This is a genomic window from Proteus sp. fly-1067, assembly GCF_040139345.1.
GTDB lineage: Bacteria > Pseudomonadota > Gammaproteobacteria > Enterobacterales > Enterobacteriaceae > Proteus > Proteus vulgaris_B.
In genome coordinates this window covers 1-57,671 of sequence record NZ_JBEEUL010000009.1, presented here as the reverse complement: position 1 = coordinate 57,671, position 57,671 = coordinate 1, and the positions used below count along the sequence as shown (strand labels likewise).

49 protein-coding genes, 1 tRNA gene, 3 pseudogenes and 1 riboswitch (1 of these 54 running past the window's edge) are annotated in these 57,671 nt (G+C 38.0%); of the genes and pseudogenes, 35 read left to right on the top strand and 18 right to left on the bottom strand.

All coding sequences use genetic code 11. The features are described from left to right. Positions 1 to 188, bottom strand: the beginning of a protein-coding gene (gene ribB / locus ABN217_RS12925; protein WP_349459494.1) for a 3,4-dihydroxy-2-butanone-4-phosphate synthase. It extends 466 nt beyond the left edge of the window; 188 of the gene's 654 nt are visible here — the first part of the coding sequence; its start codon is at positions 186 to 188; the stop codon falls past the left edge of the window. A gap of 126 nt (positions 189 to 314) precedes the next feature. Then, positions 315 to 474: riboswitch (FMN riboswitch) on the bottom strand. A 202-nt stretch (positions 475 to 676) separates the two neighbouring features. Between ribB and ubiK the strand changes: the two genes are divergently transcribed. Beyond that, positions 677 to 997 carry a ubiquinone biosynthesis accessory factor UbiK gene (ubiK, locus tag ABN217_RS12920; RefSeq protein ID WP_072070064.1) on the top strand — a complete coding sequence of 107 codons (321 nt, stop codon included), beginning with the start codon at positions 677 to 679 and terminating at the stop codon, positions 995 to 997. 103 nt (positions 998 to 1,100) lie between these two features. Here the strand turns inward: ubiK and ABN217_RS12915 are convergent, their stop codons facing one another. Both ABN217_RS12915 and ABN217_RS12910 read right to left on the bottom strand, forming a co-directional pair. Further along, on the bottom strand, positions 1,101 to 2,423 hold the full coding sequence (locus tag ABN217_RS12915) for a 6-phospho-alpha-glucosidase (RefSeq protein WP_349441550.1): 1,323 nt from the start codon (positions 2,421 to 2,423) through the stop codon (positions 1,101 to 1,103). After that, positions 2,423 to 4,051, bottom strand: a complete 1,629-nt coding sequence (locus tag ABN217_RS12910; RefSeq protein WP_197269894.1) for an alpha-glucoside-specific PTS transporter subunit IIBC — start codon at positions 4,049 to 4,051, stop codon at positions 2,423 to 2,425. The genes ABN217_RS12915 and ABN217_RS12910 overlap by 1 nt, the downstream gene beginning before the upstream one ends. A gap of 301 nt (positions 4,052 to 4,352) precedes the next feature. Here ABN217_RS12910 and ABN217_RS12905 point away from each other — a divergent pair, with 301 nt between their 5' ends. Beyond that, a complete protein-coding gene (locus ABN217_RS12905) occupies positions 4,353 to 5,057 on the top strand; it encodes a GntR family transcriptional regulator (protein WP_340893767.1) in 705 nt (234 codons plus the stop codon). A gap of 96 nt (positions 5,058 to 5,153) precedes the next feature. On the opposite strand, the gene hldE is transcribed toward ABN217_RS12905, so the two are convergent. The 3 genes from hldE to ABN217_RS12890 all read right to left on the bottom strand — a co-directional run bounded on the left by hldE (position 5,154) and on the right by ABN217_RS12890 (position 10,464). Further along, complete coding sequence (hldE, locus tag ABN217_RS12900) at positions 5,154 to 6,578, bottom strand: bifunctional D-glycero-beta-D-manno-heptose-7-phosphate kinase/D-glycero-beta-D-manno-heptose 1-phosphate adenylyltransferase HldE (RefSeq protein WP_197269892.1); 1,425 nt, start codon at positions 6,576 to 6,578, stop codon at positions 5,154 to 5,156. A gap of 95 nt (positions 6,579 to 6,673) precedes the next feature. Beyond that, on the bottom strand, positions 6,674 to 9,514 hold the full coding sequence (gene glnE / locus ABN217_RS12895) for a bifunctional [glutamate--ammonia ligase]-adenylyl-L-tyrosine phosphorylase/[glutamate--ammonia-ligase] adenylyltransferase (RefSeq protein ID WP_349459493.1): 2,841 nt from the start codon (positions 9,512 to 9,514) through the stop codon (positions 6,674 to 6,676). A 26-nt stretch (positions 9,515 to 9,540) separates the two neighbouring features. After that, positions 9,541 to 10,464 (bottom strand): CYTH domain-containing protein, encoded by a 924-nt coding sequence (locus tag ABN217_RS12890; RefSeq protein WP_196554743.1) that lies wholly within the window; start codon positions 10,462 to 10,464, stop codon positions 9,541 to 9,543. Between the two features lie 219 nt (positions 10,465 to 10,683). On the opposite strand from ABN217_RS12890, the gene ABN217_RS12885 reads away from it, so the two are divergent. Beyond that, positions 10,684 to 11,304, top strand: coding sequence for a TIGR04211 family SH3 domain-containing protein (locus tag ABN217_RS12885; protein WP_196554744.1), 621 nt, complete (start codon positions 10,684 to 10,686; stop codon positions 11,302 to 11,304). Positions 11,305 to 11,331: 27 nt separating this feature from the next. Next, on the top strand, positions 11,332 to 12,570 hold the full coding sequence (locus tag ABN217_RS12880) for a multifunctional CCA addition/repair protein (RefSeq protein ID WP_196554745.1): 1,239 nt from the start codon (positions 11,332 to 11,334) through the stop codon (positions 12,568 to 12,570). Here the strand turns inward: ABN217_RS12880 and folB are convergent, their stop codons facing one another. After that, positions 12,571 to 12,921, bottom strand: coding sequence for a bifunctional dihydroneopterin aldolase/7,8-dihydroneopterin epimerase (gene folB / locus ABN217_RS12875; protein WP_196554746.1), 351 nt, complete (start codon positions 12,919 to 12,921; stop codon positions 12,571 to 12,573). A 104-nt stretch (positions 12,922 to 13,025) separates the two neighbouring features. Here folB and plsY point away from each other — a divergent pair, with 104 nt between their 5' ends. Then, positions 13,026 to 13,682 (top strand): glycerol-3-phosphate 1-O-acyltransferase PlsY, encoded by a 657-nt coding sequence (gene plsY / locus ABN217_RS12870; RefSeq protein ID WP_072070074.1) that lies wholly within the window; start codon positions 13,026 to 13,028, stop codon positions 13,680 to 13,682. A gap of 115 nt (positions 13,683 to 13,797) precedes the next feature. Here the strand turns inward: plsY and tsaD are convergent, their stop codons facing one another. Next, on the bottom strand, positions 13,798 to 14,820 hold the full coding sequence (tsaD, locus tag ABN217_RS12865; protein ID WP_196554747.1) for a tRNA (adenosine(37)-N6)-threonylcarbamoyltransferase complex transferase subunit TsaD: 1,023 nt from the start codon (positions 14,818 to 14,820) through the stop codon (positions 13,798 to 13,800). 340 nt (positions 14,821 to 15,160) lie between these two features. Here tsaD and rpsU point away from each other — a divergent pair, with 340 nt between their 5' ends. The 4 genes from rpsU (at position 15,161) to ABN217_RS12845 (ending at position 19,688) form a co-directional block, all read left to right on the top strand. Continuing rightward, positions 15,161 to 15,376 (top strand): 30S ribosomal protein S21, encoded by a 216-nt coding sequence (gene rpsU / locus ABN217_RS12860; protein WP_001144069.1) that lies wholly within the window; start codon positions 15,161 to 15,163, stop codon positions 15,374 to 15,376. A gap of 112 nt (positions 15,377 to 15,488) precedes the next feature. Beyond that, positions 15,489 to 17,237 (top strand): DNA primase, encoded by a 1,749-nt coding sequence (gene dnaG / locus ABN217_RS12855; protein ID WP_196554760.1) that lies wholly within the window; start codon positions 15,489 to 15,491, stop codon positions 17,235 to 17,237. 186 nt (positions 17,238 to 17,423) lie between these two features. Next, on the top strand, positions 17,424 to 19,277 hold the full coding sequence (rpoD, locus tag ABN217_RS12850; RefSeq protein WP_072070077.1) for an RNA polymerase sigma factor RpoD: 1,854 nt from the start codon (positions 17,424 to 17,426) through the stop codon (positions 19,275 to 19,277). A gap of 334 nt (positions 19,278 to 19,611) precedes the next feature. Then, positions 19,612 to 19,688: transfer RNA gene (locus ABN217_RS12845), tRNA-Ile, on the top strand. Positions 19,689 to 20,138: 450 nt separating this feature from the next. Here the strand turns inward: ABN217_RS12845 and ABN217_RS12840 are convergent. Further along, positions 20,139 to 21,668, bottom strand: coding sequence for a methyl-accepting chemotaxis protein (locus ABN217_RS12840; protein ID WP_196554748.1), 1,530 nt, complete (start codon positions 21,666 to 21,668; stop codon positions 20,139 to 20,141). A 1,125-nt stretch (positions 21,669 to 22,793) separates the two neighbouring features. On the opposite strand from ABN217_RS12840, the gene ABN217_RS12835 reads away from it, so the two are divergent. From ABN217_RS12835 to ABN217_RS12815, 5 genes are all read left to right on the top strand, one after another. Further along, complete coding sequence (locus tag ABN217_RS12835; protein WP_196554749.1) at positions 22,794 to 23,093, top strand: helix-turn-helix domain-containing protein; 300 nt, start codon at positions 22,794 to 22,796, stop codon at positions 23,091 to 23,093. Between the two features lie 313 nt (positions 23,094 to 23,406). Continuing rightward, complete coding sequence (locus ABN217_RS12830) at positions 23,407 to 23,970, top strand: fimbrial protein (RefSeq protein WP_196554750.1); 564 nt, start codon at positions 23,407 to 23,409, stop codon at positions 23,968 to 23,970. Between the two features lie 63 nt (positions 23,971 to 24,033). Then, entirely contained in the window at positions 24,034 to 24,753 is a 720-nt protein-coding gene (locus ABN217_RS12825; RefSeq protein WP_196554751.1) for a fimbrial biogenesis chaperone, read from the top strand. 37 nt (positions 24,754 to 24,790) lie between these two features. Continuing rightward, positions 24,791 to 27,412, top strand: coding sequence for a fimbria/pilus outer membrane usher protein (locus ABN217_RS12820; RefSeq protein WP_196554752.1), 2,622 nt, complete (start codon positions 24,791 to 24,793; stop codon positions 27,410 to 27,412). Between the two features lie 3 nt (positions 27,413 to 27,415). After that, positions 27,416 to 28,579 (top strand): fimbrial protein, encoded by a 1,164-nt coding sequence (locus tag ABN217_RS12815; RefSeq protein WP_340893794.1) that lies wholly within the window; start codon positions 27,416 to 27,418, stop codon positions 28,577 to 28,579. A 72-nt stretch (positions 28,580 to 28,651) separates the two neighbouring features. Here ABN217_RS12815 and ABN217_RS12810 read toward each other — a convergent pair whose 3' ends face one another. Beyond that, positions 28,652 to 30,181 carry a methyl-accepting chemotaxis protein gene (locus ABN217_RS12810; RefSeq protein ID WP_197269887.1) on the bottom strand — a complete coding sequence of 510 codons (1,530 nt, stop codon included), beginning with the start codon at positions 30,179 to 30,181 and terminating at the stop codon, positions 28,652 to 28,654. 422 nt (positions 30,182 to 30,603) lie between these two features. Between ABN217_RS12810 and ABN217_RS12805 the strand changes: the two genes are divergently transcribed. Then, on the top strand, positions 30,604 to 31,284 hold the full coding sequence (locus tag ABN217_RS12805) for an HAD family hydrolase (RefSeq protein ID WP_115350180.1): 681 nt from the start codon (positions 30,604 to 30,606) through the stop codon (positions 31,282 to 31,284). 67 nt (positions 31,285 to 31,351) lie between these two features. Here the strand turns inward: ABN217_RS12805 and ABN217_RS12800 are convergent, their stop codons facing one another. The 6 genes from ABN217_RS12800 to ABN217_RS12775 all read right to left on the bottom strand — a co-directional run bounded on the left by ABN217_RS12800 (position 31,352) and on the right by ABN217_RS12775 (position 35,951). Further along, positions 31,352 to 31,927 (bottom strand): TerD family protein, encoded by a 576-nt coding sequence (locus ABN217_RS12800; RefSeq protein ID WP_072070082.1) that lies wholly within the window; start codon positions 31,925 to 31,927, stop codon positions 31,352 to 31,354. A 78-nt stretch (positions 31,928 to 32,005) separates the two neighbouring features. Continuing rightward, complete coding sequence (locus ABN217_RS12795) at positions 32,006 to 32,584, bottom strand: TerD family protein (RefSeq protein ID WP_072070083.1); 579 nt, start codon at positions 32,582 to 32,584, stop codon at positions 32,006 to 32,008. A 54-nt stretch (positions 32,585 to 32,638) separates the two neighbouring features. Next, positions 32,639 to 33,679, bottom strand: coding sequence for a TerC/Alx family metal homeostasis membrane protein (locus ABN217_RS12790; RefSeq protein WP_072070084.1), 1,041 nt, complete (start codon positions 33,677 to 33,679; stop codon positions 32,639 to 32,641). A gap of 34 nt (positions 33,680 to 33,713) precedes the next feature. After that, positions 33,714 to 34,169 (bottom strand): tellurite resistance TerB family protein, encoded by a 456-nt coding sequence (locus ABN217_RS12785; protein WP_072070085.1) that lies wholly within the window; start codon positions 34,167 to 34,169, stop codon positions 33,714 to 33,716. A 25-nt stretch (positions 34,170 to 34,194) separates the two neighbouring features. Then, entirely contained in the window at positions 34,195 to 35,367 is a 1,173-nt protein-coding gene (locus ABN217_RS12780; protein WP_115350183.1) for a TerD family protein, read from the bottom strand. Then, a complete protein-coding gene (locus ABN217_RS12775; protein ID WP_196554817.1) occupies positions 35,367 to 35,951 on the bottom strand; it encodes a TerD family protein in 585 nt (194 codons plus the stop codon). Before ABN217_RS12775 ends, ABN217_RS12780 begins: the two co-directional genes overlap by 1 nt. 323 nt (positions 35,952 to 36,274) lie before the next feature. On the opposite strand from ABN217_RS12775, the gene ABN217_RS12770 reads away from it, so the two are divergent. From ABN217_RS12770 to aes, 14 genes and pseudogenes are all read left to right on the top strand, one after another. Beyond that, positions 36,275 to 37,342: an ATP-grasp domain-containing protein gene (locus ABN217_RS12770; RefSeq protein ID WP_349459492.1), complete on the top strand. Its 1,068-nt coding sequence runs from the start codon at positions 36,275 to 36,277 to the stop codon at positions 37,340 to 37,342. Positions 37,343 to 37,356: 14 nt separating this feature from the next. Further along, the gene (locus ABN217_RS12765) at positions 37,357 to 38,493 is read left to right on the top strand and encodes a phosphoribosyltransferase domain-containing protein (RefSeq protein WP_349459491.1); all 1,137 of its coding nucleotides are present in this window, start codon (positions 37,357 to 37,359) and stop codon (positions 38,491 to 38,493) included. Beyond that, positions 38,486 to 39,256, top strand: coding sequence for an HAD family hydrolase (locus ABN217_RS12760; RefSeq protein ID WP_197269885.1), 771 nt, complete (start codon positions 38,486 to 38,488; stop codon positions 39,254 to 39,256). The genes ABN217_RS12765 and ABN217_RS12760 overlap by 8 nt, the downstream gene beginning before the upstream one ends. Positions 39,257 to 39,258: 2 nt before the next feature. Then, positions 39,259 to 40,003 (top strand): annotated as a pseudogene (locus tag ABN217_RS12755) (cysteine protease StiP domain-containing protein); the annotation flags it as partial. Positions 40,004 to 40,128: 125 nt separating this feature from the next. Further along, a pseudogene (locus tag ABN217_RS20670) lies at positions 40,129 to 40,335 on the top strand (RNA-binding protein); the annotation flags it as partial. Next, complete coding sequence (locus tag ABN217_RS12750; RefSeq protein ID WP_115350188.1) at positions 40,335 to 41,279, top strand: HpcH/HpaI aldolase/citrate lyase family protein; 945 nt, start codon at positions 40,335 to 40,337, stop codon at positions 41,277 to 41,279. The pseudogene ABN217_RS20670 and the gene ABN217_RS12750, both read left to right, overlap by 1 nt. Positions 41,280 to 41,584: 305 nt before the next feature. Then, positions 41,585 to 42,082: a tellurium resistance protein TerW gene (locus ABN217_RS12745; RefSeq protein WP_196554823.1), complete on the top strand. Its 498-nt coding sequence runs from the start codon at positions 41,585 to 41,587 to the stop codon at positions 42,080 to 42,082. A gap of 506 nt (positions 42,083 to 42,588) precedes the next feature. Then, positions 42,589 to 43,227 (top strand): vWA domain-containing protein, encoded by a 639-nt coding sequence (locus tag ABN217_RS12740; RefSeq protein ID WP_072068976.1) that lies wholly within the window; start codon positions 42,589 to 42,591, stop codon positions 43,225 to 43,227. Between the two features lie 17 nt (positions 43,228 to 43,244). Next, a complete protein-coding gene (locus tag ABN217_RS12735; protein ID WP_196554824.1) occupies positions 43,245 to 43,886 on the top strand; it encodes a TerD family protein in 642 nt (213 codons plus the stop codon). Next, on the top strand, positions 43,886 to 44,524 hold the full coding sequence (locus tag ABN217_RS12730) for a vWA domain-containing protein (protein WP_196554825.1): 639 nt from the start codon (positions 43,886 to 43,888) through the stop codon (positions 44,522 to 44,524). The genes ABN217_RS12735 and ABN217_RS12730 overlap by 1 nt, the downstream gene beginning before the upstream one ends. Positions 44,525 to 44,630: 106 nt before the next feature. Continuing rightward, positions 44,631 to 45,671, top strand: coding sequence for a TerY-C metal binding domain-containing protein (locus ABN217_RS12725; RefSeq protein ID WP_072068978.1), 1,041 nt, complete (start codon positions 44,631 to 44,633; stop codon positions 45,669 to 45,671). Beyond that, entirely contained in the window at positions 45,671 to 47,170 is a 1,500-nt protein-coding gene (locus ABN217_RS12720; RefSeq protein ID WP_349439653.1) for a PP2C family serine/threonine-protein phosphatase, read from the top strand. The genes ABN217_RS12725 and ABN217_RS12720 overlap by 1 nt, the downstream gene beginning before the upstream one ends. 27 nt (positions 47,171 to 47,197) lie before the next feature. Beyond that, a complete protein-coding gene (locus ABN217_RS12715) occupies positions 47,198 to 48,697 on the top strand; it encodes a helix-hairpin-helix domain-containing protein (protein ID WP_349439654.1) in 1,500 nt (499 codons plus the stop codon). A 314-nt stretch (positions 48,698 to 49,011) separates the two neighbouring features. Then, complete coding sequence (gene aes, locus ABN217_RS12710) at positions 49,012 to 49,980, top strand: acetyl esterase (protein ID WP_349459489.1); 969 nt, start codon at positions 49,012 to 49,014, stop codon at positions 49,978 to 49,980. A 29-nt stretch (positions 49,981 to 50,009) separates the two neighbouring features. On the opposite strand, the gene ABN217_RS12705 is transcribed toward aes, so the two are convergent. After that, positions 50,010 to 50,723 carry an NUDIX hydrolase gene (locus ABN217_RS12705; RefSeq protein WP_196554866.1) on the bottom strand — a complete coding sequence of 238 codons (714 nt, stop codon included), beginning with the start codon at positions 50,721 to 50,723 and terminating at the stop codon, positions 50,010 to 50,012. 153 nt (positions 50,724 to 50,876) lie between these two features. On the opposite strand from ABN217_RS12705, the gene ABN217_RS12700 reads away from it, so the two are divergent. Together ABN217_RS12700 and ABN217_RS12695 are read left to right on the top strand one after the other, a co-directional pair. Then, positions 50,877 to 51,896 (top strand): SPFH domain-containing protein, encoded by a 1,020-nt coding sequence (locus ABN217_RS12700; protein ID WP_109400006.1) that lies wholly within the window; start codon positions 50,877 to 50,879, stop codon positions 51,894 to 51,896. Continuing rightward, positions 51,896 to 52,840, top strand: coding sequence for a diacylglycerol kinase catalytic domain-containing protein (locus ABN217_RS12695; protein WP_109409162.1), 945 nt, complete (start codon positions 51,896 to 51,898; stop codon positions 52,838 to 52,840). Before ABN217_RS12700 ends, ABN217_RS12695 begins: the two co-directional genes overlap by 1 nt. A 2-nt stretch (positions 52,841 to 52,842) precedes the next feature. Here the strand turns inward: ABN217_RS12695 and tetR(H) are convergent, their stop codons facing one another. After that, a complete protein-coding gene (gene tetR(H) / locus ABN217_RS12690) occupies positions 52,843 to 53,466 on the bottom strand; it encodes a tetracycline resistance transcriptional repressor TetR(H) (protein ID WP_197269882.1) in 624 nt (207 codons plus the stop codon). Positions 53,467 to 53,589: 123 nt separating this feature from the next. Between tetR(H) and tet(H-J) the strand changes: the two genes are divergently transcribed. The 4 genes and pseudogenes from tet(H-J) to ABN217_RS12670 form a co-directional block, all read left to right on the top strand. Then, positions 53,590 to 54,786, top strand: coding sequence for a Tet(H)/Tet(J) family tetracycline efflux MFS transporter (tet(H-J), locus tag ABN217_RS12685; RefSeq protein ID WP_349459488.1), 1,197 nt, complete (start codon positions 53,590 to 53,592; stop codon positions 54,784 to 54,786). A 958-nt stretch (positions 54,787 to 55,744) separates the two neighbouring features. After that, positions 55,745 to 56,344 (top strand): common pilus major fimbrillin subunit EcpA, encoded by a 600-nt coding sequence (gene ecpA, locus ABN217_RS12680; RefSeq protein WP_196554830.1) that lies wholly within the window; start codon positions 55,745 to 55,747, stop codon positions 56,342 to 56,344. Positions 56,345 to 56,417: 73 nt separating this feature from the next. Then, positions 56,418 to 57,104, top strand: coding sequence for an EcpB family pilus assembly chaperone (locus ABN217_RS12675; protein ID WP_196554831.1), 687 nt, complete (start codon positions 56,418 to 56,420; stop codon positions 57,102 to 57,104). Between the two features lie 24 nt (positions 57,105 to 57,128). Continuing rightward, a pseudogene (locus ABN217_RS12670) lies at positions 57,129 to 57,671 on the top strand (fimbrial biogenesis outer membrane usher protein); the annotation flags it as partial.

The window sequence follows — 57,671 nt, the reverse complement described above, 5'->3', positions numbered from 1 at the left end:
CTACCATGACGAATAGACATCGCCATTTGTTCTGTGGTCATTGTTTCTGCTGCGAAAACCATATCGCCTTCATTTTCACGGTTCTCGTCGTCGAGCACCATCACGCCTTTACCAGCACGAAGGGCTTCAAGAGCAAGTTCAACACGCTCAAATGGATTACCGAATTCGGAAAGTAGCGTCTGATTCATGGTAAAAAAAACCTCAATAATTAATGAAAGTTACCAGAACCAGGGCAGTCTTAGGAGTGGATCTCTGCTTAATAAAAAATATAAGCAGAAACAACAGGAATGGATACAATGATCCTACTGATGCTATTTTATTCTCTCCCATCCAGACTTTAACTGTCGGCTCCAGAATCACACTGGATCTGCTGACCTTTGCATTACAATGGCAACACAAAGCGCTCGCGGGCTTTACTTGGATCTTCAAGTATCTACCGCCGGTGGGGACTTTCACCCCGCCCTGAGATTAACGAAGAAACTATACGCTTTAAAATTATAAGTGGCAATCATCAATCCGTGACAATACTCGTTTAATCACATAATCACGTTATGACATACGGTTATTTAACGATTTATAATAAAAAAATAACAATAATCCTGATATCTGGTTTTATTCCCTCAGTCCTCATATTACACTTAGCCTCAGCTTTCTATTTTATTTGTGAGGACTTCCCATGTTGGACCCGAAAAAACTTGAACAAGTCGCGCGCCAAATCCAAAACGTTTTGCCACAAGGCATCAAAGATTTTGGTGATGATATTGATAAAAAAATCCGCACTGTTCTGCAATCTCAATTAAACAAGTTGGATTTAGTCAATCGCGAAGAGTTTGATGTACAGACTCAAGTCTTATTACGCACTCGTGAAAAACTAACACGCTTAGAACACCGTTTAAATGAGCTAGAAGCTGGTCTGATTGCAAAACCTCAAGCTGAAGTTATCCAAGTTGAAGACGTTGAAATTACAGTAGAAACTGAAACAGAAAATAAAGCTTAATCCATTTACTTTATTAGTTATTCTCTTTATTAATAAAGCAAAAACCCTGTATCTTACCCAGACACAGGGTTATTTTTTATATGCTCTGTAAATTAATTACTCACTATTTTAATTCTGGCCAATAGTCTTTATTTGCTTCAATTAAATCATCTAAAATTGCTTTTGCGACAGTCGCGCTTGGCACAGTTTTAGACATCGTAATGGCTTGCCACAGTTTCAAATAGGATTTTTCAATCCAGGCTTCTACCACTAATTTTTCAACGGCAACTTGCTGACTCATCATCCCTTTTTGGAATAATGGAATTTTGCCCATGACTAAAGGTTCTGGTCCATGGCTTCCGACAATACAAGGGATCTCAACCATTGCTTCAGGATCAAAATTAATAATTGATCCGTTGTTAGGAACGATCAGCAACATTCTTTCTTGAGTATTAAACGCGATAGCCGTCGCAAGATCGACAATGTAAGAGGCATGCTCATCTATTTCAAGATGGCCAGCTGATGATTTACCCGCTGCTGTAATAGCTCGACAAGCACTAAAAACGTTCTTTTCTCTGTGTTCCATCACTTCATTAGCGCGCGTATGATGAGGATCAGAATGCGCAACAACATAATCAGGGAACAAATAATACTTCAAGTAAGTATTTGGCATAGTTGCTGGATCTAGCGCCCAAACATCTTTTGCCTTACCAAAAGTATCGTTCCAGCTTGCTTCAACAGGCTCTCCTTCTACTTTAGGAATATAACCATGCTCAGCAACATGTTTACGAATAATCGGCAGCAAATCATTGCCTTGCAAGTCTTCAACTTGCGTCCACCAACCAAAGTGATTTAAGCCGTAATAGCGGACACGCATCTCCTTACGTGATTTTAATCCTGCAATTTGCGCCATACGTGACTCAATACCAATTGGCATATCACAAATATTTAAGATTTTTGCATTCGGCTTTAAGCGACGCGTAGCTTCGGCAACAATAGCTGCTGGGTTAGAATAATTTAACATCCATGCATTTGGTGAATATTTTTCCATATATTCAACCAATTCTAATACGCCACCAATAGAACGCATACCATAAGCAATACCACCAGGCCCACAGGTTTCTTGCCCTAATACACCATGGCGTAAAGGAATTTTTTCATCTTTTTCACGCATTGGATATTTACCAACACGAATATGAGCCATAACAAAATCAACATCCGTAAAGGCAGTTTTAGGATCTGTGGTATAGCAAAATTCAATTTCAGGTGCTTTTTCAGTAAGAATTATTTCACAAGCTTTAGCAATGGTCTCTTGCCTCTCGGCATCATTGTCATAAAATTTGATGGCTCTTAATGGAAAACGTTTTAAATTTTCCAGTAGCATCAAAATAATACCGGGTGTAAATGTACTACCGCCACCTGCAATTACGACTGAGAACTTCTTCATTATATAGCCTCCGACAAGGTGATTTTTTGTGGATCTTCTTTCATAAGTTGTTCAATTTTGTCTCTTACTTGAGAAACGTGTAGCCCGATAATGATTTGCAATGCATCGCCTTTACGCACTACACCATGTACACCGAGCCCTTTAAAATAGGCATCTGTTTCAACTACTTCATTATCAATTACTTCAATGCGTAAACGTGTTGCACAGTTATTTAAAGATTTGATATTTGCACCTCCACCTAAGCCTTCAAGAATGCCTTTAGGAAGTGCGAGTTTGTGGTCTTCTTTTGCTGTTTTTGAACTATCTGAAGCTTGTGACTTTTTATTTTTATAATCTTGTTTGCTATAAAGCTTGATCTCTTCATCATCCTCTTCACGACCTGGTGTTTTTAAATTAAGTTTGATAATTAATGTTCTAAACACCACAAACCAAATCATTGTGAAAATAAGCCCTATGACTATTTGTGTAATAATCATTCCGTAATGGTTATGAAACATTGGGATCCAATTCATAGGAAGAAAATTATCGATGATCCCTCCGCCCATATTTCCGACAACCCCAAAGTGATAAAGTGTTGTCGCTAATGTGGCAGCTAACACGGCATGAATGGCAAACAATAACGGAGAGATAAATAAGAATGTGAACTCTAAAGGTTCTGTTATTCCCACAAATACAGCGGTCAATGCAGAGGGGATAAGTAAACCTGCAATTTTGGCTCTATTTTTAGGTGCAGCAGTAAAATAAAGAGCAAGTGCTATACCAATAGAACCAAAGACTTTGCTATTACCATGTAGTGCAAAACCCCCTTCAGGAAATAGCTCTTTTAAAGATTCAGTGCTTTGACTGAAATATTGCATATTTTGAGCCCAATCAACTTGAATTCCATGTTCAGTGACTGCTGGGCCAAAAATAAATGGGCCATAAATAAAGTGATGTAGGCCAGTAGGAATTAAAATACGTTCAAGAAATGTATATATCCAAACACCTAAAGAGCCAGATTCAACCATAAATACTTGCAACGATTGAATACCAATTTGTACTTTTGGCCAGAAAAATAATGTTATCCATGCTAACGGTAACATAACAAAGAAACTAATTAACACAACATACGAAGTCCCTTGAAATATACCTAAAAAGACAGGAAGCTGTTTATCAAAATAACGATTATGAATACCTGTAACTATACCCGCAATAATAATTGCTCCAATAATACTGGTATCTAATGTTTTAATTCCAGCGATCATTGTTAAGCCACTATTTCCACCAATCTCATTTGTAAAGTCCACACCAAAATAACTTCCCCAAACCATTCCCATTGCATTAATAAAATAATTCCAAGTGAGAAAACTCACCATTACAGCAAGGCAAGCTCTTGCTTGTGCAGTTTTAGCTAAACCGATTGGTAAGCCAATTGCAAAAATAAGAGGCATATTACGAAAAACAGTCCATCCCCCTTCTTCAATAATATGAACAATTTGGGCAAATAAACTATCGGGTCTTAATAAATCTTCACTAATAAATAATGGATTCTGTAATAAAATGGCAATGCCTACAACAATACCTGCAAATGGAAATAGCAGGACAGGAGTAAACATGGCTCCACCAAATCGTTGTATTTGACTGAGCATAAAAATATCCTCTTATTTACTGCTACTGAAACGGCGTGATATTTAATTCATTTTTTTTCTGTAAATTCAGATTAGATTCTTTTCTCTTTATTCTCTCATCTGAAATGAGTTATTCGTGATCTGATTCATACTAATCTTTCAGGCAAAGTGATCTCATTTTTAGTCAAAAAGCAGATCACTTTTTATTTTTTGATAACGTTCACATTTTAGAGGTATAAATGATTATCCTATATATCAAAAGATTAGATTAAGATAAATTAAATAAGGAGAGCCGATTTTAAGAATAAAAAGAGGTATAAAAATGATCTACAAAGACATTGCAAAAAGCCTAAGAATTCAAATAAATTCGGCTGGATATCAAATTGGTGACCCTTTACCAGCAGAAAAATCATTAGCACAACAATACAACGTATCGAGGATGACAATACGTAAAGCAGTAGATTTATTAGTGACCGCAGGATTATTAGAGCGAAAACATGGCTCTGGGACTTATATTAAAGAAAAAGATGTCCATCATGAAAATGCTAGCCTAAAAGGCTTTGTCGAATTAATGGCAAATACAGGTCATAATGTAAAAAGTGAAGTCATAGAATTTCGTGTTATTCCCTGTCCCTTATCTATTGCCAGTAAATTACGTATCAATTCAAATGAACGTATTTTTTATTCAAGGCGAATACGTTACGTCGATAATAAACCGCTTATTGTTGAAGACAGTTACATGCCTGTTAAATATTTTAGTAATTTAACCTTAACTCATTTAGAAGGGTCTAAATTTGATTTTATTGAAAATGTTTGCCAAATAAAGATATCAGGAAGTTATGAGACCTTTCACCCTATTATGCCTGATAACAACATTTGTCAATTATTAAAAATAGAAACTAATATTCCAATATTAAGACTCAGCACATTATCATATAGCACTCAGGGCGATTATATTAATTATTCAATTATGTATAGAAACACTCAAGATTATATTGTTGAGTATCATTTAAAAAGAGAACAATAACCATTAATAAAATTATCATTAAAAATTTATAATAGTTGGATTCTTTATTATAAAAAAAGCACTCCAAAGAGTGCTTTTAGTCGTTAATTTATGCCACTATTTCTTTTTAATCGCATTAATAATGTTCGTTGTCGAAATGCCGTCTTCGAAATTCAGCACTTTAACTTCACCGCCTGCCGCCCAAACTTCTTTACTACCCGCGATATCTTCAGGTTTGTAATCCCCGCCCTTGACTAAAATATCGGGTAAGACAGAGGCAATTAAGCGCTGTGGTGTATCTTCCTCAAATGCAACAACCCAGTCTACTGCACCTAAGGCTCCGAGCACTGTCATACGCTGCTCTAATGGGTTAACAGGACGTGTCTCACCTTTTAAACGCTTAGTCGAGGCATCACTATTTACAGCAACAATAAGGCGATCACCTAACTTACGTGCATTGGCTAAATAACTGACATGACCTGCGTGAAGAATATCAAAACATCCATTAGTCATCACAATGCGCTCACCGCGCTGACGTGCTAATTCAACTGCTTGTTTTAATTGTTCTTCTTCCATTATACCAAAACCGTTGTCGGCACGGCCACGAATAGCATTTTCCAGTTCAATAGGTGATACTGTCGATGTCCCTAATTTACCCACCACAACACCAGCTGCTGCATTTGCAAGGAAGCAAGCTTCACCTAAAGGTTTACCTGCTGCTAAAGAGGTTGCTAATACACCTATTACTGTATCGCCCGCACCAGTAACATCATAAACTTCTTGGGCTTGTGTTGGTAAATGTAATGGCGCTTCATTCGCTCGAATAAGGCTCATTCCACGTTCAGACCGAGTGATCAGTAAAGCATCAAGATCTAAATCTCGAACTAATTGAGTACCTTTTTCCACCAGATCATCATCGGTTTTACAAACACCGACAACTTGTTCAAATTCTGACATATTCGGCGTTAATAACGTTGCTCCACGATAACGCTCAAAATCACACCCTTTAGGGTCGATTAATACAGGAACACCCGCTTTCTTTGCAAGTTGGATCATTTCTTGAACATGAGAAAGTGCGCCTTTCGCGTAATCTGATAAAATCAGTGCGCCAATAGAAGGCAACGCCTGTTGAATACGTTCATAGATAGGCTGAGGATCAACATTGCTAAACCCTTCTTCAAAATCAAGACGAATTAATTGTTGATTACGTGAAAGCACTCGTAATTTTGTAATGGTTGGATGTGTCGCAACAGAGACAAAATCACAGCGTACATTGACCTGATTTAATGTATTACTCAATGCTTTGGCTGCTTCATCAATACCCGTTAAACCCACTAAACGTGAATTAGCACCGAGAGAAGCAATATTCATTGCCACGTTTGCCGCACCACCGGGGCGCTCTTCTGTGGTATCTACTTTGACCACTGGCACTGGGGCTTCTGGTGAAATACGGCTTGTAGGGCCATACCAATAGCGGTCTAACATGACGTCACCGACAACCAGTACATTGGCCTTATTAAAATCCGGCAGCGTTACTTTCATCCCATACTCCACATTTATTTTCAAAATAAGCCGAAATAATACCATAACTTGTTAAGCAAAAAGAGACACTCATAAGCGTTCCTGCTAACAAACACTTATTCTTGCTCGCCAAGCCACTTTTGCTTGCTTTTTAATACGTGTTCTCGCTCTACAATAAAACAATTGTTATCCACAATCGCAGGTAACGCTTGTAGTGCAAGATGGTGTAACTCATTACGTAATGTGACATAAGCATGTGTCAAAGCCTGAGCTTCTTCTTCACCCATCACTTGATATTTTGCCATTAACTCAAAAATACGCACATTATCAGACCAACGTGTCAATGCAGGATATTGATGAGAAAAACGCAATACCAAATATTGAGCGATAAATTCAATATCGGTAATCCCCCCCGATGAGTTTTTTAAATCAAACTTGTCTGCTTGTGTTGGTGCAAGATGTTGCACCATTTTTTGGCGCATTTCGCGTACTTCATGTTGCAATACGTTGGCATCACGAGAAAGGCACAATGTTTCGTGGCGAATACGAGAAAACATCTGTTGTAGTTGCTCATCACCATAAATCATTCTAGCTCGAATTAAGGCTTGATGTTCCCATGTCCATGCTTCATTTTTCTGATATTCATCGAAAGCTTGGATCGTACTTACTAACATTCCTGACTCACCGGAAGGGCGTAAACGTGCATCAACTTCATACAATACGCCCGAAGAGGTTCGTGTACTAAATAAATGGATAATGCGTTGAGCTAGGCGCAGATAAAACTGACGAGCATCAATCTGTTTTGCTCCCGTTGTCACGATATTCATTGGACAGTCTAATAAAAACACTAAGTCTAAATCTGAGCTATAGCCTAATTCCCATCCCCCCAATTTACCGTATCCAATCACCGAAAAACCTAGGCCATCACGATTGGCTAAATGTTCAGGCTCACCATAACGCTTCACCATATATGACCAAGCTTGATGAACAACAGCATGAATGATGGCTTCCGCTAGATACGTTAAGTGATCACTAACTTTCATCACGGGTAATACCCCCGTGATATCTTCCGCAGCAATACGCAACAGTTGAGCTTGTTTAAATTGGCGCAATGCTTCTAGTCGTTGCTCTTCATCTTCTTCTGGTACACGTAATAAATATTGACGTAATTCATCACGATACGCATCTAAAGGTAGTGGCTGATAGAGTGAATTAGGATCAAGTAATTCATCTAACAGTAAAGGGTGAAGTGCCAACTGTTCTGCTATCATCGGAGATGCTACACATAATCGTATAACATGAGTGAGGACTTCATCAGACTCTTGCATCAACTCTAAATAGGTTGTACGACTCACAATGCTTAATAATAATGGTGTGACTCGTTGTAACGTAACTAACGTTTGAGGTTGCTGGCAAATCTTAGCCAGTAATTTTGGCATTAATGTATCAAGAACATCTCGCCCTCTTGGTCCTATCGTTCGCTTACCGATATCTTGGCGAAATATTTGTAATGTCTGATTAATCGCATTCAATGACTCAACCGTGAGTGATTGATGAAGTAATGACGAAGTTTCAGGCAAACGCCCAAGTAACCAGAGACGTTTAAACTCTGAGGTATCCTCTTCTTCATCATTTTCATCTTCTTCACCAATTAATTGCGTGAAAATAATAGAAACAGCCTGCATTTTGTGGCTAATTTCTTGATAAAGCGTTTCCCAATTATCATATCCCATTGCAAAAGTGAGTCGTGCTTTATCCTCTTCATTATCTGGTAAAGTTTGCGTCTGCTGATCACCAATGGATTGTAATAAGTTTTCTAACCGACGAAGAAAGAGATAGCTTTCAGATAATTGCGCTGTTTCTTTTTCTGTTAATAATTCAAGCGTTGTGATCGCCTTTAATACTGTTAATAGTGAGTTACTCTGTAGTTCAGGCTCTCTGCCACCGCGAATTAACTGAAAAACTTGTGTAATAAATTCGATTTCACGAATGCCACCAGCACCGAGTTTTATGTTATCAATCATGCCACGACGGCGAACCTCACGACTTATCATCGACTTCATATTACGAAGTGATTGAATAACACTAAAATCGATATAACGGCGATACACAAAAGGACGCAACATTTGGCGTAATACTTGGCAGTATTCTTTCTTTTCAGCACCTAAAACACGAGCCTTGATCATGGCATAACGTTCCCAATCACGCCCTTGCTCTTGATAATAATCTTCAAGTGCAGCAAAGCTCATCACCAAAGGCCCACTTTCTCCAAATGGGCGCAATCGCATATCAACACGATAAACGAAGCCATCAATAGTATGTTGATCAAGTACTTTAATCAGTTTTTGGCCTAATCGTGTAAAGAATTGAGCATTATCAAGCTCTCGGCGTCCACCTTGGGTAAATCCATTTTCAGGATAAGCAAAAATCAAGTCGATATCAGAAGAAAAATTAAGTTCAAATCCACCTAATTTTCCCATACCTAATATCAGAAATGGTTGTGGTTTACCTTCACTATCACAAGGTGTTCCCCATTGTCGGCAACATTGCTGATAAAGCGAGTCTCTTGCGACACAAATTAGAGTTTCAGCAAGTACACTTAAATGTTTTAGTGCACAAGGAATATCGCCTAATTGGAAAAATTGTAACCATGCAATGCGCACTAATTGTTGATGGCGAAATTGACGCAAGATCCGCATAACATCATCTTCATTATCAACATTGACTAACATTGCTGCTAATTGAGTTTCATAACTCTGCCATTCGATACCCGTGGGTGGATTTTGCCTGATATCAGTCAACCATTGAGGATTAACCCGAAAATGCTCGGTTGCAAAGGGACTAAATGCAAGAAATTGTTGTTCTTGCTCACTAAAAGGTGCCAGCGCATTAAGTTGAGAAGAAAAACCACACTGTGCTTTATCCCACAATGATTGAAGTACATTGATAACAGACATAAATAGACTCTCACGTTGTCAGGAAATTAAGCAATAGACAGTAACCACGACATAGAAGATAACTTAAAGTTTAACCATAAAACATGATAATAATCGGTTGCGGTTGTAAATGTTAACGGTGAAATTGCATTCAGTGAATATTGCATCGGCTCTGGCAAATTAGACTGTTTTTTACACCAATCAGAAAATAACGCCAACATTGCAGGCATGGTAATTGTCGGCGATGTGGGATTAGCAAAAATAGCTTCTTCTAATGCCTGTATTGCACTTAACCATTTCGTAAGTTGTTGTGCCGTTGTATCACTAGGAGAAAGATTCACGACACTCAACGATAACGCAGGCTTATCTTTTGCCAAATAATAACCACGCGCAGCTTTACTGCGTGAGGCAAGACGTAATCCGCCTTTTTTACCTAAATACGTTGCTAATGCAATAACGTCGGACACATTACCTTTTTTAAGTTCTAGCTCAAACTCTTCGATCGGTAATTCATATTGCTCAGTACGAATTACGCCTTGATCTAATACCACTTCTATTTGACTATCTTGATACTCAACAAGCCAGATTTCACGATAAAAATCCGTATGAAACAACACATTAAGCTGAGATTCTAATAAAGCTAGATCTGTTTTTTCTGGCCAGATTTCCGCAGGAAAGCGAGCTAAATCTAATTTAGGTTGTGTTAGTTCAACGTTATATTCTGGGCGTTGATGTAAGCCAGCAACAACTTTTCCTGCCGTTTTAATCGTCATTTCATAATGATCATCAACACCACGAATACGTAATCCCATATCCCAACGACGGATCTGATTATCAGCAGTCTCAAAGTAAAGATTAGTCAGCTTTTTAGGGATGGAATGCTGATGTGGTAGAGTCAGAATGCGCTGAATAATATGAGGAATAGCGGCAGGTATGGCACTCATTTTGAGTTCGGTTTCTAATTGGCTCATTCTATTTCCCTTAAGTAAATCAATTGATTAGTAAAATATTTGACGCATTTTTATTTAGCAAGTGATAGCCTAATAACAATAATGAATAAAAGGCAGATTATCCCTATATTCTACCAGTTAAGACTGTTCTCATTCTGGTTTACTATTTGCTTACGCAAACTTTACTCTTTAGTATCAGTAAAAATATTCTCTTGTATAGATAAAAAAGTTGAAAACATAATGCGAAAATTACCCTTACTTTTTATTTCCTTACTTGGCTTAAGTGTTTCTCTAAGCTCACACGCAGAAACTCGCTATGTTTCCGATGAATTATCCACTTATGTGCATAGTGGACCAGGAAATCAGTACCGAATTGTTGGCTCTTTAAATTCAGGTTCAACAGTGACTGTACTTTCTCGTAATGCAGCAACGGGTTATGTACAGATTAAAGACGATAAAGATCGTACTGTCTGGTTGCCAGAAAACCAACTAAGCGCCCAACCAAGCATGCGCACTCGTATCCCTGCTATGGAAAAAGAGATCCAAACACTACGTGATAAACTAGCGAATATCGACCAAAGCTGGAATCAACGTACTATAGATATGCAAAACAAAGTCTCAAACAGCGATGACATAATCAATGGTTTGAAAAAAGAAAATGAGCAGATGAGAACAAAACTTGCTGTTGCTGAGAAAAAACTCGATTTTGCTAATCAACAGTTAGATGACCGACAACGTGACATCATCTTGCAGTGGTTTATGTATGGTGGTGGTGTTGCTGGTGCGGGTCTTATTTTTGGTCTGATCCTTCCGCATATCATTCCTCGTCGTCGTAAACGCAACGATCGTTGGATGAACTAATATTCAGCCAAAAGGAATCATGATCCCGTGGAAATATACCTTGTTGGTGGCGCTGTGCGTGACCAATTATTACAGATACCTGTAAAAGATAGAGATTGGGTTGTTGTTGGCGCAACACCCGAAGAACTGTTACAACAAGGCTATCAACAAGTTGGCAAAGATTTTCCCGTTTTTCTTCATCCTGAAACACATGAAGAATATGCCCTTGCACGTACGGAAAGAAAATCAGGTTCTGGCTACACGGGATTTACCTGCTACGCCGCACCAGATGTTACCTTAGAAGATGATTTAGCCCGTCGTGATCTCACCATAAACGCTATTGCTTATTCTGCCGATAGCGAATATATCGATCCTTACCACGGCATAGATGACATCAATGCAAGATTACTTCGCCATGTCTCTGACGCATTTTCAGAAGATCCCTTAAGAGTTCTACGTGTTGCACGATTTGCCGCTCGATTTGCGCCTTTAGGTTTTAGCGTAGCACCAGAAACGTTACAGTTAATGAAAGTAATGGCGCAAAGTGGAGAACTAAACGCACTAACGGCAGAACGCGTTTGGAAAGAGACTGAAAAAGCACTTGAGAGCCACGCTCCTCAAGTTTACTTTGAAGTTTTACGCCAGTGCGGTGCTTTAAAGGTTCTTTTCCCCGAAATTGATGCCTTATTTGGCATACCTGCCCCTGAAAAATGGCATCCCGAAATTGATACAGGCGTTCACACCATGATGGTGCTTAATATCGCCAGTCAATTAACAGATGATATTGCAGTGCGTTTTAGTGCCTTATGCCATGATCTAGGAAAAGGAACAACTCCACCTGAAAAATGGCCTCATCATCACGGGCATGGCCCTGCTGGCATACCTTTAGTTGAGGCATTATGTCAACGATATCGTATTCCAAATCACATTCGTGATTTGGCTCGTTTAACAGCAAGATATCACGATCATATCCATCGTATCGATAGAATGCGCCCTTCTAAAATTATCCGCTTATTTGATGCCATTGATGCATGGCGAAAACCTGAACGTGTCGAACAATTAGCGATAGTCAGTGAAGCGGATGCTAGAGGACGTCTAGGGTTAGAAAACTTAGCTTATCCACAACGTTCTTTTCTTTGCCAAGCTTTTGCGATAGCAAATAATGTAGATATAAAGCCAATAATTGAAAGTGGATTAAAAGGCAGTGCAATACGAGAGGCGTTAACAAAACAACGAGAAGTCGCGATTATAAAATGGAAATCGCGACTTACTCTAGAGAACGAATAATTAAGCTTTACGCTCAATAATCACACCCACACTTTTTGCTTGTGCTACTGCACCTGGCTTGGCTAATTTAATTTTGACTCTAGGTACAGCAAACTGAGTAATCAGTAGCTGTGCCACCTCTTCCGCTACTCGTTCAACTAACTCAAAACGTCGAGTCTCAACGTACTCAATTATCGCCTGACTAACACTGGCATAATCTAAACAATGAGCAACATCATCGGTTTGGGATGCGCGTTTGTTATCCCATTCCATTTCGATATCGAACACTAATTTTTGTTTTATGTTTTTTTCCCAATCATAAACACCGATTGTGGTTATTACTGATAATTGCTCAATAAATACGATATCCATCACGTCATCTCTTATTTTTTCTGCTCATCGGATACCACTTCCGATGAAATATGCGTATTATCCATACATGTCTAACGAACTTACATAAACATTGGAGAATACAAATGAGTGCTAACGCACTTGGAATGATCATCTTCGCCTACTTGTGCGGCTCAATCTCCAGCGCGATATTGATTTGCCGATTGGCAAGATTACCCGATCCAAGAAAATCTGGCTCTGGCAATCCCGGAGCGACCAACGTCCTACGTATTGGTGGGAAAGCAGCCGCCGCGGCAGTTCTTATCTGTGACGTACTAAAAGGGATGATCCCTGTTTGGCTCGCCTATTACTTAAATGTGCCTCCTTTTTACCTCGGCATTGTTGCCATAGCGGCTTGCCTTGGGCATATCTACCCAGTCTTCTTCCACTTTAAGGGTGGTAAAGGTGTTGCAACTGCCTTTGGTGCTATCGCCGCTATTGGTTGGGATTTAAGTGGTCTTATTGCTGGAACTTGGTTACTCACCGTATTACTCAGTGGCTATTCATCGCTTGGCGCCATTATCAGCGCATTGCTCGCCCCTTTTTATGTTTGGTGGTTTAAGCCAGAATTCACTTATCCCGTTGCTTTACTATCATGTCTGGTACTTTACCGTCATCACGACAATATTCAACGTTTATGGCGTGGTCAAGAAAGTCGGATTTGGCATAAGCTGAAGAAAAAAACTGAGAAAACAGAAAAAGAGATCATTCAAGAAGCTAAAGAGCAAGAAAAAGAAGATTAATTTCACTCAGTCTTAAAAGTAAATGACACAAAAAAGCCACTTCAATAAACTGGGGTCAGTTCACAACAGTGGCTTTTCTTTTACTGATACTGATACTGATACTGATACTGATACACTATTTATTTTCCAGTGCAGGCAACTCAGCTAAAGGCCAGCGAGGTCTTACGGTTACACTTAATGGGCCTTCTGTACCACCTTTAAAACGGATCATGCCCGCTAATGCGATCATTGCACCATTATCGGTACACAATTCGGGGCGAGCATAGAAAACCTCACCACCTAATTGTTTCATAACCGCTTCCATTTTAGCTCGTAATGTACGATTAGCACTTACACCACCCGCCATCACTAAACGTTTAAAGCCTGTTTGTTCTAAAGCTCTACGACATTTTATCGCCAAAGTATCAACAACAGCATCCTCAAACGCACGAGCAATATCCGCACGAGTTTGGTCTGAATCATCATTTTGACGAATGGTATTAGCAGCAAAGGTTTTCAAGCCCGAGAAACTAAAATCAAGCCCAGGCCGGTCTGTCATTGGGCGAGGGAAAATAAATCGCCCTTCTGTACCTTGTTGCGCCATTTTTGATAATACAGGCCCCCCTGGATAATCTAATCCCAGTAACTTAGCTGTTTTATCAAAAGCTTCACCCGCTGCATCATCAATAGATTCACCTAATAAGGTGTATTCACCAATTCCTGTCACACTAATTAATTGTGTATGACCACCAGAAACCAACAAGGCAACAAACGGAAATTCAGGTGTTTTTTCTTCAAGCATCGGCGCTAATAAATGACCTTCCATATGGTGCACTGGAATAGCGGGAACATCCCACGCAAAAGCGAGTGAACGTCCGATAGTCGCTCCCACCAATAACGCACCAACAAGGCCAGGACCTGCGGTATAAGCAACAGCATCAATATCTTTTGCCGTTAAATTTGCTTCTTTTAGTGCGGCTTGGATAAGAGGCACTGTTTTACGGATATGATCCCGTGAAGCAAGCTCAGGCACGACTCCACCATAATCAGCGTGCAGCTTAATTTGACTATAAAGTTGATTTGCTAATAGCCCGGCTTTATCATCATAAATTGCGATACCGGTTTCATCGCAAGATGTTTCAATACCTAAAACTCGCATAACGCTTCCAAATTCTTCTTCGCTAACTCGCGTAATGAACCGATTGTATCATTATTTCGGTGATTTTATACGCCTTCGCAACATCTTTTACATACCAGCATGTGACAAATTCCTTTTTCTGGTCTATAATTATTCACCTATTTTAAGTGATTTAAATGTGTGGTTAGCGACTTTTGCTTTTTGTGCTTATTAAAAAGACACAAAAGCGGGAGTTTGCGTTTCAATTTTGTGCATCTCTTTACAAAGTGCCCTGCTTTGAAGTAAAATTCCGCACCATTTTAAATGTCGGCTGGCTTAAATAACGCCAGCGCAAACCGATTTCTATTGAGGTGAGAGGCACATGCCGGTAATCAAAGTACGTGAAAACGAGCCATTTGACGTTGCTCTTCGTCGTTTCAAACGCTCTTGTGAAAAAGCAGGCGTATTAGCAGAAGTACGTCGTCGTGAGTTTTATGAAAAACCAACGACTGAGCGTAAACGCGCTAAAGCATCAGCAGTAAAACGTCACGCTAAAAAATTAGCTCGCGAAAACGCACGTCGTACTCGTCTGTACTAATATTTTGCGGCTTACCCCGCAACATATGCAGACACTGTAGTCGCAGTTAAAGGCCGTGCTTTCTTATGAGAGCGCGGCTTATTCTCGTTCAACAACAGGCGTAAAAGGGCTTATGGCTGGACGAATTCCACGTTCATTTATTAATGATTTGCTAGCTCGAACCGATATCATCGATCTTATCGACGCTCGCGTGCCGTTAAAAAAACAAGGCAAAAATCATTCAGCGTGTTGTCCGTTTCATAATGAAAAAACGCCCTCTTTCACAGTAAATAGCGACAAACAGTTTTATCACTGTTTTGGTTGCGGCGCGCATGGCAATGCTATTGATTTTTTAATGAATTACGACAGACTCGATTTTGTCGAAACCATTGAAGAGTTAGCAGCAATGCATGGGCTAGAAGTTCCTTATGAATCAGGAACGGGTAGTAGCCCAATTGAACGACATATAAGACAAAATCTCTATCAAGTGATGGAGAAGTTGAACCAATATTATAGTAGTGCTCTCAATAAGCCTGATGCTCAGGAAGCTAGAAATTACCTTTCGCATCGTGGTCTTAGTGAAGATATTATTAGTCGTTTTTCTATTGGGTTTGTTCCTACTGGTTGGGATAATGTCCTAAAGCGGTTTGGTCAAAATGCCGATAATAAAGCCCTACTTCTTGAAGCAGGCATGGTAATAACCAATGATAATGGTCGAACTTATGACCGTTTTCGCCAACGTGTTATGTTTCCGATTAGAGATAGGCGTGGTCGTGTTATTGCCTTCGGTGGACGAGTTCTCGGTGATGATTTACCGAAATACTTAAACTCACCAGAAACAGAAATTTTCCATAAAGGACGCCAACTTTACGGTCTTTATGAAGCACAACAATCTAATAATAACGTTACAAAGCTATTAGTTGTTGAAGGTTATATGGATGTTGTGGCATTAGCGCAGTTTGGTATTGATTATGCCGTTGCCTCATTAGGAACCTCCACAACAGCAGAACATATTCAGTTGCTCTTTAGAACAACGGATAACATTATTTGCTGCTATGATGGAGATAGAGCAGGACGAGATGCCGCTTGGCGAGCACTAGAAACTGCACTTCCTTTTTTAAATGATGGCCGTTCTTTACGTTTTATGTTTTTACCTGAAGGTGATGACCCTGATTCATTGGTGCGTCGTGAAGGTAAAGAATCCTTTGAAAAACGTATGGAACAATCACATTCATTATCAGAATTTCTATTTGATTCGCTCGTTCCTCAGGTGGATCTGAGTACTCAAGAAGGCAATGGTAAGTTATACAGTTTAGCTCGACCATTAATAGATAAGATCCCAAGTGAGACTTTGCGTCTATATTTATTAAGAGAGCTTGGTAGCTTAACGGGAAATCCCGATATTGAGCAAATGGATCGCTTATTTGGTAGAGCATCGGTGAATCACGGATCTTCGTATCAACCGATAAAATTACGCACCACACCAATGCGTGTATTAATTGCCCTATTGATACAAAATCCAGAATTTTCTAAATTAGTGCCCCCTCTCGAGGGATTAAATACTGAAAAAATTGCAGGTTTATCGCTTTTTATTGAATTAGTTTCCGTTTGCCAAGCACAACCTGGCCTTAATACAGGACAGATTATCGAACTCTACAGAGAGAATAAATTCGGTAAACAGCTTGAAAAACTGGCAATGTGGAACGATATAGATATAGATGAGATTGCAGAGAAAACCTTTACAGATACGTTAGATCATCTTTTTTTAACTGCAATGGACGAACGTTTAAACGCCCTTATTGCAAAAGAGAGAACAGAAGGCCTAACGCAAAATGAACGCGAAGAAGTCCAGTTGATAATACAGGCACGCGTTAAAAAGTAAATACAGAATTAAGATTAAAAACACGGCTTAATTGCCGCTATCGGTAGGTACTAAAAACCTACATTTGCTACGCTGAGGGGACCGTAGCAATCGACAATGAAAATGCCCCTCCGTAGTTATTGTTGGCTGAACAGTTATCGCCGACCGACACCAACCCAAATTACTTTGAAGTGTGGATACCGTCTTATGGAGCAAAACCCGCAGTCACAGCTGAAGCTACTTGTTACTAAAGGTAAGGAGCAAGGCTACCTGACCTATGCTGAGGTCAATGACCATCTGCCGGAAGATATCGTCGATTCAGATCAAATCGAAGACATCATCCAGATGATTAACGACATGGGCATTCAGGTTATGGAAGAAGCACCTGACGCCGATGATCTGATGCTGGCAGAAAATTCAAATGACACTGATGATGATGCGGCAGAAGCCGCGGCTCAGGTACTTTCTAGTGTAGAATCTGAGATTGGCCGTACAACCGATCCTGTGCGTATGTATATGCGTGAAATGGGTACGGTTGAATTGCTTACCCGGGAAGGTGAAATTGATATCGCAAAACGTATTGAAGATGGTATTAACCAGGTTCAATGCTCTGTTGCTGAATATCCAGAAGCAATTACTTATCTTCTTGAACAATACGATCGCGTTGAAGCTGGTGAAGCACGTCTTTCTGACTTAATTACTGCGTTTATTGATCCAAATGCCGAAGAAGTGGCAGAGAGTGAAGTGGTCAATTTAGGCAAAAGTGATGATGAAGTTGACGATGCTGAAGACGAAGATGAAGACGAAGATGAAGATGGCGATAATGACAGCGATAGCGATGATGATAACAGCATCGATCCTGAATTAGCTCGCCAAAAATTTACTGAGCTTCGTGAACAATACGAGAAAACTCGCCAGACTATCAAGGCCAAAGGTCGTAATCACAAAGATACAGAACTTGAGATCTTATTGTTATCTGAAATTTTCAAACAGTTCCGTTTAGTTCCGAAACAGTTTGATTATCTGGTTAACAACATGCGTGACATGATGGACAGAGTTCGTGCTCAAGAACGTCACATCATGCGTCTTTGTGTTGATCAAGTTAAGATGCCTAAGAAAAACTTCATTACGCTGTTTACAGGTAACGAAACCAATGACACATGGTTCACTGCTGCTCGTGCAATGAATAAACCTTGGTCTGAAAAACTGGCAGGTATTGAAGAAGAAGTACAACGCAGCTTGCAAAAACTGCAACAAATTGAAGTTGAAACTGGTCTGACAATCGAACAGGTTAAAGACATTAACCGTCGTATGTCTATCGGTGAAGCAAAAGCACGTCGTGCGAAAAAAGAGATGGTCGAAGCAAACTTACGTTTAGTTATCTCTATCGCTAAAAAATATACCAACCGTGGCTTACAGTTCCTTGATTTGATCCAAGAAGGGAATATCGGTCTGATGAAAGCGGTTGATAAATTTGAATACCGTCGTGGTTATAAATTCTCAACTTACGCAACATGGTGGATCCGCCAAGCAATTACTCGTTCAATCGCTGATCAGGCACGTACAATTCGTATCCCTGTTCACATGATTGAAACGATTAATAAGCTAAACCGCATCTCTCGCCAAATGTTGCAAGAGATGGGACGTGAGCCTTCACCAGAAGAGCTTGCTGAACGCATGCTGATGCCTGAAGATAAAATCCGTAAGGTACTGAAAATCGCTAAAGAACCAATCTCCATGGAAACCCCAATCGGTGACGATGAAGATTCACATTTAGGTGATTTTATCGAGGATACAACTCTCGAGCTACCTTTGGATTCTGCAACATCAGAAAGCTTACGTTCAGCAACGCACGAAGTGTTAGCTGGTTTAACATTACGTGAAGCGAAAGTCCTGCGTATGCGTTTTGGTATCGATATGAATACAGACCATACCTTGGAAGAAGTGGGTAAACAGTTTGATGTTACCCGTGAACGTATTCGTCAGATTGAAGCGAAGGCACTGCGTAAATTACGCCACCCAAGTCGCTCTGAAGTATTACGTAGCTTCCTTGACGAGTAATTAGCTTTCTCTCAATTTACGTTATAACAAACGCCTGTGATATTCACAGGCGTTTTTTTATCGGCCAATCACGGATCTATCTCTAGTTTGAAGGTTATTGTTCAGAGTTTCTCAACAACCATTTTCTACAATGTACATTTATAAAAAATAGCCTATTTATTTATAATATTACGCATCTACCTAGGCTTACCTCTCAATTCTTACACTAGGTTATTGATATCACAGTTATTCTCTATTTTATCTTTTTATTGTTTAGATTGAGTATAAATTGCGCATACAGTCATTCAAAGGCTAGACCTAGTGTCAAATGGCACGTATAATCTCACTCCATTAAGGCCCCTTAGCTCAGTTGGTTAGAGCAGGCGACTCATAATCGCTTGGTCACTGGTTCAAGTCCAGTAGGGGCCACCAATTTTTAGCTGTTAAATCAGCACATTAAGCCACTTCTTAGTAAGTGGCTTTTTTGTTTTTATAGATCATGGCCCCTTTTTTGCCCTATCAAATATTTTTATCTCATATCAAACCAACAAATTCACTATACATAAAACTCTATTTAAGCCAGTAATTCTCGTGTCAATATAATAGCTTTATATGCACTCACTTTACTTAAGTGATGAGTTATACCACCGACTACTGTAATAACTCATTACTTAATCCTCAAAACCAGAGCTCCTAAAGAAATATATTTAAAATCATCTATACATTACACCAGTAGTTAGTTTTAAAATAATTACTAATATAGTTAACAACTAGATAAAATTATTCTATTTCATTTCCATTTATCGAAATAAAAGCTCACCTTAATATTGTCATTAAAGTGAGCTCGTTTTAAATATAATATCAACTGACTAATCTAACAGATTAATATTGTTCTTTAATTTTAAAGACTGACACTTTATCTGTTAAGTTTTGTGCTTTCTCATCTAAAATCATCGTAGAAGTCGCACCCTGTTCAACTAAAGCCGCATTTTGCTGAACAACTGAATCCATTTGGTTAATGGCTACAGCTATCTGTTCAATGCCCACTTTTTGCTCTTCTGATGCAATACTAATCCCCTGCATAATATCACTGACTTTAGTAATAGAAGAAACGATGTCCTGCATATGCTCACCCGTTTTATTCACTAATTCACGGCCATGAGCCACATCAGCAACGGACTCCCTGATGATTTGGTTAATTTCACGCGCAGCATCCGCACTTCTTGCGGCTAAATTTCTCACTTCAGTTGCAACAACAGTAAATCCGCGACCTTGCTCACCGGCACGTGCTGCTTCAACCGCGGCGTTTAATGCTAGAATATTCGTTTGGCTTGCAATGTTATTAACTACATCATTGATTTCAGCAACTTTTAATGTGCCTACTTCGATCTTTTTCATCGAACTAATTGCATCATTCATGATATTAGAACCATCAATCGCTAAATCACGAGTTTCTGCTGTTATAGAGTTTGCTAAAATCGCATTATCCGTATTATTAACAACAGCAATTTTTATCTCTTCCATACTCGCAGCTGTTTGTTGTAGAGCGCTTGCTTGCTCCTCAGTACGAGAAGAGAGATCTTGGTTGCCAGAAGCAATCTCTGCCGAACCCTTTTTGATCTCTAACGCTTCTTCTTTAACAAGTTGAATAGTCGATGTAAGTGCTGTTTGCATATTTCCAACATTAGAAAATAATGTACCAAACTCATCATTTCGTTTCTTAGGTAGATTGAAACTTAAATCCCCCTCTCCCACTTTCTGCAAAATAGCTGATAGAGTATTCAAATTAAAGATAAACGTTTTATTTATCCATCGAATAACTACATAAAGAAGAGCAAGGATAACGATAAGTGCAATGATCGTTGTATAAATAGAAAGCTGTACCATCCAAGCTTGTTCTGCTTTGATATCGTCATTGACACCTTTTGTGATAATCAAATATTCCTCAAAAAGATCAGAAAGACGAGTGAAATCATCAGAAAGATTTGTTTCTGTATAATTTAAGGTATCAATTGGTGCCATTAATTCATCAAGCAAGTAATAGAATAAGACCGATAGCTGTTCTGAATTTCGTTGAGCATCAGGGCTAATTTTCTTAACCTCAACCCAATGTGTGATCGTTGCTTTTGATTTTGTTGCAAGCGCTTTCGCTTCAGTCACAATCGATTTTATAGTTTCTTGCTTATTCTCTTCCGTCATCGTTTTCAATAACATTAAATAGTTAACGTGAGAACGAATAGTTGCTAGTTCATATCTCGCTTCTTGAACACTATTTAACCTAGTATTTAATGAATCCAATGAAGCAAAATTTTCCTGCATACGATAAATAAAAAATGACGACAATACTGATGATAATAAGAAAATGGCTAATAGTATGATAGAACCTACTTTAGCTGATCTTTCAATACTCATGAAATAATCCACCCCGGTAATTAAATAATACAAATGTACTCATTTATCGGCACGAAATAGATTTTATTTACTTATTAATCAGAATTATCAATACAAATGCTTAATTAGGTTCTCAATCAATGATAGCAATTAGTTTTTTCTTCTTCTTTTTACATCTTAATCTAGATGATATACCAATATGAAATAATATTTCAGTGTTATTGGGTGATTGTTTTTTAGACAAGATTTTCATTTAAATAAAATACAGCAAATATTTCACACACACGATTAAATGATAATTATCACCTAATGATTAAAACATCTTAAGTATTTTTACAATCTAATCCACAAATTAGAGATAAATAGCTTCTAAAAAATCGCGGCAAGGTATAAATACTTAGGATATTATTAATGAAAAATAATCGCTATTTTCAGAAAGAAAAGAAAAATAGAATGTACAAGTTATTTTAGTTTTCATATATAAGAATAAATCGAACCTTAGAGAAAGCATCTCAAACATCATTGCAATTAATACTTTTAAAAAAGTATTTTCTTAGTATCAAACAATCGACTCTTCTTTATATGAATATTTAGCCCAGCAATTATTGACTTAAATCAATTTTTATTTCCTTCTTATTTACCCAACAGAAGGTTTTCATAAATTATTTATAAATACACATAATCTATTTTCATCATATACCCCAATTTTTGATTTTATTCAGAGAATTCTTACATTCTACCTTTCTCATGAATACCCGCTTTGCGAGTAAAAAATATCTCCTTACATTACCTAGCCTTTTCGTACAATCCATCCTATAAAGACTGAAAATGAAATATAAATTAATATATAACTTATCAAACAAGATTTTTCACCTAACGCTAACTCATAAAGTGAGTATCAAAATTAGTTTTCACTTAAATTAATTTTATTAACATATTGATATATCTATCACTTACTAAATCTTAAGTATAACCTTACAATAATTACTCTCATGATAGGTATCACCTATTACATAATGATATCGCATAGGGTAAACCGTTTTTACGCAATAATTTATGTGTAATATAGTTATTCGCAATGAAATGACTAATTTTAATATGTGATGACTTCTATATATTAGACCTTCTGTTATTGGAATTAACTTTATGAACGATCTAGACACTAAAGTAGGCCTTTTTTTTAAAAAGGTTAGAAAAGAGAAAAAATTATCAGGTCGTGAACTGGCAAAAATAATCTCTGTTAGCCAACAACAAATTTCTCGCTATGAAAATGGAAAAAATAGTATGTCTCTTAGTTTAATAAATAAGTTGCTTATTATTTTTGATAAATCATGGGATGATTTGAATCGTGAAGTAATAAGTAATTACAATGAAAAGGTAACCAACACACAACTAAAAAAAAGAGATTATGAGTTTAGTGGTAACATTATTAACCAACTAAACTAATAAAAAATAAAACTTATGTAAATATCCCTACCAATAATTAATCATGAAAATAAAATATTTAAAGATGTTTTATTTTCATGAGCTATTAGCTTTATGAAGGTAGGGGTGTTAACACATGACAAAACTATTACTAGTCAATAATAGATAATATTAGGAAAATAAAAATCTTTTTAATTAAAGCTTTTATCAGCCATGGAATGCTTATATTTATTTTACTCTAATAGCGAGTCATAAAATGAATTTCTAAATATTAACTTTAATATTTAGTTATTTATTAAATGTAGTTATCTAATATAAAACAAAGGACTTTAGAATGAAAAAATCTATCATTGGTGCATCTTTAGCTATGGCATTTGGTCTAATGGCTGGCAATGCTATCGCTGCTGATAATACTGGTACTATCACTTTTAATGGTGAATTAACTGATACAACATGTAAAGTTGACATCGAAGGCCAAGGTGCAGATGCAACGATTACTTTACCAACAGTAAGTACTAATGTTTTACAAGCTGCAGGTGACGTAACTGGTCGTACTGCATTTAATATGAACCTGTCTGATTGTAAAGTAGGCACTGCGGGTCATAGCACTGTTTCTGCATTCTTCGAAACTGGTATGACTGTAGACCAAGCTTCTGGTCGTCTGAATAATATGGATATCGCGGCAACAGGTGCTAAACAAGTTCAATTACAACTGTTAGATGGTGCTAACTTCAATGCAATTAAAGTAGGTAATACTTCTCAAGTAAATGATACTACTTACTATGCAATTACTGCTGAAAAAGCAACTCTACCATACGCTGTAGAATACTACGCAATGGGTCAAACAGAGGCTGGTAAAGTAACAAGTAGCGTTGTTTATACTCTGCAGTATAAATAATCGAAATAAATAGGGAGGAATTCTCCTCCCTATTTGCTTTTTATTAATGGAATAAAGATAAATATGATAACCCCTAAATTAATTAAAAGCTTTTTTATTAGTTTATTATTAATTATTCCCGCATGGGTTAATGCCGGTGTTGTTATTAGTGGCACTCGCGTTATTTATGTTGAAAATGAAAAAGAAGTCACTATTAAAGTATCGAATGAAGGGAAATTACCTGTTCTTATTCAAAACTGGATTGATACAGGTGATGTGGATGCCGCACCTGAAAATATTCAGGTTCCTTTTGTTTTAAGTCCTCCTGTATTTCGTGTTGAACCGACTAAATCTCAAACATTGAGAATTAATTATACTGGCAGCATGCAATTACCTAAAGATAGAGAATCTATTTATTGGCTAAACGTATTAGAAATACCGCCTAATGCAAGTGATAAAATAGATAATAAATTACAAATCGCTTATCGCTCTAGAATAAAACTATTTTATAGGCCTTATGCATTAAGAGATAAAGCAGACGCAATAAAAGGTGCAGAAAATCTGTCATTCTCAGTTATTAATAATAAGTTAAAGGCGATAAACAATTCTCCTTATTATGTCTCTTTAGTTTCTATCACGCTATCCAATAATGAAAAAAATCCGATTGATGGTGAAGTAGTACCACCACTTGGCAGTCATGACTTTTCAATTCCAAATGGAGTCAATGCGTCTTCAGGAAGCAAAATTGTTTACAGGTATGTAAACGATTGGGGCGCAATGAAAATGGTTGAAACCACACTGTAGTTTTCTAGGTGTTTTCTAAAAATACGGGAATATTAAAATGAGCAGTTATATTTTAAAAACTATTATAATATCTGCTGGTGTGACTTTTTTAGTCGCTCCTTATACCTATGCAGAAAATATAACAGTCACTGAAAATAATAAATGGCTGTCTAATGGTAATAGCTCATTATCTGCAACTTTATCCCCAAATGATAATGACCTGCCATCAGCACCTATATCTAATGGTAATAATTCAACGTCATTTAACCCGATTTTTATGAACACCGCTCAAGGTGATATTGATATTAGCCGTTTTGACAAAGCTGATGCAATATTACCCGGCACATGGAATGTCGAACTCTATGTTAATAAACACTTTGTTGGATTAGAGTCTATCACATTTAGGGAAATGGCAAATCGTGAAGTCGAAGCGTGTTTAACTAAAGACATCATTGATTTAGTCGGTCTCAAGGATGAGAAAACCCCACCATTATTAAAAAGTGCACTAGAGCTTCATGAGTGTATTGAATTAGCAAAATTTATTCCTTCAAGTAGTGTTAAGTACGATCACTCTATACAACGTTTAAATATTGATGTTCCACAAATATTAGTGGGATATAAACCCCGTGGTTATGTTAGCCCATCACTTTGGGATCGTGGTATCAATGCATTGCTACTAGGCTATAACGGTAACTATTTTATGTCCCGTAATAATGGGAAAGAGTATAAATCCGCATTTGCAGGGATCACCGGAACCTTAAATTTAGGGGCTTGGAGTTATCATCATACTGGTAACTATTCATGGAATGAACAAACGGGTCACGACTACACTTCTACTTATAACTATTTACAACGTATTATCACCACTATTCAAGGCGTAGTACAAGTGGGTGATATGCTCACTAAAGGGCAACTATTTGATTCTCAACCATTAAGAGGTATTCAGCTTTTTAGTGATGATAAGATGTTACCTGATTCTCAACGTGGCTTTGCGCCGACTATCCGTGGTGTAGCAAAAACAAACGCCCGCGTTATTATTCGCCAAGATGGTCATATCATCCACGAAACCGTTGTACCACCGGGTGCATTTGAGATTGATGACCTCTACCCTTCAGGCTATGGCGGTAACTTAGATGTCACCATACAAGAAGCGGATGGCTCAGAACAGCATTTCAGAGTCTATTATGCTTCAGTGGTACAATTACTGCGCCCAGGTCAACACAACTATACCGTTGCTGCGGGGCATTTAAATTCAACTTCAGTAGAATATGATCCTACATTATACCAAGCCACTTATCGCCGAGGCTTAACCAACCTTGTCACCGGATATGCAGGAGTACAAGGTACAGGGGCTGACTATTATGCTATCCAAGTGGGTATGGCATTAAGTACACCATTAGGCGCTTTTTCTGCAGACGTGACCCAAGCTCGTCTGCATTTAAATAGCACTGATTCTGCTGTCAATAGCGGCCAAAGTTATCAAGTCAGTTACAGCAAGTATATTCAAGATACCAACAGTAACCTGACTATTGCCGCCTATAAGTTTAACTCTGAACACTTCTATGACTATATGTCAGCGGTTCAGGCTATCAATGAAGAGCGTCATGGGAGAAGTATCAATAATATCTGGCGCCCAAAAAGCCGTTTTAACGTCACTATAGATCAGGGGTTACCTGAAGGCTGGGGTAATTTCTACGTCAGTGGTTTTACGCAAAACTATTGGAATAACGATACGACCGATTTGCAATATCAAATGGGTTATAACAACCGTTGGAAGCGCCTCTCTTATGGTATCAACGTAGGTCAAGCACGTAATGCTGATGGCAAAAAAGAGACATCCGTTGAAATGAATTTTACATTACCACTTTACGATTTAAGTGTTGACCATATGCCAACCTTAACCGCAGCGTTAACTCGTGATGGACGAGGTAATGTTGGTGAGCGTATTGGTATTTCTGGCTCTGCGGGTGAAGATAATCGTTACAGCTATGGTGTTACAGCAATGAATACCAACCATGGTGTTGGTTCAAGTATGACCCTTAATGGTAATGCGAGAACAAATTATACTAACTTAGCCGCAAACTATGGCGTAGGTGAACATTATCAAAATGCCTCAATCGGTATGAGTGGTTCGTTAATTGGTTGGTCTGGTGGTGTCGTTGCATCGCCTTATCAAGGTGATACTTTCGCCATTGTTGAAGCAAATGGTGCTAAAGGGGCAAGAGTCAGTGGCTACCCAGGTATTGAAATTGATGGCTTTGGTCATGCTGCTGTCCCTTATTTAACACCATACCAAATGAATGATATTTCGATTAACCCGAAAGGGATGTCAACTAACGTTGAATTACAAAATACACAAGCCCGCATTGCACCATTTGAAGGTGCGATCACGAAGGTGGAATTTAAAACCAATACAGGTATCCCTCTGTTAATTACAATCCAACGTAATAACGGCGCCATTCCATTTGGTAGCGTCGCCTACGATGAACAGAACAATGAAGTGGGTAGTATAGGTCAGGGAGGACTTCTCTACGCCCGAGTTGAAAACGCGTCAGGTCGCTTAATTGTGAAATGGGGACCGGGTGAAATACAGCAATGTATCATTAATTATAATGCGCCAGCACAAGATAAAGATAATCCAAGTAGTTTTGTTCAACTTACCAGTGTCTGTGGAGAATAAAGTATGAAGTCTATTATTAAAAACTCATTAGCCTTAATGCTTCTACTTTTTCCTGTTGCGGAGGTAATGGCACAACAGACTGTCAAGTGTCAAGTTATTGCAGCCCCATTGGATCATACTATACCCATTGGTAGCGCAATTCATGTTGGTGCTGATATGCCAGTAGGTTCGGTTGTTTATCATGGTCGAATTAATTTTAATAACATTACACACAACTATTCTTGTAGGTTTAATGTGCCTTCAACAGGATTAGGATACTATTACTTTTTAGAGCGCCAAGAGATAAAATTATTAAGTACAGCAGGAACACCCGCTGTTGGCGCAGGTATTCCTCCTAATGTCTATAAAACCAATAACCCAGGTCTTGGTATTGTATTTTATACAAATAACGATCGAAATAAATCGCTACGTCCTAATATTCCTCAACTCTCTTGGGAAGGGCAACGTGAACTTATTGAAGGCCAACGTGAATCTATTACTTATTGGGCACGCCCAGTACTCAATTATTCTTTAATTAAATTAGGCCCTATTCAGCCGGGTACATTTGATTTAAGCAATATTGCAAGAATGCAACTTGATGTTAATTATCCCGAAAAAGATAAGGTTCTAGCAGAAGAATTTCCTTTTATATCCGCATATATGAATATTACAGGTTCTGTTAGTGTCACCGCTACAAGTTGTAAAACACAAGACTACACTGTGGAATTAGGCAAACATGAAACATCGGCCTTACCTGCAAAAGGCAGTTCAACCAAATGGATAAATTCTGATATTAATTTATACAATTGCCCTGCCTTTAGAGGTTATTACTCTGGTGGCAAAGGAGAGGTACTTACCACTGAAGTGGGCCAAACATTCCCAGATCGCGATCCAAACGAACTAAGAGTGACCATTAAGCCCGTCAATCCCCCCATTATTGAGTACCCTGGCACTTTTGAAGTAAACGATGTACCGGGGGCGGCTAAAGGTGTCGGGATACAACTTGCATTTGGAGCAACAGGCGAAGATTTTGTTAAATTTAATATGCCAACTGCCTTCGCACAACCCATCACAGAAAAAGCAGGTACTGTAAGTATTCCATTACGTGCACGTTATATTCGTGTGGATGACCGCTTATCTTCGGGTGTTGCCAACGGTGCTGCAACCTTTATGATTGAATATTATTAATCCCTTGTTCTGTTTGCCTGAATAGAATAAAAACCCACTCTGATACGTTAATTCAGAGTGAGTTTTTTATCGTTATAATGCTTGTTCTTCAATTTGAAAAACGGCCACATTATCCATTAACATCTGCGCTTTTTCATCTAACACCATCGTTGAAGATGCACCTTGATCCACTAAAGAAGCATTTTGCTGTACAACGGTATCCATCTGATTAATTGCCACCGCAATTTGTTCAATACCAATGCGTTGCTCTTCTGAAGCAAGACTTATACCCTGCATTATCTTGTTAACTTTTGTAATAGAAGAGACTATTTCTTGCATATGCTCACCGGTTTTATTCACCCATTTCGTACCATTCGCCATATCTTCAATCGATTCTTTCAGTATCTGGCTTATTTCTTTTGCTGCATCTGCACTTTTTGCAGCAAGATTTCGTACCTCAACGGCAACCACTTTAAAACCGCGTCCTTGTTCTCCTGCACGAGCAGCTTCAACTGCCGCATTTAGTGCCAAGATATTGGTTTGACTGGCAATATTATTAATTACCTCGTTAATTTCACCCACTTTAACGGCACCCTGTTCAATTTTCTTCATTGACAAAATTGCCTCCTGCATCACCGTGGCGCCATCTGTCACAACATCATTAGATTGATTAATGATGTTATTTGCTTCCATGGTATTTTCAGTATTATTTGCGACAGCGGTTTTTATTTCTTCCATACTCGCTGCAGTTTGTTGTAAAGCACTTGATTGCTCTTCAGTTCGAGAAGACAGTTCTTGATGAGCTGATGCAATTTCAGCAGCACCTCGTTTTATTTCTAATGTCTCTTTTTTTACGGTAAGAATGGTGGATGTTAGCGATTTTTGCATATCACCGACACAGGAAAACAGTGTACCAAATTCATCATTTCTTATTTTAGGCAGTGAGAAAACTAATTCGCCTTTGCCTATTTTTTTTAAAATATCAGACAATGTATTAAGGTTAATAAGAAATGATTTATTAACCCAGCGAATAGTGAAATACAAAATAATAGATAAAAGCAATAATGAAATTAACGTTGATAAAATAGAGAGTTGAACCATGGTATTTTGATTATTTCGAAGCGAAGCACTATTTTTCGCTTTAATCGCAACATAGTTATCAAATAAGCCACTGAGTTTTTCAAAATCATGATCAAAATGTTCATCTTTAACATTGGCGTTGTGAGCTGAATTTGACGCAATCACTAATCTATCAATTAAGTTATAAAATAACGCAGCTATATCTTCTACACTTTTTTGTGCGTCTGCTGAGACTTTTTTTTCGTCCACCCATCCTTTCATTGTGTTTTTAGCACTAATAGCAAGTTGTTTATTTTTCTCAATAATATCAGCATCATTAGCACTTCGTTTGTCTTTATCCTGCATCAAAAAATTCACATTTGAGCGCATGATCACTAATTGATAACGTGCCATCAGCACATCTGTATAGCGTGTTAGCAACACTTCCACTTGAGTGAAATTATTTTTCACTTTATCAATAAAAAATATAGATAATGCCGAAGATAAAATAAAAACTAATAATAATAAAGACGAACCTATCTTAGCAGATCGTTTAATGCTCATAATAAAAATACCTATACACATATATCGATACGATTTATTTCCTTATCGACATAGCTGTTCTTTTATTTAATAAAAATAGGTGGTTATAAGTTAATGATTTTTATTTTAAAAATATTAGTCTATCAATAAACATCATCTATATTTTAAATATTTTTTAATTTATTATTATTTTATAAAATAATCCAACTAATATTATTAATAATAAAAAGTCTCTTTTTTATCAAAAAAATAAGTATTTTTATTTGATGGATAAATATTATTTTATATTCATAATATAAGTAATCTTTATTTATTTACATTAGAAAGTATAAAAATCACTTTATTTTCAATAAGTAATAGACACACTATCTCATTTTGAGAACAATGATATAATATGTGCAATGACCTTAAAAACTCTGATGATTTACGGAGCTTACTTTTTTATGCAACCCCAGTTTGAAAACTCAAAAAACACCGTAAAAACGTTATCAGTGTTTGATTTTGATGGCACGCTAACTTACCACGATAGTTTTATTCCTTTTTTAAAGTTTGCTTTCGGTAAACGTAAATTTTCACGCCGTTTAATTAAGATGGTATTACCAACATTACGTTGTTTTAGACGCAAATTAACCCGTGATGAATTAAAAGAAGTGCTTATCAAAACTTTTTTAACAAACATTGACGAACAATGGTTAAAAGAAAAAGCGGAAGCATTTTGTCAGCTTTACTGGGCTAAATTAATGCGCCCTACTGGCTTATTAGCAGTAGCAGAAGAAGTGAAAAGTAATGCCCAAGTTACTATTTGCTCTGCATCACCAGCAATGGTTCTACAGCCTTTTGCTGATAGGTTGGGAATTAAACTGATAGGTACGACACTTGAAGTAGTTGATGGTAAATTGACAGGTAAAATTATCGGCAATAACTGTCGCTGTGGCGAGAAAATTAAACGTTTAGAAGATGTCTACGGGGATCTAACGCAATATCATATGAGAGCATGGGGTGATTCTCGTGGTGATCATGAATTGCTATTGGCCTCTCAAACTCCTCATTGGCGTCACTTTCATACTGGCCGTCGTAAATCTAAAAACTCGCCCATTAAAGTGACCGTAAAAAAAGAGTCTTAGTCGCTAACGGTTTCCCTATCAACACAGAGACAAATAGCCCCCGCTAATGCGAGGGCTAAATAAAGCCTTAGATATTTACACCGTGTTGTGATGCTAACGCACCTAAACCACCCGCAAAACCTTGACCAACAGCTTTGAATTTCCACTCTGCGCCATGGCGATATAATTCACCAAAGATCATTGCAGTTTCTGTAGAGGCATCCTCAGAAAGATCAAAACGTGCAATTTCAGCCCCATTGTCGTTGTTAAAAACGCGCATAAAACTGTTGCTTACCATACCAAAGTTTTGTTTACGATTTTCAGCATCATAAATAGTGACTGCAAATACCAGTTTTTTCACTTCAGCAGGGACTTTTGATAAGGTGATTTTGACTTGTTCATCATCACCGTCGCCTTCCCCAGTACGGTTATCTCCTTGGTGTTCAACGCTTCCGCACTGACTCACTTTGTTATTAAAGAAGATAAAACTTGCGTCTGAAAGTACTTTTCCATCTTCACCAACCATGAATACTGACGCATCTAAATCAAATTCTGCGCCATCAGTCACGCGGGCATCCCATCCTAAACCAACCATAGCAACCGACATTGTTGGTGCTTCTTTAGTTAGAGAAACATTACCACCTTTAACGAGGGAAACTGCCATATCAAAGCTCCTACTTTATTGAATAAACTGGCAATCACTTTTTATGAATGCCAGTGGTTAGTATTTTACAACAATCTATCAAGAGGCATTTATACCGTACTGAGCACAAACAGAACCTAAGCCACCTGCATAACCTTGACCAACAGCACGGAATTTCCACTCTGCGTTATGACGATATAACTCGCCAAATAACATTGCCGTTTCAGTTGATGCATCTTCCGTTAAATCATAACGAGCAACTTCAATTTGGTTGTCATCATTAACTAGGCGAATAAATGCACCCGATACCTGACCAAAGCTTTGACGACGTGCTTGCGCATCATGGATAGTGACAACAAAGATAACCTTATCGACGTCATTTGGGATCATGTCTAATTTGATTTTCAGTGCTTCATCATCACCATCGCCTTCACCCGTACGATTATCACCGGTATGAACAACAGAGCCATCAGCGGATCTTAAGTTGTTATAAAAAATGAAATCGGCATCGCTACGTACTTTTCCATTAGCTGCTAACAAAAATACAGATGCATCTAAGTCAAAATCTTGACCATCTGTAGAACGGGCATCCCAACCAAGTCCGACAAGGACGTTTTTCATCGTTGGGGCTGCTTTGCTCAGAGAGACATTACCACCTTTAGAAAGAGAAACGCTCATTTTTTAACCTCTTTAATTTAGTTTTTTGATATTCTGATTTCTCAAGAATATTAATTATTCTGACTTACCTTCATTATCTTTTTTCTCAGGAAACACAAAGCTTGCAATAATTCCCAGAGCAAGAACCCCCAGCACAACAAATAGGCTAGTTGTCGCGGAAATACTGTATCCATGCTGCCAAATGTGGTCTGTTGCATTGAGACCCAGTTTTACGGCAATAAAGAACAGTAACACAATAACCGCTTTTTCAAGGTAAACGAGATACTGTTTTAACGCTTCTAATACGAAGTAAAGCGTACGTAGGCCTAAGATTGCGAACATCATTGCACTATAGACAATCAGGGGTTCACGGCTTACAGCGATAATAGCGGGAACAGAGTCGAAAGCAAACATCACATCAGAAAGCTCTACAACAGCAACACACAACATAAGTGGGGTTGCATATAACGCAGCTTTTGTACCACGACCGATAGTGACATCTTTGTTTTCAGGTTTCGCTAATTCAACATCCACTTCTTTTTGTGTTAATAAGAAAGCGTGTCCTGTGATTTTTGGCCATATAGGGAAAAATCGTTTAACTAAGCGATAAGCAAGATGTTGTGAATAGTCTTCGATTTCTTCACTATCATCACCGCTTTTCAGCATCATAACTGCCGTCCAAGCAACGATTAAGGCAAATACTATCTCAACATATGGTCCTAAACTTAGCAGTCCTGTACCGATGGCAACAAAGATCCCACGGAAAACGATAGCACCGATAATACCCCAATAAAGAACGCGGTGGCGGAAGCGGTCTGGCACGGAAAACCAAGAGAAAATCGCCATCATGACAAACAAGTTATCAACGGAAAGTACTTTCTCTAGCGCATAACCCGTTACGAATAAGCTCGCAACTTCAGCACCATGGTGAATATAAAGGAATCCTGCGAATGCCATAGCAATAGCAATCCAGAATATAGACCAAAATATGGCATTCTTTAACGTTATCGGCTTATCAGCGCGATGCATGAATAAGTCGATAAAAATAGCGCCAATCGCAAGTACTACAAAGACAATGACAGTTTCTGTCGGAAAACCAATATGTGTGGATACCATAATAATTCCTGAACGGTTCCCTATCTTAAATTAATTACAAACCAAATTCTGCGGGCTCAAAGCCTAATGCAATGGCAATAGCACGCACAGCCTCTTTTTCATCATTGTCAAAATCACCATCACTTTTCGCAACAGCGATACCAACACGAATAGCTAATTGCGCAGCTTCTGGCTGATCTTTCATTGCCAGAATATACTTCATCGTTTCACCTTTACCGATTTCAGCGTCAAAGTCGAAACTTGTAATTAGCTTATTAAAGAATTCAATCACCTCTGAGGTATCAAATACTTTAAGTTCATCTGATGCCTTTAAAAAACCCAGCATCTTCTGTTTTTCTTCAGAACTCACTCCGTCACTGGCGATGGCAATACGCGCACAGACAGCCACAGTTCCTTGCATAAATTTTTTGTTTTTAAAGCGACCAACTTGCTTTGCTAACTCAGAACGGCCCGTATTAAAACCTTCTTTTAATTTATTGAAAAAACTCATGTTACTTTTCCTTATATCAATTTGATCACTTAGAACCCGCTGTCCAGCGAAATCCCCACCCGTAGGCATTATCCATATCACGGTGGCCTTTAAAAAACTCATTGAGACGTTCCACTTTTATTGAACCGTTCTCATTCACTAGCCGTGCAATCGCACACATACCACGACCATTGTTACCTTCAGTTAAACGAGTTTCAATAGGGGGTTGATCAGGAACATGAATGGTGACAACACCATCTGTTTTACTCCAATTAGGTACGCCCTCATAAATAAACGCGAAAATCAGCACTTGTTTTAGTGATTTCCACTCGCGTCCATTCACAAAGATCCACTCACCACCAGCAACATCGCCTGTTCTATCGTCACCTTGTAATTCAACATAAGGCGCGTGGTTAAAATCACCAAAGCCATTTCCTAATGCTTGAATAACAGACTTATAACCATCTTGTAGTTCAACAAAAGCACCAATATCTAAATCAATGCCTTTCTTACCACCAAATAATCCACCTAATAATCCTGAATTACTATTATTGCTTTCACGATGCCAATTAAGATTAATTCGAATTTTACCGAAATCATCTTTCTTCGTTAGGCTAATAGCTGGCTTCTCTTTCGTTAAAGAAACCTTACTTAAATTCACTGTATTAGGTGCTGGGGTTGGCGCGGGTTTAGGCATTGTAGGTGGCACAGGAGTGGGTTCAGGATCTGCAATATCAACACCAAAATGTTCAGCTAACGGTTTTAACCCCCCATTGAACCCTTGGGCGATAAAACGAAATTTCCAACTACCATTACGCCGATATAATTCGCCTAAAATTAATGCCGCTTCTGAGCGGCCATTAATTTCAACATTTCCATTTGCTACCACTTCGTTATTCGCATCAACCTGAATGGATAATCGTTGCAAATTAGCGATAGTTTGCTGACCATCACAGGTTGCTGTAAACGCAATTTTTTCAACATCAGGACGTAAACGTGTTAAATCTACGGTAAAAGAAGTGCTATTTCCTGCTGTTGCATAAATAACCGTGCGATCATCACTCGCTGCTTGTCCATAAAACACCATATCGGCGTCGCCATTAACTTTGCCTGATGCATAAAGTCTAAAAGCGGAGGCATCAACCGGTGCCCCTGATTGAACCCTAACAATAAGCGTTTGATTAGGAACAGGAACATTACCACCTGGTGTCATATTCATTAGCGTACCACCGTAGCCACGATATCGGGCATCATGTCGTTAATCACGCGACCTTTACAAGGGGCACCAAATGCAGTGAAATCCCACTGACCATGATTACGTTGTAAAGAAGCAATCACAATACCAGTATGAGAACCCTGTTCTGCTAAGGTATAACGCACTAATTCTTTATTTGTTGTTTTATCAACAACACGACAGAATGCATTTTCAACTTCATTAAATGTTTGTCCACGGAAACTGTTTACAGTGAAAACCAAGTATTCAACATTTGTTGGTAAACGGCCTAAATCAACGAAAATGGTTTCATCATCGCCATCACCGTCTCCTGTTAAGTTATCACCAGAATGAACTACTGACTGACAACTTGATTTTAATTTACGAAACCAAATGGTATCGATTTGATTGCCATTTGCGTCAAGTAAAACGCAACTTGCATCTAAATCAATAGAACCACCACCACCAAAAAGACCACCTAATAATCCTTTTTTCTTAATTGGATCCCAGCCCAAACCAAACATTAAATGGCTCAGTGTAGGTGATTGTTTACTGAGAGAAACTGTTTGATTCTTGCTTAATGAAACCATAATTAAATTCCTTCAGAGGTAGAGTGAAACAATAATGCCATTTGTGATTAAATCCATATTGTGAAAATCATCATATCATGATGAAGTACATGAGCAAGACTATTTTCACCATCCAAATTTAAAGTTTTGTCAACATATTGATATTAAAAATATTTTTATAAAAAATAAATTATAAAATACAAAAAAAACATAATAATAACGTTATTGGTTAGTCTAATTTAAGCTAAAATCAAATAAATCATATTATGATTGACACAGTTCTTCGAAATCTTCATGATTATAGGACTTGAACCCTACACTTTTATTTCACGGTATACAGCGTAATGAACAATACGATTTGGTTTATGGAAGGTTTATCATCACAACGCGATATAATTCAAAGTGTTAAAGACTTTGCAAAACAGCAACAACAAGATATTGTCGTGCTTGCTTCTCATCGCCATACTCGAAATGAGATTTTATCGCTTGCTGATGGTGCTTTTTATGAGCCTCAAGATGAGTCATTACGTTTAAACTTTATTGCCGATATCGTCAAAAAGTATCAAGTTCGCGTTATTCATACAGGCCGTAATAGCGCATGGTTTGAATCTCATCGTCATGAAATTGAATCATTAGGGGTAAAATTAACCACAGGTGCAACTGAACTGAAACAGCTTCAGTTAGCGGATGATAAAGTCGCATTTGCACAAGCTATGGAACAATGCGGTCTTCCTGTTGTGCCTTCTATTTACATTGATTCAATCATTGAATTAGAAAAACAAATTAAAAATCCACCTTTTGGTGAGATCCCTTTATGCATTAAGCCAGTAAAAGGCATTTATGGAATGGGTTTTTGGCGCTTTGATAATCAAGTTTCGCCTATGGCACTGTTTAATCACCCAGAAAATCGCCAAGTTAATCCACAACAATATGTTGATGCATTAAAAACGGTTGAACACTTTGAGCCATTAGTGCTCATGCCTTATTTGCCTGGCCCAGAATACTCTGTTGATATGGTTGTTGAACAAGGCAATGTCATTGCTGGCGTCGCTCGTCGCAAAGAGGGAGCAATCCAGCATCTAGAAACTTCAGGTGAAGCCTATCAATTAGGCAAAGCCTGCGCCACAGCCATGAAAGCAGATGGTCTTGTTAATGTGCAAACTCGAAATAACCATCAAGGCCGTCCATTATTACTTGAAATTAATATGCGCCCTTCGGGTGGCATTGGTTATACCAAACATTGCGGTATCCACCTTGCTGGTATTTTTGCTTTACGCCAATTGGGATTGATGAGTATTGAAGAAGCTCAAGCTCAAAATAGCCATTTTGCACCAACAAAAATACGCTCAATCACCGATTCTATTGTTTTCAATTCAGCGTTAACAAACTTAATCAGTACGGATAATAATTAATAATGAAAAATAGCATGAGTGACTCTTTAGTTTATCGTCGCCAACTTAGTTGTGGCACATTGAGCGTGACACCAAATTGCCCTATTGAGTTACTTGATGAATTATTTGATATTGCAGAAAGACGCAATCCTAAGCGTGCATTTTTATTTGTCAGTAAGGTATTAGGTCGTCATATTCCAGTTTCACCGAAAAAAATGCGTGAAACCTACCAAAAACTTGCCAAGCAATTTCCACCTTCACTCGAAGGCCCTATTTTGTTTATTGGTATGGCAGAAACCGCCGTAGGTTTAGGAGCTGGTATTTTTGATGAGGTGAGAAGCCGCTATCAACAAGCGATTTATTTAACATCAACACGTCATCCTGTTGATCAAGGTGAATTGCTATGTGAGTTTAAAGAAAATCACAGCCATGCGACCGATCACTTACTCTATTTGCCTAAAACAGCAGAGCAACGCCAGTGGGTACAACAAGCAAGAACTGTTGTATTAATTGATGATGAAGCCACTACGGGTAATACCTTTATTAACCTGCTTTCAGCACTACGTGAAGAAGGTGGATTAACGCATGTTCAGCAGGTTATCGCTGTAACCTTAACTGATTGGAGTGGTGATTCTATTGCTGAGCGCTCCCCATTACCGATTAAGACTCTCTCTTTAGTTCAAGGTGAATGGCTATGGGACGCCGATCCAAACGCGCCTTTACCTGTTATGCCTAATGTTAATATTACTGCATCAGGGCAAGTTGCGATCACTGGTAAACAGAGCTGGGGTCGATTAGGGATGACAACGCCGGCAAGTGATCTAGGCTTATCCATCAATGCTTCTTTGGGTGAAAAGATCCTTGTTTTAGGATCGGGAGAATTTGTCTGGGAACCGTTCTTACTTGCTGAACGTCTTGAAAAACAAGGTGCTATCGTAAAATATAGCTCGACAACCCGTTCACCTATTTCAACCAATTTTGCCATTCAATCAGCGATTACATTTACTGATAATTATGGTTTAGGTATTCCTAACTTCGTCTATAACGTGGCTCATCAACAATTTGATCGCATTTTGCTTTGTTGTGAAACACCAGCCGAAAGTATTGACCACCAACTGATTGAAGCCCTCAATAAAGTTGCCCCTATTATTGAGGTAATCAGTTATGACTAAGCCTGTTATTTTAACTGATCTCGACGACACCTTATTTCAAACACGTCGTAAAATGGTCGATGAGTTAGCGCTTGAACCCTATAAAACCGGGGCATTGGATAGAAGTTTAGAGCCTCGTAGCTTTATGACGCAAGAACAAGCCATGCTGGTAGATTGGATGCTAGAACATGCTGACTTAATTCCTGTTACTGCGCGTGGTACAGAGGAAATAAGCCGAGTCACAATCCCTTTTCACTCATGGGCAATTACCACACATGGTGCTGTGGTATTAACCCCTGAGGGTATAGCTGATGCCCAGTGGCAAAACCATATCACCCGAAGCTTAACGCCATATACACAACGTTTACTTACACTACAACAATCAATTACGCAATTAATGGCGGAACGACATATTGATGGCTGGGCACGAATTAACTATGAATATGGTGATTTGCCTATTTATTTAGTGATGAAGCATAACGATAGTACTCGACTAGAAGAGCTATACACCATTGGTGATGAGATAGAAAAAACATTCTCAACCGAAGGTTTTTATATTCATCGCAACAGTAACAATATTGCTTGGTTACCTGAGCCTATTGAGAAAGGCAAAGCTGTCACCTATTTGCTTAATAAATTAAAAGCAGAACGTGGCGTTTTTCCTGTTATTGGTTTAGGCGATAGCCTAAGTGATCATCGCTTTATGAAATTATGCAATTGGTATGGGCTTCCTCGCCAAAGCCAATTCGCTGATGCGATCAACACAAAAATTTTTGGAGAATAAACATGATGGATCATAAACCGTTTTCAGGATCTTATGTATCAGGTGATGTCGATTTTCTACTTCAACCCGTCAATATTGAAATGACGCCTGTTGAGTTAAAAGAAGAGCTAATACAATCAGGTAAACGCCACTATTCTGACATGCTAAGCCAAGAGCCAGAACCTACAACATGGCATCTTGATCTCTTTGAAAAAGCACTAGAAACCGGTGCGACACGCTTAGCAACTGAAGTCATTATGCTGGCAAAATCCCTTATTGAACGCTTTGGTGATACCCCGATTATTCTGACAAGCCTTGTCCGTGCGGGTGTTCCTCTAGGTGTGATGTTGCAACAAACATTGCGCAAAATGGGGAAAACCTCTTATCACTATGGAATAAGCATTATTCGAGATAGAGGTATTGATAGCGAAGCACTTTCATGGATTGAACAACATCACGGCACAGAAGGAATTGTTTTTGTTGATGGTTGGACGGGAAAAGGTGCTATTACAGGTGAGTTAATTCGCTCATTAACTGGACGCGAAGGCTACCCCCCACAGCCACGCCTTGTCGTCCTTGCAGATCCTTGTGGTTGCGCATGGTTAAGTGCCAGTGATGAAGATTGGCTTATCCCCTTTGGGATCATGGGTGCTCCCGTTTCTGGATTAATTTCACGTTCAATTTGGACAGAAAAAGGTTTTCATGGTTTTGTCGATTGCCAACATTTAAAACAATATGAATGCAGTCGATATCTTGTTGATATTGTTGGAAAAAATATTGATTACTTGATTAAAAACGATATCCCACATGCCACATTTAAAGAACAACAATCAGATTTAAAAAAGCTGAGCGAAAACGTCGTTAGTTCACTTGCAAAAAAATATGATATTTCAAATATCAATCGTATAAAACCCGGTATTGCCGAAGCCACACGCGCTGTTTTACGCCGTGTACCTGACCATGTTCTTGTGAGAGAGATAACTGATCCTGATGTGGCATTACTGGTTTATCTTGCGCAAGAAAAAAATATTGCTGTTATTGAAGCAGGGCAAGCGCTTGGTCAATATCGTGCAGTGACTATCATTAAAAAGGTGAAATAATGATTGAACGATTATCCCCATGGAATTTAGGGGCAACCCTTTATATGCCAGCAACTCGAACAGATATTGCGACAACGGTTATCGATCAGAAAATTGAAGGCTTACGCTCTTTAATTATCTGTTTAGAAGATGCGGTTAGCGATGCTGATATTCCTGTTGCATTAGAAAATTTGGCTACGTTATTAACTAAGTTGGCAGAGCATAAAAAGAACCATGATTGTAGCCATTGGCCTTTGCTATTTATTCGCCCTCGCCACACGGAAATGGGTCGATGGATCACAGAAACACTTGATGTCAGTGCTATTGACGGTCTTGTGCTGCCTAAATTTACTCAAGCTTGTTTACCTATTTGGTGGAATATTATTGAGAATACGCATTTATGTATGATGCCAACTCTTGAAACCGAAGAGGTGTTTGATGTTATTCAAATGACAGAGCTTGCAAACCACCTACTGACTCACCCTTGTCATAACAGAATTATCGCATTACGTATTGGTGGTAATGACTTAATGAATGTGATTTCGCTAAGACGTAATCGCCAGTTAACACTTTATGATGGCCCAATGGGTTATGTCATAAAAATGCTAGTTGCTGTATTTGGTGCTCGTCAGTTTGCACTTACAGCCCCCGTTTGTGAGCATATTGATGATCACCATATTATGGATAAAGAGCTTGCTCTTGATATTGCCAATGGTCTTGTGGGTAAAACGGCGATACATCCAAAGCAAATTCACAAGATTGAACAAGCTCTCATGGTATCTCAATCAGATCACTCAGATGCTTTACGCATCTTAAATTCAACGCAAGCTGTCTTTAAATCACAAGGTGCGATGTGTGAACCTGCAACACATCGTCGCTGGGCATTGAGTATTTTAACCAGAGCTAAAATTTATGGCATTATTCCTAACCAACAAAATAATGCTCAACGTTTTAATGCAACATAAAATACTCTATAGCAGGTGATGAACTCAATAAGATAAAATAATTATCTTATCTTGATTTTGATTTATAAGTTTCTAGTTAAAACATGTTATCTTTAGCTAGAACTTATAAAAACAAAACCGACTTTTTATTTAAAAAGTCATTTTTTTCATTTGAAATATTATTTTATACTACATTTAATAGGACGCTTATTTTATTTATAATTTTAATGTTTCTGATACTTGTAAATAATGTATAAGAACAAGAATAATAAAATTTAAAGCTGAATATTTTAACACACGAATGACAGAATAAGTGGTAACTAAGCATGCAATTAAGCACTCGTCAGGTCAGAGTCTTTACACTGGCAATCCTTTTAAGCTCGGGAAAAAAGGTTCCAACCATTAAGATTATTTCTGCTCTTGAATGCTCGGAGCCAACGTTAACTCGCGTCTTAAAAGAGATAAGAGATTCTTATGACGCTGAAATAAAGTACAGTAAAGCGTCTCGAGCTTATCAAATGACCGAGCGTGGTCAACTTGATAATAAAGCATTACGCCGTATGCGTGAGGCACTATCAGCCAGTGAAGATCTTCGCCATAATGGAATGACAAGCCGAGTTTATCTCGATAAAGATAAGAAAAAATCGGTTTCACTTTCATTAAAAATGTCAGCATTACGCAAAATTGATAGATTATCTTATTTAAATAATTCCACACGCAGCGAAGCGGTTGAATTATTGGTTGACCATTATATTGAAAATTTAATTCAATCAACACTTGCTGAATTAGCTGAAAAAGAAAAAGATGGTTTAAAAAAATCATAATATATATTAATAAATAACTTGATACATTAGTATCAAGTTATTTATATAATCAACAAAGAATTAAATACATAAAATCACTTATTCAATAATAATATATTTAATAAATTGTAGCTTTACTTTTAATTATTTTAAAAACCAAATTAACACAAACATAATTAATTGAATTTACTTATTTTTTTATTTAATTACTTGATGTTATATAAATAAAGAGTATTTATACCTACTCTTTATTAGCTCTTCTTTTTACATCACTCCAATTAAGAGTAATCAATAAAAACATCTTTGATAATAAATGCCCGTCAACCACTCAAAATAAGGGTGAATATGGGTTAATTTCTCTTTTATTTTACTTTTTATGCGATCTTCTTTCAGATTAATAATATTGGACAATCATCACTGCGTTTTTTTCCTAATTTAATTAAACTAAGCATAATCTCAATTCAACACGTTCATCAGTCGGTTAGTATATTAACCGCTTATTCCTACCTCACTAACAGGATAAATGCATGAGAAGATTGCCAGTTTACCTTTTACTTGATACATCGGGTTCTATGTATGGCGAACCTATTGCAGCAGTAAAGAATGGCGTTGAAATGCTCTTATCAACATTACGCCAAGATCCTTACGCATTAGAAACCGCCTATATTTCTATCATCACCTTTAATTCAACCGCACAACAAATTGTTCCACTCACTGATTTAATTAACTTTAGCGTGCCTGATTTAGTCGCAAGTGGAACTACGGCATTAGGTGAGGCACTCACATTAGTTTCTGATCGAATTGAAAATGAAGTGCAAAAAACAACTGCTGAAACTAAAGGTGATTGGCGCCCGCTTGTTTTTGTAATGACTGATGGCGCACCAACTGACGATTGGAAAAAAGGCGTTGAGAAATTTAAAGCTGCCCGTACTGGTGTTGTGATTGCCTGCGCAGCAGGACAATCTGCACAAACGGATGTACTAAAAAATATTACTGAGATTGTATTACGGCTAGATACGGCGGATTCTAACACGATAAAGTCATTCTTTAAGTGGGTTTCAGCCAGTATTTCTGTCGGTAGTCAAAAAGTCGATTTAACCAAGAAAGATATTAGTGATCTTGATGACTTACCACCACCTCCTCCTGAGGTTAACGTTGTACTTTAAATAAAAAAGGAATGAATATGTCAGTGAGTTTAAAAAAAGGACAAGGCGTTAGTTTAAAGAAAAATGAATATGACCTTTCCTCTGTCACTATCGGTTTAGGTTGGGATATTAACGAAGAGAAACGTGGATTTTTGGGCGGACTTTTTGGTAAGAAAAGTGAAGAATACGATTTAGATGTTATCGCCTTTTTATGTGGTGAAAACGGCAAGGTCAATGATCTGGGTAAAATTGAAGGCGGACAACCTTCTCTTGTTAATGGTGATATTATTTTCTTTAATAGCCTTAAACATAAATCTGGACAGATTTGGTTAACAGGTGATAACCGTACAGGCGCTGGTGATGGAGATGATGAACAGATCATCGCAAAATTAAATACCCTAGATCCTAAATTTACCAAAATCGTCTTTATTGTTCAGATTTACAATGGGCGTGAGCTACAACAACACTTTGGTAAAGTACAGAATGCCTTTATCCGCGCCGTTGATGCCAAAAATGTAGAAATGGCTCGTTTTGATTTATCAGGAGGCGAAGCCTTCAATAATCAACGCTCGATGTTATTTGCTGAATTAGTCAGAGAAGAAAATGGCTGGAAACTTAACGCTATTGGTGAGCCTTCAAGTTCAGATAGTTTTGTTTCTTACTTAAAGGACTTTACCTAATGAGAAGACTTCCTGTTTACCTACTTATTGATACATCAGGATCAATGAGAGGTGAATCTATTCATGCCGTTAACGTAGGAATACAAACAATGCTAAATGCATTGAGACAAGATCCCTACGCATTAGAAAGCGTACATATCTCTATTATCACTTATGATAATGAAGCACGTGAGTTTATTCCCTTAACGGCATTAGAAGATTTCCAGTTCACTGATATTACCGTTCCTAGCTCTGGTGGCACATTTACTGGTGCGGCTCTTGAATGTTTAATCAAGTGTGTTGATCGTGATATTAAACGCTCTGATGGTGATCAAAAAGGTGACTGGCGTCCGCTGGTCTTCTTAATGACAGATGGTACCCCTTCTGATACTTACGCTTATGGTGAAGCCATTAAAGAAGTGAAAAAACGCTCATTTGGTTCGATCATCGCCTGTGCAGTTGGTCCAAAAGCCAAACATGATCACCTTAAAGAGCTCACATCTCAAGTGGTAGCATTAGAAACATTAGACTCCAACGCCTTCTCAGGCTTTTTCAAATGGGTCTCTGCGAGTGTAGCATCCGGTAGTTCCAGTGCAGGCATTAATACTGATAAAGATACACTACCGCCACCGCCGCCTGAAATTCAGTTGGTACTGTGATCCACAAAAGCAAAGCGCTAAAACAGGCTTTGCTTTTATTTTATTTAGGCTTTGGTTTATCCATCACAAATATATAACAGCCACTATAAAGTGATAAGGTATAACAATGAGAAGGCTACCTATTTTCTTTGTTTTAGATTGCTCAGAATCGATGATAGGTGAAAACCTAAAAAAGATGAATGACGGTCTTACGACTATTATTAGCGATCTCAGACGAGATCCTCACGCTCTTGAAACTGCTTGGGTTTCTGTCATTGCCTTTGCTGGCGTTGCGAAAACCATTGTTCCACTCACTGAAGTTGTCTCTTTTTATCCCCCTCAGCTTCCTCTTGGTGGTGGCACATCACTAGGCAGTGCGTTACGAGAACTTACTCACCAAATTGATACTCAAGTTAGAAAAACCACGCTTGAGCAAAAAGGTGATTGGAAACCTGTTGTTTACCTCCTTACTGACGGCAGACCAACTGATGATTACGCACAAGAAATTAAACGCTGGAAAGCCCACTACGCTAATAAAGTTAACTTAATTGCGATTGGATTAGGCTTAAGTGCTGACTTACACGCGCTATCACAATTAACTGAAAATGTGCTGTTATTTACTGAAGCACAAGAAGGCGATTTCACCCGTTTTATAAAATGGATAACGATGTCGGTGGTTTCTCACAGTCGCAGTGTTGGCGAAGAAACACCTCCCCTTTTAAGCAAAACCGAACAAATTGTTCGCCTTGCCAAAGATGATGTAGCTCGTGCCTATGATGAATCTTGTGTCACATTTGTCGGCCGTTGTAGCCACACTCGATCGCCTTATTTAATGAAATATGAACGCCCACCAATGAAAGCCTCTGGGCTCGATTTTAATCTAAACCTTAATGGGTTTAATTTAACGGGCTGTTACACCTTAAACGAAGATTACTTTGCATGGAGCGATCTCAGCGCTACGGCATATCAAGTGAATACCAGTGAACTTCATGGCACTCCTGGTTGCCCCTATTGTGGCAATGCCACCGCCTTTGCTGTTTGTCAATGTGGAAAATTACTCTGTGTAAATGGTCCTGAAACAGTTATTTGCCCATGGTGTGATAACAGCATCACCTTTGGAAATAACAGCAATCAATCTGACTTTGATGTCACTCGAGGTAAAGGCTAATGGATAAAAAAGCCCTACTCACAAAACTGATTATTGATGATACGCTAACTTCACAACGCATTCCTGTACATGAAGAGCTGATTATTGCGTTATACGAAGACACAGAAATCGCTCAACATATTGATTTTATTATTGATAAAATAAAAGCAACAACGGCAAAAAAAATAACACCACAAGATAAAGTACAATCTATTCTTCTGTTATTGCCACCAGCCCGCAATTTAACCTCTGACGAAGCATCATTACCAAAAGAAAGCCCATTAAAACCGGGGCAAATCCCAACACACTCATCACCAATGCCAATAGAAAAACCGATTATTCACCGCCCTACAGCCAAAATTACCCTTTCTAATGCCAAAGTAGGTAGCGAATTTAATTCTTCGATTAATATTGAATTAGATACGCTTGATACTGCACAAATTGAGTCCGTGAATATTCAGGAAGATCTCGGCATAACCTTTGATGCCGAAAGTTGTTGCTTAGTTGGCACACCAACAAAAAGTGGTAATTTCACACTAACCATAAACTGGTCTGTAAATTCAGCGCATTACCACAATGATGTATTATTAATCATTAATCCTGATCCTCGTAGCTTATGGCAAATTAACGAACCTCCTGCAGATAGCCTTTATCCTAAAGCACATATTGATAGCAAACTTATTCTTAAAGACGACATTCGTATTGCAGGAGCAAGTCGTCGCGGTCGCTCTCATGAACATGCAGGTACATTTCGTGATGACGATTTTTACATTCATCACAATAGCCAAAGCCAATGGAATATTTTAATTGTCGCTGACGGTGCAGGTAGTGCTCGCTACTCTCGTGAAGGTTCACGTATTGTCACTAAAGTTGTCAGTGAATACCTTGAAGAACAATTGAACATTGAAAAAAATCCAGCATTAGCACCTTATCTCAACACCATTCACCAATGGGATGATGAGAGTGAGAAAAGGCAAGTAGGCAACTTTTTTTCTAAGCTATTTCACAATGCGTCACAGCTTGCAATTAATCACCTAAAAAATGAAGCTATTCGCATTAATGAACCCGTAAAATCATTTTCAACTACACTGTTGGCAACAGTGACTCTACGTATCAATGATGAGCTATTTGCAGCTGCCTTTTGGATGGGTGATGGTGCAATTGCAGCTTATGGACCAGCTGGAAAAGTCCGTGTTTTAGGTATTCCTGATAGCGGTGAATATGCAGGACAAACTCGTTTTCTTGATGATAATGCGCTTAATGATATTGAATTTAATCGACGTATTATTATTGGTAAATGGAGTGAGATTTCACACCTGATATTAATGACAGACGGTGTGTCTGATCCTAAGTTTGAAACAGATAACGGCTTACAAGATCCCAATAAATGGGCAGCGCTTATTGATGAAATATCGCCTTGTTTAGCCTCACCGGAAACCGCTGATCAAACACTGGCCGAATGGCTAAATTTCTTTTCAGCAGGCAATCACGATGACCGCACTCTAATTGTGGCTTGGTGATCATCAAAGAGAAAATAGGTGAGTTTCATGGCAGATATCATTACCTGTACAACGCAAAGTGGAAAAACAGTTCAGTACGTCAATGAAATTATTGGCTCTGGCTCAATGAAAGATGTCTATTTTTCCCCTGACAAAACCTATGTTGTTGCCTTTTATAAGACAAAACAAAACGCACAAGCCAAAGATAGGATAGATATGATAACAGGCTCTTATCGTCATAATATCTTTGAGCAAAGTGGTGGTGAATACTGGAAAAACCTTTTTTGCTGGCCAACTGATGTTGTTGAACATCAAGGCAAAATCGGTATTGTAGTGCCGACGTATCAATCCCACTTCTTCTTTAAATATGGCTCTAAAAACAATGATTTTCTTGCCATAAAAGGTCGTGAAAAAGAAGGTAAATGGTTTGCAAGCGCCAACAACCAAAATAAATTTCTCGATCCTAGGGAAAGAGGCAATTTATTAAATTATCTAAAAGTCTGTTTATTGCTCTCTCGTGCAGTACGCAGAATGCATGCGGCAGGCTTATGTCATAGCGATTTAAGCTATAAAAACGTCCTTATCGATCCTGAGCAAGGTCATGCATGTGTGATTGACATTGACGGTTTAGTAGTGCCTGGAAAATATCCACCTGATGTTGTCGGAACACCTGATTTTATTGCACCAGAAGTGGTAAAAACCAGCCATTTACCGAAAGAAGATCCTAACCGTATCTTGCCAAGTATCACGACTGATAGACACGCCCTTGCGGTATTAATCTATATGTATCTATTTTATCGCCATCCATTACGTGGCGGTAAAATTCACGATCTTGACGATGAAATGCGTGATGAAACTCTCTCTATGGGTGAAAAAGCGCTGTTTATTGAACACCCAACAGATCGTAGCAATGTGGTAAAACTTAATCAGATAAAACCGTCATCTCTACCTTGGGCTGATCCTGAAAAAATCCCATACACTATTATGGGGCCTTACCTGACGCCTCTTTTTGAAAGAGCCTTTATTTCAGGATTACACGAACCTTCACAACGACCTACCGCAGATGAATGGGAAACTGCTTTAGTCAAAACGGTAGATTTGGTTCAGCCTTGTCAGAATAAAGATTGTGAACAGCAATGGTATGTTTTTTCTGGAAAAACCCAGCCAGTTTGTCCTTATTGTCATACGCCATATAAAGGGCAATTACCGATTTTAAATCTCTATTCTTCACGTAAAGCTGGTAGTTTTAGACCTGATGATCACCGTTTAATGGTTTGGAGTAATCAATCACTATTTCCTTGGCATGTGAATCGCCTTATTGCCCCCAATGAACGCACCACGGATGAACAAAAAAAACGCGTAGGTTATTTTGTTTATCACAATTCAACATGGTGGCTTGTTAATGAGCGTATTGATGGATTAATGGTATTGCCGGAGAAAAAACAGATAGCGATTGGTGATAAAATTGCCCTAACTGATGGATTGCAATTTGTATTATCAACAGAAGAAGGCGGGCGACTTGTTGTGGTGCAATTAGTCTCAAATTAATAAAGTAAGAGAATAATCCATTTAATTAATAAAGGGTTATTCTCTTTTATTGATTTAATTCCCAACTTATTTATATATATTATTCTACAGACTCCAGTTTAATCTAATAATCATTTTTATTTCTAAGCCTTCATTTAGTTAAGAAAAACTGTGCAATTTATCAAATTCTCACCTTTTATTTGATATCAACACAAAATCACATTTTCAGCATAAAACCCCTCAATGCTTCTCTAACGTTCAATATTGGATATCAAGATCTCAGTTTATTAAGCCCCGTTATTTACAATACCCCACAGTGATAATTGGAGGCATGAATGAAAACTAAAAATAAAATCAATGTTCTAGAACTTATTTCGCCAGAGATGAAGCAAGTTATGCAATTTTATGCAGATAATCCACAACCTGCGCCAGACAATGAGGGCTATCCATCGATGCGCCTTGCTTATAATAAAGATAGGCGTTATTGGAATGCTGACGCACCAAAAATGTTTGACGTAAAAGATATTTCGGTTAGTACTTCTTATGGGAATGTATTAACGCGTCTTTATAATCCCAAAGAAAAAACACCCGCAACTCTCTATTATCTGCATGGTGGCGGGTTTATTTTAGGAAATTTAGATACCCACGATCGCATTATGCGACTGCTTGCCTGCTATACCGGTTGTACCGTTATTGGCATAGATTATTCACTGTCACCGGAAGCTCGCTATCCCCAAGCCATTGATGAATCCGCACAGGTTTGTCGGTATTATCATCAAAATGCAAAACACTACGATATTAATACTCAACATATTGGTTTTGCTGGTGACTCAGCTGGTGCCATGTTATCGCTTGCCACTGTATTATGGTTACGTGACAAACACATTCACTGTGGCAAAGTGAGTGCGGCTTTACTTTGGTATGGGTTATATGGCTTACGTGATTCCACCAGTCGCCGCCTTTATGGTGGTGAATGGGATGGATTGCGCCAGCAAGATTTAGAAGAATATGACAATGCGTATTTAACCGCCCTTGGCAGTCGTGACGCACCTTATTATTGCTTATTTAATAACGACTTAACGCAAGATATTCCACCTTGCTTTATCGCCAGCGCACAATACGACCCACTTATAGATGATAGCGTGGCACTATTTAAAACCTTAGAAGCGCATCAATTACCTTGTGAATATAAAATGTATTCCGGCACATTACATGCCTTTTTACATTATTCACGTATGATGAAAGTGGCAGATGACGCCATTCGAGATGGCGCTCACTATTTTGTAAAACAACTCGCTTTGTAAAACAATTGGCTTTATAAACAAGTAGCTTTTTAAAACTCAAGATTACGAAGAAACCGATAATCCGCAGACGCCTCTTTAAGTCGATACAGACTAGCGGGGCGCCCTCTTTCAGCCCGTTTTTCTCCTGTATCAATCAATAAATCCGCTTGTTCAATGCGTCGCCTAAATGATTTTTTCTGGATCTCTTTACCAATTAAAATTTCATGAACATGCTGTAACTCCGGCAAGGTAAACACTTCGGGTAATGCAAATCCGGGTACAATTGAATAAAGTGATTTTTGCTTTAAACGCTCTCTTGCTTGTGTAATTAATTCTTGATGATCAAAAGCTAAGCTTTGTTGTGTAACCTCATCAATCGGTAACCACATTACCGAATCCACGGTATCAATATGAGCCTCGCACGCTTGATGTGCCATTAACGCGGTATAACAAACCGTCACTGACCAACCTCTTGCATCACGCTGATCATTTCCCACTGAACAGAGTTGCTCAATATAAGGGGGGATCACACCTGTTTTCTCTTTTAATTTTCTTAGCACCGTATCTTCAAGGCATTTATCTTGGACTTCATCGACAAATCCACCGGGTAAACCCCATTTTCCTTTTTCAGGATGTTCCCCTCTTTTCACTAACAACACTTTTAACTGCTCTTCATGATAAGTAAATAGTACAGCATCAACAGTGATCAGTGGTGATAGGAAATCACGGCGGTTATAACTGGCTAAAAAATCTTGTTCATTCATGGCGTAAACTTTATTAGGAAATGATAAGGCTATTTTAAGGTTAAACAGCAGAAAATCAAATTTTGTCATAAAGACACTAAATTAGTTGACAACAATAGTGTCCATAAGACACAATGCAATTATTGTCATAAAGACACTTAATAAGGAAATACTATGTTTAACTTAAATTATTTTAAAGCTGACTCATCAACCTTCATCATTAAATCCGTTAATGGCAAAATCCGCCAACAAGGTAAAGGCTTGAGTTTTTGGTATAACTCAGCCACAACCTCCATTGCGGCCTTACCTTTAAATGCACAAGAAGCGCCATTTATTTTTAACTTTCAAACCGCAGACTTTCAGGGTTTACGCATCCAAGGACAAATTTCATTTCAGGTCAAAGCCCCTGAAAAAGCGGCAGAAGTGCTCAACTTTAACTTGAGTAAAAACGGCAAGTCTTATGCCTCTGAAGATCCACTCAAACTCAGTGATCGCGTTGTACGTATTGCACAAACCTTAATTCAAGCAAAGATCCAAAGTACCCCACTTAGAGAAGCGTTATTACTTAGCCAATCATTAGTGACTTTAGTGATGGAACAATTGATTGAACACTCATCATTAGAAGCATTAGGCATTGCCATTTTAGATGTTTCTATTGCGGCAATCACTCCCTCACCAGAAACCTTAAAAGCGCTAGAAGCCGAGGCAAGAGAATCCTTACTGAAAGAAGCCGATGATGCAATTTATGCGCGTCGTAAATTCTCAGTTGAACAAGAGCGCACCATTAAAGAAGCAGAATTAGAAACTGACTTATCCGTTCAACGTAAACGACAAGAAATTGAAGAGGCGCGTTTAGAAAACGAACGAACATTATTACGAGAACAAGCAGAAATTGAAAAAGAGCGCCTTGAAGCCAAAGTTAATGCTGAAGCAAAACGCAAAGAACTCGTCGCATTAAGTGCTGAAAACCAACGAACACAATCAGAAGCTGACGCCTATGCCATCGAAGCCACCATGCGTGCTTACCGTGAATTGCCAGTTGAAAACTTAAAAGCCATGGCGCTAGCAAAAATGGACTCGCAACAGTTAATGGCAATGGCATTTGAAACCTTAGCGCTTAATTCAGGGAAAATAGGCGAACTGAATATTACTCCTGACTTATTTAGCCAATTTATGAAAAAAGGCGGTAAATAATGCAACGTAACAACGATTTTCGCTTCGTGTTAGTGATGAGAAAAAGCCGTTTACAGGAATTGATCGAGCGCTTTAATACTTGGTCACAAGCCAAGTTTTATTTAGAACATAACAATGTTGAGGTAAAGGATTACCTCAACGAACACAATCTATATCAAAAACAATTAACAGAAGCGGAGTTAATTTTAAAATCACTAGGACGCTTTCAGCTATTAGAACGAAATTTATTACCTAGCTATCAATTTTCACCCCACGATATTGTGGTGGTAATTGGCCAAGACGGGCTTGTAGCTAATACACTGAAATATCTCAACGGGCAGCCTATCATCGCAATAAACCCAGATCCATCAAGATGGGATGGTAAATTATTACCCTTTGAAATAGGGCAATTAAAAGAGACCGTGATTAATACCATTAATCAAAAAATGCCCTTTAAAACAGTCACTTTCGCACAAGCGACAACTAATGATGGTCAATCACTATTAGCCGTTAATGACTTATTTATTGGCCCTAAAAGTCACACCTCTGCACGGTATATTTTGCAATGGAGTGGCGCTCAAGAAGCACAATCCTCATCAGGCATCATTGTATCTACAGGATTGGGATCAACGGGGTGGTTTCAATCCATACTTGCAGGTGCAATGGCAATAACTGGAGAAGCTTCGCACCCTCTGTTACAAGGTTTTGACTGGGGTGTTCGAAAGCTACAATTTAGTGTCAGAGAGCCATTTCCTAGCAGAACAACAGGTGTCGCATTAACTTTTGGCACTATTGAGCCTGACTCACCGTTACAATTAGAATCTTTAATGCCAGAAAATGGGGTTATTTTTTCTGATGGCATCGAAGATGACTATTTACAGTTTAATGCAGGCTGCATAGCGCATATTGGTATCGCTGATATACAAGGACAATTAATTAGCCAAAAAGGACGTCAGCGGATTTAGATTTATTGAGTGTTGTGTAACACTGTTTCAAGTCCTGAAATCATTACATCAAGGACAAATAAAAACGCAGCATCACCATTATCACTATCCATAATTGCAACGGCTTGAGTTAATAATGGCGGATAGTGAATAGCATTGAGCTCTGTTTTTTCACGCTCTTTTTGGCTTTCTTGATGCTCTTGAGTTTCAAGAACTGAACCTAATGTAAAATGTGCAATAGAACTCAACGCATACACGGCTTGAGATAAACTAAATCCGGCATCACATAAAAACTGTAATTGCTGTTCTGATGTTTCAAATTGGCTTTCAGACGGGCGAGTTCCTGCATGAATTTTGCCACCATCTCGATACATTAATAAGGCTTGGCGAAAGCTTTTTGCGTTATTTCGCAAAAAATCCTGCCATGTTTCATTAGGTAATGGCAAAACATGATGATGATGTTTTTGCAAAATAGTTTCTGCTAATGCATCTAACAACGCACGTTTATTCTTCACATGCCAATACAATGTGGGTTGTTCTACCCCTATTTTTTGCGCTAACTTGCGCGTTGTTAGGCCCTCAATTCCCACTTCATTAAGCAAAATCAACGCATTATCAATAACTTGTTCTTTATCTAGCTTTGCCATTATCTACCTCAAAATAAAATAGCCTTGACAATCTATCACTGATAGAGATATTTTACACCCACTCTATCACTGATAGAGATATTTTACACCCACTCTATCACTGATAGATTTTTTAGGATCTCAATGAATAAATCAATTATTATTATACTGCTGATCACCGTATTAGATGCCATTGGCATTGGGCTTATCATGCCAGTACTCCCTACGCTATTAAATGAATTTGTCAGTGAAAATTCGCTCGCGACCCATTACGGTGTGCTATTAGCGCTCTATGCTACCATGCAGGTTATTTTTGCACCTATTTTAGGACGACTATCTGATAAATACGGCAGAAAACCTATCTTGCTATTCTCCCTTTTAGGTGCAGCGTTCGATTACCTCTTAATGGCATTCTCAACGACTCTTTGGATGCTCTACATTGGGCGTATTATTGCAGGCATCACTGGTGCAACCGGTGCTGTATGTGCATCAGCCATGAGTGATGTGACTCCTACCAAAAATCGAACTCGCTATTTTGGTTTTTTAGGTGGTGCTTTCGGTGTTGGTCTTATTATTGGTCCAATGTTAGGAGGATTATTAGGTGAAATAACTACCCATACTCCATTTATATTTGCGGCTATTTCACACTCGATCTTATTGATACTCGCATTACTGTTTTTTTATGAAACACAAAAAAGAGAAACGCGAGTTACAAATACATGCACTCAAATATCATCAAACTCAATCACGGGATTTATTAAAAAAAGCCTCTATTTTTGGCTGGTAGCCTATTTTATCATCCAACTTATCGGTCAAATTCCTGCCACAATTTGGGTGTTATTTACACAACACCGTTTTGATTGGAATACGACATCGGTCGGTATGTCTTTGGCTGTTCTGGGTATATTACATATTTTCTTTCAAGCCGTTGTTGCTGGAAAATTAGCGCAGAAATGGGGCGAAAAAGCCACTATAATGATCAGTATGTCTATTGATATGATGGGCTGTTTATTATTAGCGTGGATTGGTCAAGTTTGGGTAATATTACCTGCATTAATCTGCTTGGCGGCAGGAGGAATGGGACAACCTGCTTTACAAGGCTATTTATCAAAATCTGTCGATAATAATGCACAAGGGAAACTGCAAGGCACGCTTGTCAGTTTAACCAATATCACAGGGATTATTGGCCCACTCTTATTTGCCTTTATTTATAGCTATAGCATCGCTTATTGGGATGGTTTGTTATGGTTGATGGGAGCAATATTTTATACTTTGTTGCTTATCACTGCTTATTTTCACCAAAGAAAAGCAGCACCTAAAACCGTTATCTCAGCACCTTAATACTAAAATAACAAACATCATTAATTTAGCTATTAACTTTATTAAAAAATTCTATTTTTAGTTAATAATCTATCTTCATTATAAATACTATAATTTGTATAGGATTGCATAATAGAGTATTTTGATTACATAATTATCTTATGATGATTATTTTTAACTACACCCCAAGTAATGACACAAATAATTTATTATTTTTTTACTTTTCATTTACATTATTTTATCGTTAAATCAATAAAAACAAAATAATATTTTTATTGATTTAGTTTTATTCAAATAAGAATTATTTGTAAAAACCATTATATATTGTTTTAGATCAATATAGACCAGTCTTTTTTAGATGGGCAATAAAAAAAGTTCTAATTTTTTTATTCCTATTCTGTAATTTTTCGTATAAACCACCAAAACAAATCCAGAAAAGACACATTTCATTTAATTATTTCTTAATAAATAAACATATTAGTATAAAAAAGTGTATAAATGTAAAAAAATGTTTTTTTATATAACACTAACTAGTTATTAACATATAAAATTTCTTATTTGATCATCGAAGAAAACTCTCATTTAGAGTAAAAATACGCAAACTTAGTTAAAATACACTTATGAATTGTTTTTTCAGCATAAAACCCTATGAGATTAATCCTATCCAATTTAATATTTTTATTCGTAAAATTGTCCTTAAATCAAGTTTGTAAATAAACAAGTAATCAAAGAAAGAATGAATATTCTGGCTTTTGATTCATAATTTCTTTTGCATATTAATTAATAGATATAAAGAAAATAGATATTCACAAACTTCAAAATATGGTCCATTAGAAAAATATGTTTTATTTAAAATGAGTATATTTAAAGTTTATTTTAAATAAGCATTTAACTAATAGACAATCAAATACCTAAATAACTGAATGCTGTTATTTAAAAATATTATGCTGTGAAAATAATCAATAAAGGATACTTCAATATGAAAAAACTGACATTAGCAGTTCTTGCAGTTGCTATTATGGGTGCAACGACTCTTGCTCAAGCTGATACTCGTAAAGCAAGTGCTGTTGCTTCATGGGATGCTAAAGCATACAAAGATACTAAAAGTATGTTAGTGGTTACACCATTAAAATCATTAACATTCAATTACGCTGAAGGTGTTAAAGCGTTTAATACTCAAGACGGTGCTTTTGACATCACTATCCAAGGTCAACAAGGTGCAACTGATTTCAAACTGACATCAAAAATCATCTCTGACAAATTAACGCGTGCATCTGACGATAGCGAATTAACTGTTGGTGTTAAATGGAATGGCACTGCATTAACTGACACTACAGAAACCACAATGGTTGATGTTAAAGCGGGTACAACGGCAGGTCTTGATTTCTTAGCACAAGATGGTGCTTACAACGGTAAAGATCGTGTAAGTGGCCAAAGCCAATTTGCCTTCAATATCGCTTCCGCAAAAGTTGCTGGTGCTGAAACTAAATTCTCTGAATTAGCAGATGGTTACTGGGATGGCGACGTTAAAGTTCAGTTTACTGCAACTTGGGAAGGCGACTTCACTGCTACACCATAGTCTATGATCCAAAAAATTGTCTTTTAATAATAAAGGATGAGCGAATTTTTCGCTCTTCCTTCTAGGATCCATGATGAAAAAAATAATATTAGCCTGTTTGAGTCCTTTGATTTTTTATAGCCAATTCGCAGCAGCCATTCATGTCGGTGCTATTACCGAAACTATGCTATCTGACCAAACTATTCTTGCCAAAGAAATTGAAAATAATGTCGATCAGGCTCGTTTAGTCGGATTATCTATTGAGCGCATTTCATCACCTTTGGAAGATGGAAAAGTGCTCCCTTTAGTCAATAACGAGATTTTGATCTCACCAGCAAACTTAATTTTACCCGGCAAAACTAAAGAAAGTTTTAAAATTTTCTATAAAGGCCCTAGTGATAACCAAGAACGTTACTATCGCTTAGTCTGGCGTGACGATCCGGTAACTGAAACAGGATCAACGCAAAATGCAAAAGCTGCAACGGCAACGACATCTGCCATGATAAGCACCATTTTAGTGGTTGCTCCTCGCCAAGAAAAATTTGATTACCAATTTGATAAAGAAGCGCGCGTCGTGTTTAACACCGGGAATAGTTCATTCCGCACTGTGGCCACCGGTGATTGCATGCCAGATGCTGTGACAAAAAATGAAAATAACCGCTGTAGTGAACGCTACTACGTTATGCCAGGTCTTGGCGTCAAGTTAAAACAAGTCGATGTTCAAAGTAAAAAAGCAACTGTCGGCATTTGGCATAACGACGATTTTATTATTGTAAATTAATTTTTAATTTCATAAGGATCTATTGTGCGTAAATCTGTGGTGGCACTAGGCATTGCTATGTTCCTATTGTCCGAGAATACATATAGCCAACCCGCCAATTTAAAGATAGGTAACTATATTATTCCTAGTGTCTTTGCCACAGCATTAGAAGAAGGTATGACGATCCCAGTCTATTTACGTTACAATCTTTCCGAACAATCCGTTTTAGAAGAGCAAAGCCGTAATAAAATTGCAGATGCACTGGTAGTGCTTAAAGATAATAAAATTACCATTAACTCCGTGACTCCCACACTTGATGAAGGTGAAACACAAACGGCTTCTATCAATGAACAGCTTGTTCAATCATTAAACGAACTTAAAGATAAGCCTTTTGATCAAAATAACAAGATAACGCTTTCTCCGGATGCGACACTTAATTTTGATTTAAGTACCTTTATCATGTCGTTAGATGTTAATGAGGCGGGTCTTGCCACACAAGTCAAAGCACGTTCGGAAATGTTAGGAAAATCAACTGTTGATAATCTTTCCTCCGTCACCACCTATGATTTAGGTGTCTATAACAATCAA

What these genes read in the sequence shown, in the direction of transcription:
- ABN217_RS12720 (WP_349439653.1), top strand. Translation starts at nt 45,671, where the DNA reads ATGGATAAAAAAGCCCTACTCACAAAACTGATTATTGATGATACGCTA.
- ABN217_RS12735 (WP_196554824.1), top strand. Translation starts at nt 43,245, where the DNA reads ATGTCAGTGAGTTTAAAAAAAGGACAAGGCGTTAGTTTAAAGAAAAAT.
- ABN217_RS12805 (WP_115350180.1), top strand. Translation starts at nt 30,604, where the DNA reads ATGCAACCCCAGTTTGAAAACTCAAAAAACACCGTAAAAACGTTATCA.
- ABN217_RS12750 (WP_115350188.1), top strand. Translation starts at nt 40,335, where the DNA reads ATGATTGAACGATTATCCCCATGGAATTTAGGGGCAACCCTTTATATG.
- ABN217_RS12780 (WP_115350183.1), bottom strand. Translation starts at nt 35,367, where the DNA reads ATGAATATGACACCAGGTGGTAATGTTCCTGTTCCTAATCAAACGCTT.
- ABN217_RS12890 (WP_196554743.1), bottom strand. Translation starts at nt 10,464, where the DNA reads ATGAGCCAATTAGAAACCGAACTCAAAATGAGTGCCATACCTGCCGCT.
- ABN217_RS12820 (WP_196554752.1), top strand. Translation starts at nt 24,791, where the DNA reads ATGAGCAGTTATATTTTAAAAACTATTATAATATCTGCTGGTGTGACT.
- ABN217_RS12910 (WP_197269894.1), bottom strand. Translation starts at nt 4,051, where the DNA reads ATGCTCAGTCAAATACAACGATTTGGTGGAGCCATGTTTACTCCTGTC.
- ABN217_RS12785 (WP_072070085.1), bottom strand. Translation starts at nt 34,169, where the DNA reads ATGAGTTTTTTCAATAAATTAAAAGAAGGTTTTAATACGGGCCGTTCT.
- ABN217_RS12730 (WP_196554825.1), top strand. Translation starts at nt 43,886, where the DNA reads ATGAGAAGACTTCCTGTTTACCTACTTATTGATACATCAGGATCAATG.
- ABN217_RS12825 (WP_196554751.1), top strand. Translation starts at nt 24,034, where the DNA reads ATGATAACCCCTAAATTAATTAAAAGCTTTTTTATTAGTTTATTATTA.
- ABN217_RS12775 (WP_196554817.1), bottom strand. Translation starts at nt 35,951, where the DNA reads ATGGTTTCATTAAGCAAGAATCAAACAGTTTCTCTCAGTAAACAATCA.
- ABN217_RS12915 (WP_349441550.1), bottom strand. Translation starts at nt 2,423, where the DNA reads ATGAAGAAGTTCTCAGTCGTAATTGCAGGTGGCGGTAGTACATTTACA.
- plsY (WP_072070074.1), top strand. Translation starts at nt 13,026, where the DNA reads ATGAGTGCTAACGCACTTGGAATGATCATCTTCGCCTACTTGTGCGGC.
- aes (WP_349459489.1), top strand. Translation starts at nt 49,012, where the DNA reads ATGAAAACTAAAAATAAAATCAATGTTCTAGAACTTATTTCGCCAGAG.
- ABN217_RS12810 (WP_197269887.1), bottom strand. Translation starts at nt 30,181, where the DNA reads ATGAGCATTAAACGATCTGCTAAGATAGGTTCGTCTTTATTATTATTA.
- ecpA (WP_196554830.1), top strand. Translation starts at nt 55,745, where the DNA reads ATGAAAAAACTGACATTAGCAGTTCTTGCAGTTGCTATTATGGGTGCA.
- ubiK (WP_072070064.1), top strand. Translation starts at nt 677, where the DNA reads ATGTTGGACCCGAAAAAACTTGAACAAGTCGCGCGCCAAATCCAAAAC.
- ABN217_RS12765 (WP_349459491.1), top strand. Translation starts at nt 37,357, where the DNA reads ATGAGTGACTCTTTAGTTTATCGTCGCCAACTTAGTTGTGGCACATTG.
- ABN217_RS12885 (WP_196554744.1), top strand. Translation starts at nt 10,684, where the DNA reads ATGCGAAAATTACCCTTACTTTTTATTTCCTTACTTGGCTTAAGTGTT.
- ABN217_RS12840 (WP_196554748.1), bottom strand. Translation starts at nt 21,668, where the DNA reads ATGAGTATTGAAAGATCAGCTAAAGTAGGTTCTATCATACTATTAGCC.
- ABN217_RS12715 (WP_349439654.1), top strand. Translation starts at nt 47,198, where the DNA reads ATGGCAGATATCATTACCTGTACAACGCAAAGTGGAAAAACAGTTCAG.
- ABN217_RS12830 (WP_196554750.1), top strand. Translation starts at nt 23,407, where the DNA reads ATGAAAAAATCTATCATTGGTGCATCTTTAGCTATGGCATTTGGTCTA.
- ABN217_RS12815 (WP_340893794.1), top strand. Translation starts at nt 27,416, where the DNA reads ATGAAGTCTATTATTAAAAACTCATTAGCCTTAATGCTTCTACTTTTT.
- ABN217_RS12835 (WP_196554749.1), top strand. Translation starts at nt 22,794, where the DNA reads ATGAACGATCTAGACACTAAAGTAGGCCTTTTTTTTAAAAAGGTTAGA.
- rpoD (WP_072070077.1), top strand. Translation starts at nt 17,424, where the DNA reads ATGGAGCAAAACCCGCAGTCACAGCTGAAGCTACTTGTTACTAAAGGT.
- rpsU (WP_001144069.1), top strand. Translation starts at nt 15,161, where the DNA reads ATGCCGGTAATCAAAGTACGTGAAAACGAGCCATTTGACGTTGCTCTT.
- ABN217_RS12795 (WP_072070083.1), bottom strand. Translation starts at nt 32,584, where the DNA reads ATGAGCGTTTCTCTTTCTAAAGGTGGTAATGTCTCTCTGAGCAAAGCA.
- ABN217_RS12725 (WP_072068978.1), top strand. Translation starts at nt 44,631, where the DNA reads ATGAGAAGGCTACCTATTTTCTTTGTTTTAGATTGCTCAGAATCGATG.
- ABN217_RS12740 (WP_072068976.1), top strand. Translation starts at nt 42,589, where the DNA reads ATGAGAAGATTGCCAGTTTACCTTTTACTTGATACATCGGGTTCTATG.
- glnE (WP_349459493.1), bottom strand. Translation starts at nt 9,514, where the DNA reads ATGTCTGTTATCAATGTACTTCAATCATTGTGGGATAAAGCACAGTGT.
- folB (WP_196554746.1), bottom strand. Translation starts at nt 12,921, where the DNA reads ATGGATATCGTATTTATTGAGCAATTATCAGTAATAACCACAATCGGT.
- ABN217_RS12695 (WP_109409162.1), top strand. Translation starts at nt 51,896, where the DNA reads ATGCAACGTAACAACGATTTTCGCTTCGTGTTAGTGATGAGAAAAAGC.
- ABN217_RS12800 (WP_072070082.1), bottom strand. Translation starts at nt 31,927, where the DNA reads ATGGCAGTTTCCCTCGTTAAAGGTGGTAATGTTTCTCTAACTAAAGAA.
- ABN217_RS12705 (WP_196554866.1), bottom strand. Translation starts at nt 50,723, where the DNA reads ATGAATGAACAAGATTTTTTAGCCAGTTATAACCGCCGTGATTTCCTA.
- ABN217_RS12905 (WP_340893767.1), top strand. Translation starts at nt 4,353, where the DNA reads ATGATCTACAAAGACATTGCAAAAAGCCTAAGAATTCAAATAAATTCG.
- ABN217_RS12745 (WP_196554823.1), top strand. Translation starts at nt 41,585, where the DNA reads ATGCAATTAAGCACTCGTCAGGTCAGAGTCTTTACACTGGCAATCCTT.
- ABN217_RS12760 (WP_197269885.1), top strand. Translation starts at nt 38,486, where the DNA reads ATGACTAAGCCTGTTATTTTAACTGATCTCGACGACACCTTATTTCAA.
- hldE (WP_197269892.1), bottom strand. Translation starts at nt 6,578, where the DNA reads ATGAAAGTAACGCTGCCGGATTTTAATAAGGCCAATGTACTGGTTGTC.
- tsaD (WP_196554747.1), bottom strand. Translation starts at nt 14,820, where the DNA reads ATGCGAGTTTTAGGTATTGAAACATCTTGCGATGAAACCGGTATCGCA.
- dnaG (WP_196554760.1), top strand. Translation starts at nt 15,489, where the DNA reads ATGGCTGGACGAATTCCACGTTCATTTATTAATGATTTGCTAGCTCGA.
- ABN217_RS12700 (WP_109400006.1), top strand. Translation starts at nt 50,877, where the DNA reads ATGTTTAACTTAAATTATTTTAAAGCTGACTCATCAACCTTCATCATT.
- ABN217_RS12790 (WP_072070084.1), bottom strand. Translation starts at nt 33,679, where the DNA reads ATGGTATCCACACATATTGGTTTTCCGACAGAAACTGTCATTGTCTTT.
- ABN217_RS12770 (WP_349459492.1), top strand. Translation starts at nt 36,275, where the DNA reads ATGAACAATACGATTTGGTTTATGGAAGGTTTATCATCACAACGCGAT.
- ABN217_RS12675 (WP_196554831.1), top strand. Translation starts at nt 56,418, where the DNA reads ATGAAAAAAATAATATTAGCCTGTTTGAGTCCTTTGATTTTTTATAGC.